General features: G+C 37.9%; 51 protein-coding genes (2 of these 51 cut by a window edge). 39 read left to right on the top strand and 12 right to left on the bottom strand.

All coding sequences use genetic code 11. The features are described 5' to 3' along the window. From AOLE_RS19250 to AOLE_RS20180, 5 genes are all read left to right on the top strand, one after another. Positions 1–278: the 3' end of a fatty acid desaturase family protein gene (locus AOLE_RS19250; protein ID WP_013199275.1), read on the top strand. 886 nt of this gene lie to the left of the window's left edge; 278 of the gene's 1,164 nt are visible here — the last part of the coding sequence; its start codon lies beyond the left edge, outside the window; its stop codon occupies positions 276–278. A gap of 124 nt (positions 279–402) precedes the next feature. After that, positions 403–1,119, top strand: coding sequence for a ribonuclease PH (rph, locus tag AOLE_RS19245; protein WP_004795487.1), 717 nt, complete (start codon positions 403–405; stop codon positions 1,117–1,119). A gap of 133 nt (positions 1,120–1,252) precedes the next feature. Next, on the top strand, positions 1,253–1,387 hold the full coding sequence (locus AOLE_RS20830; protein ID WP_255209843.1) for a hypothetical protein: 135 nt from the start codon (positions 1,253–1,255) through the stop codon (positions 1,385–1,387). Between the two features lie 21 nt (positions 1,388–1,408). Continuing rightward, positions 1,409–3,577 (top strand): phosphocholine-specific phospholipase C, encoded by a 2,169-nt coding sequence (locus AOLE_RS19235; RefSeq protein ID WP_013199273.1) that lies wholly within the window; start codon positions 1,409–1,411, stop codon positions 3,575–3,577. 477 nt (positions 3,578–4,054) lie between these two features. Next, a complete protein-coding gene (locus AOLE_RS20180; protein ID WP_005049256.1) occupies positions 4,055–4,222 on the top strand; it encodes an ABZJ_00068 family colistin stress protein in 168 nt (55 codons plus the stop codon). Here AOLE_RS20180 and nadC read toward each other — a convergent pair. Beyond that, complete coding sequence (gene nadC, locus AOLE_RS19230; protein WP_013199272.1) at positions 4,219–5,064, bottom strand: carboxylating nicotinate-nucleotide diphosphorylase; 846 nt, start codon at positions 5,062–5,064, stop codon at positions 4,219–4,221. The two genes, AOLE_RS20180 and nadC, sit on opposite strands and share 4 nt — an antisense overlap. Before the next feature lie 171 nt (positions 5,065–5,235). On the opposite strand from nadC, the gene ampD reads away from it, so the two are divergent. Further along, the gene (gene ampD / locus AOLE_RS19225) at positions 5,236–5,805 is read left to right on the top strand and encodes a 1,6-anhydro-N-acetylmuramyl-L-alanine amidase AmpD (protein WP_013199271.1); all 570 of its coding nucleotides are present in this window, start codon (positions 5,236–5,238) and stop codon (positions 5,803–5,805) included. 72 nt (positions 5,806–5,877) lie between these two features. Further along, positions 5,878–7,428 (top strand): murein biosynthesis integral membrane protein MurJ, encoded by a 1,551-nt coding sequence (gene murJ, locus AOLE_RS19220; protein WP_171056862.1) that lies wholly within the window; start codon positions 5,878–5,880, stop codon positions 7,426–7,428. A gap of 48 nt (positions 7,429–7,476) precedes the next feature. On the opposite strand, the gene AOLE_RS19215 is transcribed toward murJ, so the two are convergent. The 5 genes from AOLE_RS19215 to AOLE_RS19195 all read right to left on the bottom strand — a co-directional run bounded on the left by AOLE_RS19215 (position 7,477) and on the right by AOLE_RS19195 (position 12,875). Continuing rightward, positions 7,477–8,172: an FKBP-type peptidyl-prolyl cis-trans isomerase gene (locus AOLE_RS19215; protein ID WP_005308951.1), complete on the bottom strand. Its 696-nt coding sequence runs from the start codon at positions 8,170–8,172 to the stop codon at positions 7,477–7,479. Positions 8,173–8,223: 51 nt separating this feature from the next. After that, complete coding sequence (locus AOLE_RS19210) at positions 8,224–8,949, bottom strand: FKBP-type peptidyl-prolyl cis-trans isomerase (RefSeq protein WP_013199269.1); 726 nt, start codon at positions 8,947–8,949, stop codon at positions 8,224–8,226. Between the two features lie 190 nt (positions 8,950–9,139). After that, positions 9,140–11,323, bottom strand: a complete 2,184-nt coding sequence (locus AOLE_RS19205) for a polysaccharide biosynthesis tyrosine autokinase (RefSeq protein ID WP_013199268.1) — start codon at positions 11,321–11,323, stop codon at positions 9,140–9,142. Positions 11,324–11,341: 18 nt separating this feature from the next. Further along, positions 11,342–11,770, bottom strand: coding sequence for a low molecular weight protein-tyrosine-phosphatase (locus AOLE_RS19200; RefSeq protein ID WP_013199267.1), 429 nt, complete (start codon positions 11,768–11,770; stop codon positions 11,342–11,344). A gap of 4 nt (positions 11,771–11,774) precedes the next feature. Further along, complete coding sequence (locus AOLE_RS19195; protein WP_013199266.1) at positions 11,775–12,875, bottom strand: polysaccharide biosynthesis/export family protein; 1,101 nt, start codon at positions 12,873–12,875, stop codon at positions 11,775–11,777. A 360-nt stretch (positions 12,876–13,235) separates the two neighbouring features. Between AOLE_RS19195 and tviB the strand changes: the two genes are divergently transcribed. The 19 genes from tviB (at position 13,236) to AOLE_RS19100 (ending at position 35,662) form a co-directional block, all read left to right on the top strand. Continuing rightward, positions 13,236–14,531 (top strand): Vi polysaccharide biosynthesis UDP-N-acetylglucosamine C-6 dehydrogenase TviB, encoded by a 1,296-nt coding sequence (gene tviB, locus AOLE_RS19190; RefSeq protein WP_013199265.1) that lies wholly within the window; start codon positions 13,236–13,238, stop codon positions 14,529–14,531. A gap of 32 nt (positions 14,532–14,563) precedes the next feature. Beyond that, positions 14,564–15,514 carry a Gfo/Idh/MocA family protein gene (locus AOLE_RS19185; RefSeq protein ID WP_013199264.1) on the top strand — a complete coding sequence of 317 codons (951 nt, stop codon included), beginning with the start codon at positions 14,564–14,566 and terminating at the stop codon, positions 15,512–15,514. Continuing rightward, positions 15,511–16,089 carry a UDP-2-acetamido-3-amino-2,3-dideoxy-D-glucuronate N-acetyltransferase gene (wbpD, locus tag AOLE_RS19180; protein ID WP_013199263.1) on the top strand — a complete coding sequence of 193 codons (579 nt, stop codon included), beginning with the start codon at positions 15,511–15,513 and terminating at the stop codon, positions 16,087–16,089. Before AOLE_RS19185 ends, wbpD begins: the two co-directional genes overlap by 4 nt. 1 nt (position 16,090) lies before the next feature. Beyond that, positions 16,091–17,179 carry a DegT/DnrJ/EryC1/StrS family aminotransferase gene (locus AOLE_RS19175; protein ID WP_013199262.1) on the top strand — a complete coding sequence of 363 codons (1,089 nt, stop codon included), beginning with the start codon at positions 16,091–16,093 and terminating at the stop codon, positions 17,177–17,179. Further along, entirely contained in the window at positions 17,176–17,664 is a 489-nt protein-coding gene (locus AOLE_RS19170) for an acyltransferase (RefSeq protein WP_013199261.1), read from the top strand. The genes AOLE_RS19175 and AOLE_RS19170 overlap by 4 nt, the downstream gene beginning before the upstream one ends. 99 nt (positions 17,665–17,763) lie before the next feature. Then, positions 17,764–19,017, top strand: a complete 1,254-nt coding sequence (locus tag AOLE_RS19165) for a glycosyltransferase (protein ID WP_013199260.1) — start codon at positions 17,764–17,766, stop codon at positions 19,015–19,017. Next, a complete protein-coding gene (locus tag AOLE_RS19160; RefSeq protein WP_013199259.1) occupies positions 19,004–20,404 on the top strand; it encodes a lipopolysaccharide biosynthesis protein in 1,401 nt (466 codons plus the stop codon). Before AOLE_RS19165 ends, AOLE_RS19160 begins: the two co-directional genes overlap by 14 nt. Positions 20,405–20,497: 93 nt before the next feature. Then, positions 20,498–21,604, top strand: a complete 1,107-nt coding sequence (locus AOLE_RS19155; protein WP_013199258.1) for a glycosyltransferase — start codon at positions 20,498–20,500, stop codon at positions 21,602–21,604. Between the two features lie 20 nt (positions 21,605–21,624). After that, complete coding sequence (wecB, locus tag AOLE_RS19150) at positions 21,625–22,761, top strand: non-hydrolyzing UDP-N-acetylglucosamine 2-epimerase (protein ID WP_013199257.1); 1,137 nt, start codon at positions 21,625–21,627, stop codon at positions 22,759–22,761. Further along, the gene (locus AOLE_RS19145) at positions 22,761–23,825 is read left to right on the top strand and encodes an EpsG family protein (protein WP_013199256.1); all 1,065 of its coding nucleotides are present in this window, start codon (positions 22,761–22,763) and stop codon (positions 23,823–23,825) included. The genes wecB and AOLE_RS19145 overlap by 1 nt, the downstream gene beginning before the upstream one ends. Positions 23,826–23,834: 9 nt before the next feature. Continuing rightward, positions 23,835–24,935 carry a glycosyltransferase gene (locus tag AOLE_RS19140; RefSeq protein WP_013199255.1) on the top strand — a complete coding sequence of 367 codons (1,101 nt, stop codon included), beginning with the start codon at positions 23,835–23,837 and terminating at the stop codon, positions 24,933–24,935. Positions 24,936–25,043: 108 nt separating this feature from the next. Beyond that, positions 25,044–25,874 (top strand): glycosyltransferase, encoded by an 831-nt coding sequence (locus AOLE_RS19135; protein WP_013199254.1) that lies wholly within the window; start codon positions 25,044–25,046, stop codon positions 25,872–25,874. A 12-nt stretch (positions 25,875–25,886) separates the two neighbouring features. After that, the gene (locus AOLE_RS19130) at positions 25,887–26,507 is read left to right on the top strand and encodes a sugar transferase (protein ID WP_023274345.1); all 621 of its coding nucleotides are present in this window, start codon (positions 25,887–25,889) and stop codon (positions 26,505–26,507) included. 24 nt (positions 26,508–26,531) lie between these two features. Beyond that, positions 26,532–27,407 carry a UTP--glucose-1-phosphate uridylyltransferase GalU gene (galU, locus tag AOLE_RS19125; RefSeq protein ID WP_013199252.1) on the top strand — a complete coding sequence of 292 codons (876 nt, stop codon included), beginning with the start codon at positions 26,532–26,534 and terminating at the stop codon, positions 27,405–27,407. 117 nt (positions 27,408–27,524) lie between these two features. Beyond that, the gene (locus AOLE_RS19120; protein ID WP_013199251.1) at positions 27,525–28,787 is read left to right on the top strand and encodes a nucleotide sugar dehydrogenase; all 1,263 of its coding nucleotides are present in this window, start codon (positions 27,525–27,527) and stop codon (positions 28,785–28,787) included. Beyond that, positions 28,784–30,454: a glucose-6-phosphate isomerase gene (pgi, locus tag AOLE_RS19115; protein WP_013199250.1), complete on the top strand. Its 1,671-nt coding sequence runs from the start codon at positions 28,784–28,786 to the stop codon at positions 30,452–30,454. The genes AOLE_RS19120 and pgi overlap by 4 nt, the downstream gene beginning before the upstream one ends. Beyond that, positions 30,447–31,466 carry a UDP-glucose 4-epimerase GalE gene (galE, locus tag AOLE_RS19110; RefSeq protein WP_013199249.1) on the top strand — a complete coding sequence of 340 codons (1,020 nt, stop codon included), beginning with the start codon at positions 30,447–30,449 and terminating at the stop codon, positions 31,464–31,466. Before pgi ends, galE begins: the two co-directional genes overlap by 8 nt. Positions 31,467–31,809: 343 nt before the next feature. Continuing rightward, positions 31,810–33,606: an acyltransferase family protein gene (locus tag AOLE_RS19105; RefSeq protein ID WP_013199248.1), complete on the top strand. Its 1,797-nt coding sequence runs from the start codon at positions 31,810–31,812 to the stop codon at positions 33,604–33,606. A 394-nt stretch (positions 33,607–34,000) separates the two neighbouring features. After that, positions 34,001–35,662 (top strand): LTA synthase family protein, encoded by a 1,662-nt coding sequence (locus AOLE_RS19100; protein ID WP_081399396.1) that lies wholly within the window; start codon positions 34,001–34,003, stop codon positions 35,660–35,662. 27 nt (positions 35,663–35,689) lie between these two features. Here AOLE_RS19100 and AOLE_RS19095 read toward each other — a convergent pair whose 3' ends face one another. Continuing rightward, positions 35,690–37,060: a phosphohexomutase domain-containing protein gene (locus AOLE_RS19095; protein WP_013199246.1), complete on the bottom strand. Its 1,371-nt coding sequence runs from the start codon at positions 37,058–37,060 to the stop codon at positions 35,690–35,692. A gap of 373 nt (positions 37,061–37,433) precedes the next feature. Between AOLE_RS19095 and lldP the strand changes: the two genes are divergently transcribed. The 4 genes from lldP to dld all read left to right on the top strand — a co-directional run bounded on the left by lldP (position 37,434) and on the right by dld (position 43,023). Continuing rightward, positions 37,434–39,101, top strand: coding sequence for an L-lactate permease (gene lldP, locus AOLE_RS19090; protein ID WP_171056861.1), 1,668 nt, complete (start codon positions 37,434–37,436; stop codon positions 39,099–39,101). Positions 39,102–39,120: 19 nt separating this feature from the next. Beyond that, a complete protein-coding gene (gene lldR / locus AOLE_RS19085) occupies positions 39,121–39,873 on the top strand; it encodes a transcriptional regulator LldR (protein WP_013199244.1) in 753 nt (250 codons plus the stop codon). Further along, complete coding sequence (lldD, locus tag AOLE_RS19080; RefSeq protein ID WP_004706043.1) at positions 39,870–41,021, top strand: FMN-dependent L-lactate dehydrogenase LldD; 1,152 nt, start codon at positions 39,870–39,872, stop codon at positions 41,019–41,021. The genes lldR and lldD overlap by 4 nt, the downstream gene beginning before the upstream one ends. A 295-nt stretch (positions 41,022–41,316) precedes the next feature. Next, the gene (dld, locus tag AOLE_RS19075) at positions 41,317–43,023 is read left to right on the top strand and encodes a D-lactate dehydrogenase (protein WP_013199243.1); all 1,707 of its coding nucleotides are present in this window, start codon (positions 41,317–41,319) and stop codon (positions 43,021–43,023) included. Positions 43,024–43,070: 47 nt separating this feature from the next. Here the strand turns inward: dld and AOLE_RS19070 are convergent, their stop codons facing one another. Further along, positions 43,071–44,285, bottom strand: a complete 1,215-nt coding sequence (locus AOLE_RS19070) for an amino acid aminotransferase (RefSeq protein WP_013199242.1) — start codon at positions 44,283–44,285, stop codon at positions 43,071–43,073. A gap of 335 nt (positions 44,286–44,620) precedes the next feature. Then, a complete protein-coding gene (locus AOLE_RS20170) occupies positions 44,621–44,755 on the bottom strand; it encodes a hypothetical protein (RefSeq protein ID WP_081399227.1) in 135 nt (44 codons plus the stop codon). Between the two features lie 45 nt (positions 44,756–44,800). On the opposite strand from AOLE_RS20170, the gene AOLE_RS19065 reads away from it, so the two are divergent. From AOLE_RS19065 to AOLE_RS19035, 8 genes are all read left to right on the top strand, one after another. After that, the gene (locus AOLE_RS19065; RefSeq protein ID WP_001153627.1) at positions 44,801–45,511 is read left to right on the top strand and encodes a GntR family transcriptional regulator; all 711 of its coding nucleotides are present in this window, start codon (positions 44,801–44,803) and stop codon (positions 45,509–45,511) included. Beyond that, entirely contained in the window at positions 45,504–46,388 is an 885-nt protein-coding gene (prpB, locus tag AOLE_RS19060) for a methylisocitrate lyase (RefSeq protein ID WP_004706036.1), read from the top strand. The genes AOLE_RS19065 and prpB overlap by 8 nt, the downstream gene beginning before the upstream one ends. Positions 46,389–46,454: 66 nt before the next feature. Continuing rightward, a complete protein-coding gene (gene prpC / locus AOLE_RS19055; protein ID WP_002120737.1) occupies positions 46,455–47,612 on the top strand; it encodes a bifunctional 2-methylcitrate synthase/citrate synthase in 1,158 nt (385 codons plus the stop codon). Further along, positions 47,612–50,218, top strand: a complete 2,607-nt coding sequence (gene acnD, locus AOLE_RS19050; protein ID WP_013199241.1) for a Fe/S-dependent 2-methylisocitrate dehydratase AcnD — start codon at positions 47,612–47,614, stop codon at positions 50,216–50,218. The genes prpC and acnD overlap by 1 nt, the downstream gene beginning before the upstream one ends. A gap of 218 nt (positions 50,219–50,436) precedes the next feature. Then, entirely contained in the window at positions 50,437–50,952 is a 516-nt protein-coding gene (locus AOLE_RS19045; protein ID WP_013199240.1) for a hypothetical protein, read from the top strand. A 321-nt stretch (positions 50,953–51,273) separates the two neighbouring features. After that, positions 51,274–51,408, top strand: a complete 135-nt coding sequence (locus AOLE_RS20585) for a zinc ribbon-containing protein (RefSeq protein ID WP_004640417.1) — start codon at positions 51,274–51,276, stop codon at positions 51,406–51,408. A gap of 122 nt (positions 51,409–51,530) precedes the next feature. Continuing rightward, complete coding sequence (locus AOLE_RS19040) at positions 51,531–52,106, top strand: DUF4126 domain-containing protein (RefSeq protein ID WP_005309035.1); 576 nt, start codon at positions 51,531–51,533, stop codon at positions 52,104–52,106. A gap of 407 nt (positions 52,107–52,513) precedes the next feature. After that, positions 52,514–53,023, top strand: a complete 510-nt coding sequence (locus AOLE_RS19035) for a GNAT family N-acetyltransferase (RefSeq protein WP_013199239.1) — start codon at positions 52,514–52,516, stop codon at positions 53,021–53,023. 262 nt (positions 53,024–53,285) lie between these two features. On the opposite strand, the gene AOLE_RS19030 is transcribed toward AOLE_RS19035, so the two are convergent. The 3 genes from AOLE_RS19030 to AOLE_RS19020 form a co-directional block, all read right to left on the bottom strand. Beyond that, complete coding sequence (locus AOLE_RS19030; RefSeq protein WP_013199238.1) at positions 53,286–53,636, bottom strand: hypothetical protein; 351 nt, start codon at positions 53,634–53,636, stop codon at positions 53,286–53,288. A gap of 221 nt (positions 53,637–53,857) precedes the next feature. Then, a complete protein-coding gene (locus AOLE_RS19025) occupies positions 53,858–54,142 on the bottom strand; it encodes a hypothetical protein (RefSeq protein ID WP_013199237.1) in 285 nt (94 codons plus the stop codon). A 712-nt stretch (positions 54,143–54,854) separates the two neighbouring features. Continuing rightward, a complete protein-coding gene (locus tag AOLE_RS19020; protein ID WP_013199236.1) occupies positions 54,855–55,547 on the bottom strand; it encodes a tetratricopeptide repeat protein in 693 nt (230 codons plus the stop codon). Positions 55,548–55,808: 261 nt separating this feature from the next. Here AOLE_RS19020 and AOLE_RS19015 point away from each other — a divergent pair, with 261 nt between their 5' ends. After that, positions 55,809–57,671: the 5' portion of a DUF2345 domain-containing protein gene (locus tag AOLE_RS19015; protein WP_013199235.1), read on the top strand. Its footprint extends 918 nt past the window's final position; the window shows 1,863 of its 2,781 coding nt (coding positions 1–1,863); the start codon lies at positions 55,809–55,811; its stop codon lies off the right edge, out of view.

Raw genomic sequence — 57,671 nt, 5'->3', positions numbered from 1 at the left:
TTATGCATTTCTTGAGCGGTAACTTGAGTCATCAAATCGAACATCATTTGTTTCCCGATGTACCAGCTAACCGCTATCAAGAGATGGCACCTAAAGTACGTGAAGTCTGTGCAGAGTTCGGTCAACAGTACAATACAGCACCCTTTGGATCTCAAATTGTGAGTGTGTATAAACGTCTGGCTGTTCACTCTTTGCCTGACAATGTGGTTGATCGTTTGGTGGCGACTAAGCGGACCTTTGTTGAGGCGGTGAAAGGCATGTTTGGCAAAGCTGCTTAAGAAAGATAGAGCATTGTTTGAGTCATTAAGCGATGCTCTTTACCAATAAGTAAAAGGGAAAGTACGTGTAATTGAGATATACTACGGTGCAATTATATTTGTGCCATTGTTTTAAGGAATCATTATGCGTATTGACCAAAGAGCATTAGACCAGTTACGTGAAGTGAAAATTACACGTAACTATACCCGTTACGCAGAAGGTTCAGTTCTGGTTGAATTTGGTCATACCAAAGTATTGTGTACTGCAAGTATCGATAATTCGGTTCCACGGTTTTTAAAAGGAAAAGGACAGGGCTGGGTCACTGCTGAATATGGCATGTTACCGCGTTCAACACATTCACGTTGTGACCGTGAAGCAGCGCGTGGTAAACAGTCAGGCCGGACACAGGAAATCCAGCGCCTAATTGGACGTAGCTTACGTGCTATGGTCGATTTGAAAAAGCTTGGCGAAAACACAATTACCATCGACTGTGATGTAATCCAAGCTGATGGTGGTACGCGTACCGCTTCAATCACTGGCGCTGCTGTAGCGTTAGTTGATGCGATGAATGTTTTGTTATCTCAAAAGAAAATTAAGCATGATCCGCTTAAAGGGTTAGTTGCTGCAATTTCTGTAGGTATGTATCAAGACGAAGTATTGCTTGATCTTTGCTATGAAGAAGATTCGAACTGTCAAACTGACTTAAACGTAGTAATGACACAAGCAGGCGAATTTATTGAAATTCAAGGCACAGCTGAAGATAAACCATTTACTCGTGCACAAAGCAATGACATGTTAGAAATGGCTGAAAAGGGAATTGCCGAGCTCATTAAAAAGCAACAAGAAGCTTTAGGTTGGTAATTTTACGCTTTCTAAAAAACGCATCTTCGGATGCGTTTTTTTATGTCTTCATCAAATCGACATAAAAACATCACGTGCCTGTCACTTTTTCACTTTATTAGTAGTTCGCATTTAAACCGTTTGGAAAAAACCAATGCGAAAACTTTCACTTCTATTAATTACGTCTTTAGCACTTTTACTGAGTGCTTGTAACGATGATAACGACACAGATAATTCATCGCCAACAACACCGCCAACCAGTAATTGCAAAATGCACTGTGCACCATAATAAGAACTTAGGATAGAACTAATGAATCGTCGCGAATTTCTTTTAAATTCTACAAAAACCATGTTTGGAACAGCTGCTTTAGCGAGTTTCCCATTGAGTATTCAAAAAGCGCTGGCTATTGATGCCAAAGTTGAAAGTGGGACTATTCAAGATGTGAAACACATCGTGATTTTGACTCAGGAAAATCGCTCATTTGATAATTATTTCGGAACACTAAAAGGTGTACGTGGTTTCGGTGACCGCTTTACCATTCCAATGACAGAAAGCCGAAAGGTTTGGGAACAATATGATGCCAAGAAAAATAAAGTACTGCCGTACCATCTCGACAGTCGTTTAGGAAATGCTCAGCGTGTTTCAGGAACTCCTCACTCATGGTCTGATGGCCAAGCAGCTTGGGACAATGGTCGCATGAGCGACTGGGTGGCTTATAAAAAACCGCAGTCGATGGGCTACTACAAAAAACAGGAAGTCGAATATCAGTTTGCTTTAGCCAATGCTTTTACGATTTGTGATGCTTACCACTGCGCCATGCATGCGGGAACTAACCCAAATCGTAAGTTTATTTGGACTGGAACGAATGGCCCTACAGGAGCAGGTGTTGCAAGTGTAGTAAATGAATTTGATGGGATTGGACCATCAACAGAAGGTTATGAATGGACGACTTATCCTGAACGCTTACAGCAGGCTGGGGTGACATGGAAAGTTTATCAAAACATGCCGGATAACTTTACCGATAACCCGTTAGCTGGTTTCAAACAGTATCGCCGTGCAAATGAGCAATCGGGTCAGCCTGTCAGTAACGACACGCTAACGTGTCCAGCATACGATGAAAAAATCGATGCGACTCAACCACTTTATAAAGGTATTGCCAATACCATGCCAGACGGTGGTTTTTTAGGAACTTTTAAAGCTGATATTGCACAAGGTAAATTGCCGCAAGTGAGTTGGTTAGTCGCTCCTGCAAATTATAGCGAACACCCCGGACCATCTAGTCCTGTGCAGGGCGCTTGGTATATGCAGGAAGTATTAAATGCATTAACTGAAAATCCTGAGTTGTGGAGCCAAACAGTTTTATTGGTGAATTTTGATGAGAATGATGGTTTCTTTGACCATATTCCTTCACCAAGTGCGCCGTCTAAAGATATCAAAGGTGTCGTATATGGAAAAACGACTCTAAGTGATCAGCAAGTATCTTATGAATATTTTAACCATCCAGCAGTAGCGACTTCAAAATCTCAACCCGCCACAGACGGGCGGGTGTATGGGCCAGGGGTACGCGTTCCTATGTATGTGATTTCACCGTGGAGCAGAGGGGGATGGGTGAATTCACAAGTCTTTGACCATACCTCTATTTTACAATTCTTAGAAAAACGTTTTGGTGTGCAAGAGCCAAATATTAGTCCATATCGCCGTGCTGTGTGTGGTGATTTAACGACAGCTTTCGATTTTAAAACACCGAATACTTTGCCTGTCGCTGAACTAGAAGGGAAAAAAACAAAAGCTGAAGCTGATGCTATTCGTATCGCTCAAGAACTATTGCCGCAAGTTTCTGTTCCAAACCAACAGCAATTTCCTCAGCAGGAAATGGGAATTAGACCATCGCGTGCTTTACCTTATATTTTGCACACCAGTGCCAAAGTCGATGCAGCACAAAAGACTGTAAAGCTGATGTTCTCAAATACGGGTAAGCAGGCAGCTGTTTTTCATGTGTATAACCGATTAGATCTTACAGTAGCCCCTCGTCGCTATATGGTTGAGGCGGGTAAACAGCTTGATGATGTGTGGAATACTATAAATGGACAGTACGATTTATGGGTACTCGGTCCAAATGGTTTCCACCGCGCGTTTAAAGGTAACTTGCTCCAAGCCAATCAAACTCAAGCATTACCAGAAATTAGAGTATGTGTGGAAGAGTGTGATGCGAATTTGTATTTAAAAGTTCGTCACGATGGTAATAAGTCAGTCAAGCTGACAGTCAAAGCAAATGCTTATCTTCCAAATAAAACGTGGACTATAGAAACAAATAGTTCTGAAAAAGAACTGGTTTGGGATATGTCTGAATTTGGAGGTTGGTACGACTTCACTGTGACTTTAGCTGATGATGCTACTTTCAGTCGCCGTTTTGCAGGACGTATTGAAACTCAAGAAGATTCAATTTCTGATCCGTATATGGGTTATGTAGAGTCTTAAGTTGCTGTAAGGGATGAATGATTAAGCTGAAGTCTTAGATTAATCATTATTTTAAATTAGCTATCACGACGGAGTCTTATCGTTTATTCATCCAGTGGAAGTAGCTAATTTGTTACTTTGGTTTCGCCCAAAGTAAAGTACGTAATAAAGATTAATTAATCTTTATTACGTATCGAAAGACAACTGTTGGCTTAATAACAATCTTGCGCTTCGACAAAGCTATAATCGCTTTGTCTTGCTCAGGTTGTAGATGACATCTAGCACAAGCTAAATTTAGGAAATATAACTAAAGGATGGCACATGTGACTGTCATAAATATTAGGTTTAACCATTCTATAAAATTTTTAAAGGTCACATTCTGCTTTATAGATGAATAATAAAAATAAAGACTTACCTTTTGTAACAGAATCTCCTAAGCCTCGTCATATTTATCTTTTACCTTGAAACCCTGATTTTTTAAAGTAATGGGGAAAATTTATGCTACAAGGTTTTATTGTATTATTAGCAGTCGTTACATTTGTTTTAATGGCTGCTGACCCACGTGATAGTGGGGCACAAGCGACTCAGTCAGCATGGCAAAAAACACAAGCAGCAGACATGACCAAGTCGCAAAAAAATACGAATAACGATGTGGACTTTATTTAAGCATTAAAACGCATTGATAAATCAACAGCTCTAACGTCTTTAGTCAGTACACCCATAGAAATATAGTCAACACCAGTAGTGGCAACTTCGCGCAAGTTTTCAATGGTGATATTGCCTGATGCTTCGAGTTTACAACGGCCTGCAACATATTTTACAGCATCAATCATTTGCTGTTGGCTGAAGTTGTCGAGCATAACAATGTCTGCACCAGCTTCAAGCGCTTGATTTAGCTCATCCCAAGTTTCAACTTCAACTTCAACAGGTTTACCCGGTGCAATTTCATGTGCTTTTGCAATTGCTTGAGCAATTCCGCCCGCTGCCATAATATGGTTTTCTTTAATTAAGAAGGCATCAAATAAACCGAGACGATGGTTCTGTCCGCCACCAATAGCCACAGCATATTTCTGTGCAATACGTAAGCCTGGTAAGGTTTTACGCGTATCGAGAAGTTTTGTCTTTAAACCTTCAAGATGTTGAACATATTCAGCAGTTTTTGTTGCAACAGCAGATAAAGTTTGAATAAAGTTTAAAGCAGGGCGCTCTACAGTAAGTAAGCTACGTGCAGAGCCTGCAAGTTTTAAAAAGGCTTCATTTGCGGCAACACGGTCACCTTCTTGTTTTAACCAAGTTACCTGTACAGTATTGTCATAAGCTGAGATGAGTGCATTTACCCAAGGCTGGCCAGCTAAAACCATATCTTCACGGCTAATAATGGTCGCGGTTGCCTGCTCATCTTCAGGTGTGAGCATCGCGGTAATGTCACCGTCCCCAATATCTTCTTGTAATGCTTGTTGAATATTGATTTGAATTGATTGTTCAAGCAAAGACTGAGGTATGCTCATACGGTTTCCATTTTGTAGATGACCCTAAAACTTGCGATATATTAGCACCGTCGACTTTAAAAATAAGCTGTTTTATGAGATTAATCGCGATAAACAATCGCATTTACTGCTTTGAAAAGTAGATAACTGCTTTAAACTAAAACAATTGGCAAGCAATTTATTGGCATCTCAATGAAGCAAATCACACCGTATGAAGTTATAGATGGACAATTAAAAGGGGCGAGACAAATCCCTTCTCCAAATTTTAACCAGCGGCCGACTGGTACCGAAATTCAAATGATCGTCGTTCATAATATTAGCTTGCCACCGTCTCAATTCGGAGGTGGATATATTGAGCAGTTTTTTCAAAATAAATTAGATTGGTCAGTGCATCCTTATTTCCAGACCATTGAAGGCATGCAAGTTTCTACACATCTGTTAATTTTACGAACAGGTGAAGTCCTACAGTTTGTTAATTTTAATGATCGGGCATGGCATGCAGGACGTTCGAGCTATTTAGCCAAAGTAGAATGCAATGATTATTCAATTGGGATAGAGCTTGAAGGAAGTGATGATTTACCATTTGACGAAGTACAATACGAAGTATTAACCGATGTGGTTAAGGCTATTCGTCAGGCTTATCCCGAAATTAAAAAACATATAGCAGGGCATTCAGACATTGCACCTGGCCGAAAAACTGATCCGGGACCTTATTTTAAATGGCAGCACTTTAGACAACTGTTAGTTCAGAAAAAAAGTTGAGTTCATTCATCATTTCACAACGAAAAGATTTTCTAGTTTCATTACAATAGCGTCTTTCGAATATAGCTGTAGGTGAGTACGATGGCATTGTGGCGATCGACTTTTATTGTCAGTGCAATGACGATGTTGTCACGAGTGTTAGGGCTTGTGCGTGACGTCGTATTGCTCAACGTGTTTGGTGCGGGTAAAGATTTTGATACCTTCGTCGTCGCTTTTCGTATTCCCAACTTTTTTCGACGATTGTTTGCCGAAGGGGCCTTTTCTCAGGCCTTTATTCCAGTATTAACTGAATATAAAACAGGTCGAGCCCACGCTGAAGTACAGATCTTGATTAGTCGAGTATTTGGTTGCTTGCTAACAGTGATGACCTTACTGACTTTTGTGGCTATGGTTTTAGCACCCGCGATCATTTATATGTACGCACCGGGTTTTCATAGTGATCCTGAAAAGTTCGATTTAGCAGTCAGCATGTTCCGCCTGACCATCCCTTATTTATTATTTATGTCACTAACTGCTTTTGCTAGCAGTATTTTAAATAGTTATGGTTCGTTTGCTTCACCAGCTTTTTCACCTGTTTTACTAAATGTCGCGATGATCGCAGGTGCATGGTGGCTTACGCCGTATATGGCTGAACCCATCAAAGCCTTAGGTTGGTCAGTGGTCGTGGCAGGAATATTACAGTTAGCTATACAAATTCCTGAATTGTGGCGTAAAAACCTACTGATTCCACCTAAAGTTGATTTTAAACATGAAGGTGTAGAACGCATTTTAAAATTAATGCTTCCAGCATTGTTTGGGGTATCTGTTACCCAGATTAACCTGTTATTAAATACGATTTGGGCCTCTTTCATGCAAGATGGTTCAGTATCTTGGCTCTATAGTGCAGAACGTATGACTGAGTTGCCGTTAGGTTTAATTGGCGTTGCGATTGGTACAGTGATTTTACCTTCACTTTCTGCTCGTCATGCAGAACAAGATCAAGCAAAGTTCCGTGGTATGATCGACTGGGCTGCAAAAATTATTGTATTAGTTGGCTTACCAGCAAGTATTGCCTTATTTATGCTTTCTACACCGATTATTCAGGCATTATTCCAGCGTGGCGAGTTTGACCTGCGTGATACACAAATGACAGCTCTGGCACTGCAATGTATGAGTGCAGGCGTGATTGCGTTTATGCTGATTAAAGTCTTTGCACCTGGTTTTTATGCACAGCAAGATACCAAAACACCAGTACGTGTGGGTTTAATGTCGGTCGCAGCCAATGCTATTTTAAACGTTGTATTTATTGGTTTCTTTAAGCTAATTGATTGGCATGCAGAGCATATGGCACTTGCCTTGGCATCTTCAGGTTCGGCGTTGGTAAATGCGGGTCTACTCTACTTCTATTTACATAAACGTAATATTTTCCGATTTGATTCGCATTGGAAAAAATTAGGGCTTCAATATGGTTTGGCAAACCTTGCCATGATTGCAGCACTTTGGTTTGCATTAAATTGGTATAACGGTGAGCTTTCACAGTGGTTGCGTATTGCCGAAGTAGTGGGATTGTGTGTTGTTGGCGTAGTTGCTTATCTGGTCGTTTTAATCATTACCGGTTTTCGTCCTAGAGACTTAAAACACTAAAATAAAAAAAGCGATCTTAAATGATCGCTTTTTTTATATCTAATGAATTTATTTTGGTAAAACTTGTAGTAATTCAATATCAAAAATTAAAGTACTATTTGGACCAATCGTGTCACCAGCACCGACTTCACCATAAGCAAGATTGGCAGGAATAAAGAAACGCGTTTTTCCGCCTTCTTTCATGGTTTGTAGACCTTCTGTCCAACCTGCAATGACTTGGCTGAGCTGAAACTCAACTGGATGATTACGAGCAATAGAACTATCAAATACAGTTCCATCTAGTAAACGACCTTCATAATTCACTTTAACGCGAGAGGTAGCTTTCGGTTTTTGTCCATTACCTTCTTTTAAGACTTGGTATTGGAGACCAGATTTAGTCGTTATCACACCAGATTTTTTTGCATTGTCAGCAAGAAATGCCGCGCCTGCTTGAGCGTTTAATTGACCTGTTTTTTGAAATTCGACGAGTTGTTTGGCTTCTAATGTTTTCTTATAGTCATTAATCGCTTTCGCCATTTCTTCATCAGTTAAGCGTGCTGTTTTACTTTGAGCACCTTCTTGGAGACCTTGGTAAAAAATATCAAGATTCAGATCTGTTAGCGCATCCGTATTATTACGACCCATTAAATAGCCATAACTATAACTAAATTGTTCTTTTGCTGGACTTTTATTCGTTATAGGAGTTGCAGCAAAAACAGATAAACTCATTGTTGATGCTGCAATCATTAAACCGATTTTTTTCATGCTGTTTTCCAAAAAAAAAAAGAGAGTAGTGTTCTACTCTCCTGAATGTTTTTATTTCACTGAAATAAGCTCTACATCAAAAATCAGTGTACTGTTTGCTGGAATGCCAGGAACTTCCTGAGGACCATAGGCAAGATTTGATGGAATGAAGAAAGTCGCTTTACCGCCTTCTTTCATTAATTGAAGTCCCTCAGTCCAGCCTGGAATAACTTGATTAAGAGGGAACTCAACTGGCTCACCGCGTTTATAAGAACTATCAAAAACCTGACCGTTAACTAAACGACCTTCATAATGTACTTTAACAATTGACTGAGCTGTTGGCTGTTTGCCAGTACCTTCTTTAGTAATGATATATTGCAAGCCAGAAGCTGTTGTTTTTACGCCAGCTTTTGATTTATTTTCTGCAAGGAATTGCACATCTGCAGCTTCAGGAGTAGCACCAGCAGCTTGCTCCGGTTTATTTTGTTGTTGCATTTTTTGCTGTAATTCTTTTTCATAAGCGGCTACAGCAGCTTTTAACTCTTCTTGAGTATAAGCACTTGGCTGCTTGCTGCGAGCATCATGAATGCCTTTCACAAATGCTTTTGTATCTAGCTCAGGTGGAGTTTGCTGAGCAACTTCATATCCAAGAACATAACTGATTTTTTCAATTGGAGAGGCATTTTTATTTGCCTTGCTTCCGACTTCTGTGGTCGGATGTTGGCTTGCATAATATACTGGTACAAGTGCAGCACCGCCTAAAACTACAGCGACAGCAATGGGTAAGGCTTTACTCATAAAAGGTTCCAAAAATAATCATTTGAGTCTAAAAGGCTGCTTTTGATCTTAGCATGCTTAAGCATAGAATGTTTAAGAAAAAAAACGAGTGGTTTTTTATATATTTTAGTTAGTTTTAGTAGGGATATACTTAAAAAAATCTTAAACAAAAAACCGGATCATTTGATCCGGTTCTCTTATCACTTTACGATTAATCTTCTTTTTGTGCTTTATAAGCATAGGCATAGTTATAACCATAACCGTAGCCTGCGCTAGCACGTTGAATGTCATTGAGAATAAAGCCGTTGACTTTAACACCTGCTTGTTCAAAGCGATTAAGTGTTAATTCAAGCTCTTTCATTTGTGACTTAGCATAACGGGCAACAATTAAGTTCACACCAGTATATTGCGAAATAATAATACCATCGGTTACTGCCAGCACTGGCGGAGTATCAATAATGATATGGTCATATTCACTTTGAACCTTTTCTAGCAAATCTTTAAACTGATTAGAGCTTAAGATTTCTGAAGGGTTTGTTGGGCTCTTACCACGGGTAATTACATCTAAGTTAGTAACTTGAGTTTTGTGGAGAACCTGTTGAAAGGTTGCTTGTCCACTTAATAGTTCAGAAAGACCAGGTTTTACATCGACATCAAAGTATTTATGCATATAACCACGGCGCATATCGGCATCAATCAGTAATACACGTTTGTTACCTTGTGCAAAAATTGTTGCTAAGTTCGTCGAAATAAACGATTTACCTACTTCAGGAGAAGGGCCCGCAATCATGATGATATTATTTTTTGCTGATGTGAGGGCAAAATGAATAGCGGTGCGAATACTACGTAAGCTCTCAATTGCGATATCATCACTATTTTTAACTGCAAGAATTGGAATACTCTTCTTCTTCTTTAAAATCTTAATACGACTTTCTTGAATTGGTGAACGTGGTACCGTTGCATAAACTGGCAAATCCAATTCATTTTCGATTTGTCCAGAATCTTTAATACCTGTACGTAGCATATTACGTAGCAAGGCAATAAGAGCTCCAATAACTCCACCAACAAAAACAGATAAGATAAGAATCAAAAGCTTTTTGGGTTTAATAGGTTGAACAGGTTCAATAGCCGTATCAACAATACGTACATTTCCAATTTCACCCGCTTTGGCAATACGAAGTTGTTGATAAGAGTTTAATAGGGCTGTGTAGAGTTGAGTTTTTACTTCTACTTCACGATATAATTGCAAATATTGGCGTTGTACATCTGGAAGCTGTTTTAAGGTGTTATTTAACTCACCAATTTGTTTATTAATGGCTGCGAGTTGTCCATTAATTTCACGCATCGCAGGGTGTTCAGCAGTATATTTTGCTACCATTTCAGCTTGTTTTTGTTCAAGCTCAGCTTTTTTTGTTTCTAAAGTAATACTCTGAGTTAAATAAAGCTCTGACTCTTTAGTTACATCAACTGTGTTGTATTGCTGGCGAAATTTATTAAATTCACGCTCAGCATCATCAAGCTGTTTTTTTAGATCGGGTAGCTGTTCATCTAAGAATTTTAAGGTTTGAGCCGATTCAGCTGAACGACGTTCAATATTTTGAGCACTATAAGTTGCTAAAATCGCATTTAAAACTTTAGTAATATGTTCTTTATCTTGACCTTGATACGTTAGGCCTAAAACACCTGTTAGTTTTCCTTGCTCTGCTACAGAATAATTTGAGCTAATTGCCCCAACTGCTGCAGGTAAAGATAAATGCTTAATATTATAAGAAGTATCAAATTGATCTTTACTAAAAACAGCAACTTTCCAAGAGCCATGTGGTCCTGTGACTTGATTTAACTGATTAAGTGGTACAGTTAGAATAGTCTGCTCAGTACTAGCATCACTTAAACGCACGGATTGTTTATCAAAATTAAGGATTAAATTCCTATCTAAATAGTAAGCTGGAATTTCAAATTGACGGATTTCAAAACTCTTTAGCCCATCTTTAAATAAAACAGCATCTTTAGTGTATTCAGTTTTATAATCAGTATCACTCAATAGGCGATGAGAAAGAGTATCTTCTGTGCTGGAAACTTGTATATCAAGATGTAAGTTTTTAATTACAGAGCCTAGAACCAAACGGGATTGTAAAATCTCAATCTCCGCTTGGGCCGGTGATTTTTGCTCCATAACATTTGATAGTTCACCTAAAAGAGCGGCAGAAGCCCCTTTACTATCTTCAACCTGAACCAAAGCATCCACCGAATAGGTATCTGGCGTTACGCGTAAATACAGTAAAGCGCATACGAGGCTCAAAATAATGCAGAGCGCAATTAGTTTCCATTGGGCAATTAGTGAAAAAAACAATTCTTTTAAATCAATTGTATCTTCGGTATTTGTAGTTTGGTTCATAAGCTTAAAATCTTGGCGTTAAATATAAGGTTTCCAGTCAGCAATACACTGTTGAATAAGTTGGCAAGTTTCATCAAAAACAGCTTGATCGTGCTGATATGGATCCGGCACGTTTTTGTTCTGCCAATGCCCCAAGCGATAGGTTTTACCTTTTGCAAAGGGCCAAGTTTGCTCAATATGTTTTTGCTGGTTGAGACTCATGACCAAAATAAGGTCAGCTTTTTTAATATGTTCTGCATTTAGCTTTCTTGCGATATGGGGCAACATATCGATACCAAGGCGCTGCATACAAAGTTGCGCTTTATTGTCTGCTTGATGTCCTACGAGTCCTGAAATACCAGCAGACTCAATGTTTAATTGGGGATATTGTGCTTTCAAAAAATACTCTGCCATAGGACTACGGCAGATATTACCAATACAAACCACCAAAATATTTCTAATTTGCATAATATTATTGTCCCAAACGATCTATGTTGTATAAAGCATTTGAGAATGGAATAATCTGATTAACCACACGCTGCCAGCGAGTTAAGCCTGTTGCATCAACATAGACAATATCATTACTACGTAGTCTAAACTGATTAGCTAAACCAAAATCACCAATACTTAACAGATTTAAATGATAAATTTCAGTAGTGTGATCATTTGGATTAGTACGCACTACATAAATCTTGCTTGCACTACCAGAAGCTGGATTAATACCTAAACTTTCACCTAAGGCATCACTTAAAGTCATACCTTGATCACGCATTTGTAATGCTTGACTTTTCCCAGCTTCCCCCATCACATAAATCTTCTGGTTTTCACGAGTGCTGACATAAATGGTATCGTTAGGTTGAACTAGTAGTTTATGTAAGGAATATCCTGCTTTTTCTAAATCAATCGTATTTAAGTTATAGGTTCGGCCATTTCGAATGAGTTGAATATAGGTGTTATCACCCGTCGTAGTTACACCACCTGCTAACCCTAAAGCAGTATAAATACTGACAGGTTGATCACTTAAATAGAATTGTCCTCCTTTCGTCACACTACCTTGTACTGAGAAGCGTTGACCTTCATAAGAGACTACTCGAACTACAACGTCCGGATTCTTTAAAAAGCGAGCAAGTTGACTACGAAGTTCACGGTTTACTTGAGCAAGTGTTTTTCCAGAAGCTTTATATCGACCGACTAGAGGAAATTGAATGTAACCAGTTTGGTCAATTGGATAGCCATTGGCTTGAATGGATTGCTCGTTACTAATCCCATTAATAGGAGGCGTAATTTCAGGGTAGGCCCATAGTTGAATAGAGAGGACATCTCCTGGACTCAAGCGATAAATAGATTGCTGAGTTTTAAATAAACTTGAATAGTCGCGTTGATAGTCAATTTGAGCAGGTTGAATTGCTGGTATTGTTTCTTGAGAAATTTTAACCACATTAACTGTAGTGCCGAGATCTGTTTTATAAACCCCTTCACTTGGAATATCGTAAGTTTGTAAACCAGAAGTAACCGCGCAGCTGGCAGCACTCAAACTTAAGGCAAGAATAGAAAAAAACTGGCAATACTTCACACGCAACCCTTTGTGTATTTATCTTTAATTGATATCGTCCACTGCATAGTAACAAGTATCTATTAAACGCAGGATGAACAGATTCTAGCTGAAAAGAAATGAAAAAACACCGAAAAATAGTAGTGCTTTGTATGTTTAGTTTATCCAATTAGCAATTTCTATTTTTGTGTGGACTATACCGAATACTAGAATTATTTCGAATAAATTGATTTAAACTACTCCCTATAGGCTGTAAACACTTTTATACAATTGCATTACGGAGAATAAAAAAAAACTGCTATAGTTACGCTCGACTATATCCAGTTAACATGCAACATATATTTAATAGATACAATCTTGTAAGGAAAAAGGCTAACTTTTATGCAACTTGCCGATTTAAGAATAGCGATTATAGGTTTAGGATATGTAGGCTTGCCATTGGCAGTTGAGTTTGGGAAAAAAGGGCCAGTAGTTGGATTTGATATTAATCAAAATCGTATTAATGAACTAAAGAGTGGTCAAGACCATACGCTGGAAGTTACACCAGAAGAACTTCAAAAAGCAGAAAAATTAAGTTTTAGTGCAAATCTAGCGGATTTAGAAGAAAGTAATTTTTTTATTGTAACTGTTCCAACCCCCGTAGATCAGGTGAACCGTCCTGATTTAACTCCTTTAAAAAAAGCAAGTGAAACTGTAGGACAAGCTTTAAAGAAAGGCGATATTGTAGTTTATGAATCTACAGTATATCCAGGGGCTACAGAAGAAGTCTGTATCCCAATATTAGAAAAGATATCTGGTCTTAAATTTAACCAAGATTTCTTTGCGGGTTATAGCCCTGAACGAATTAATCCTGGAGATAAAGTTAATACCCTAACTAAAATCAAAAAGATTACAAGTGGCAGTACGCCAGAAGTGGCTAATGTTGTGGATGCTGTTTATGCAAGTATTATTACTGCTGGTACTCATAAAGCATCTAGCATTAAAGTTGCTGAGGCAGCAAAAGTTATTGAAAACACCCAACGTGATTTAAATATTGCTTTAGTGAATGAACTGTCTGTAATTTTTGATCGTATTGGTATCGACACTTTAGATGTATTGGAAGCAGCAGGTAGTAAATGGAATTTTTTACCATTCCGTCCTGGTTTGGTAGGTGGACACTGTATTGGTGTTGACCCTTATTATTTGACTCATAAAGCAGAAGAAGTGGGTTACCATCCCCAAGTAATTCTTGCAGGCCGCCGTATTAATGACAACATGGCACGTTATGTGGCGCGTAACACGATTAAGCTTATGCTTCAAAATGGTATTGATGTACCGCGTGCAAAAGTTGGTGTACTCGGAGTAACTTTTAAAGAAAACTGCCCTGATATCCGCAATAGTAAAGTGGCTGATCTTATTAAAGAATTAGAATTCTGGGGAGCGCAGGTTGTAGTGGCAGACCCGTGGGCAGATGCAGATGAAGTTAGACATGAATATGGTGTAGAGCTTGGAACAGTTGATGCTCAAAACCCTGTAGATAGCGTCATTGTTGCGGTAGGTCATAATGAATTCCGCTCACTTTCTGCAAATGAGCTGCGCAGTTATGTGAAGAGTGAAAAACCGGTATTGGCTGATGTGAAGAGTCTGTTTGACCGCATAGAAATGTCAGATGCAGGTTTCACCGTATTCCGTCTCTAATTTTATCTTATTATTAAATTGAAGTTTTGATCATGAAAAAATTTGCACTTATTGGTGCTGCTGGTTATATCGCACCACGTCATTTAAAAGCCATTAAAGAAACTGGTAATACCTTAGCGGTTGCTATGGACGTAAATGACTCAGTCGGGATTATGGATAGCCATTTTCCCGAAGCAGAGTTTTTTACCGAGTTTGAAGAATTTGAAGCTTATGTAGAAGACCAAAAACTAAAAGGTGAAAAGCTAGATTATGTGGCGATCTGCTCACCGAACTATCTTCATGCACCGCATATGAAATATGCTTTGAAAAATGGTATTGAGGTCATTTGCGAAAAACCATTAGTGCTTAATTCAGAAGACTTAAACATGCTTTCTGAATATGAAAAGCAATATGGTGCTAAAGTAAACTCAATTTTACAATTACGTTTACATCCTTCAATTATTGCACTACGCGATAAAGTTCAAGCTGCACCAGCCGATAAGATATTTGATGTTGATCTTACTTATTTAACTTCTCGTGGTAAATGGTATCTAAAATCATGGAAAGGGGTAGACAATAAATCAGGTGGTGTAGCAACTAATATTGGTGTGCATTTCTACGATATGCTGCATTTTATTTTTGGCAAAATTATTAAAAATGAAGTGCATTTCCGCGATGAAAAAACCGCTTCAGGTTATTTGGAATATGAGCGTGCACGTGTACGTTGGTTCTTATCAATTGATGCGAATAACCTTCCAGAAAACGCGGTACAAGGTGAAAAGCTGACGTATCGTAGTATTACTATTGAGAATGAAGAGCTAGAATTTTCAGGTGGTTTTACCGATTTGCATACACAAAGTTATCAGCGTGTATTGGAAGGCAAAGGTTACGGTGTTGAAGAAAATCGTGCAGCGATTGAGACAGTTGAAGTAATTCGTGTTTCTCCAATTGTTGAAAACCCAGAAAACCCACATCCACTATTGGCAAAGGTGAAAAAAGCATGAGCTTTTATCAACATGAAACTGCCATAGTAGATGATGGCGCACAAATTGGTGATGATTCGCGTGTTTGGCATTTTGTTCATGTCTGCGGCGGAGCCAAAATTGGTAAAGGTGTATCTTTAGGTCAAAATGTATTTGTTGGTAACCGAGTTGTGATTGGCGACCACTGTAAAGTCCAAAATAATGTATCCGTTTACGATAATGTATTTTTGGAAGAGGGCGTATTTTGTGGCCCAAGCATGGTCTTTACGAATGTGTATAATCCGCGCTCTTTGATAGAGCGTAAAGATCAATATCTTGACACTTTAGTAAAAAAAGGTGCCACGCTAGGGGCAAACTGTACGATTGTTTGTGGTGTTACTATAGGGGCTTATGCTTTTGTTGGTGCTGGTGCTGTAGTTAATAAAGATGTACCTGCGTATGCACTTATGGTAGGTGTACCTGCTAAACAAATTGGCTGGATGAGTGAGTTTGGTGAGCAAATTGATTTGCCTTTGCAGGGACAAGCCCAAGCTATCTGTTCTCATACTGGAGCAGTTTATCAACTCGATGGAACGACACTGACAAAGCAGGGTTAATATGATTGACTTTATTGATTTAAAAGCACAACAAAATCGAATTAAAGATAAAATTGATGTGGGTATTCAAAATGTTTTGACTCATGGTCAATATATTTTAGGTCCAGAAGTAACTGAATTGGAAGAAAAGCTAGCTGCCTATGTGGGGGCTAAGCACTGTATTACTTGCGCAAATGGTACAGATGCCTTGCAAATTGCACAAATGGCTTTTGGCATTGGACCTGGTGATGAAGTGATTACTCCGGGTTTTACTTATATTGCTACTGCTGAAACAGTTGCACTCTTAGGTGCAAAGCCTGTCTATGTGGATGTAAATCCGAAGACATATAATTTAGACGTTGAAAAACTAGAGGTAGCAATTACCCCTAGGACTAAGGCTATTATTCCTGTAAGTTTATATGGTCAGTGTGCAGACTTTGATGCAATCAATGCGATTGCTGCAAAATATGGCATTCCTGTAATTGAGGATGCTGCGCAAAGTTTTGGTGCAACCTATAAAGGCCGTAAAAGCTGTAATCTAAGTACAGTTGCTTGTACGAGCTTCTTCCCAAGTAAGCCATTAGGTTGCTATGGAGACGGTGGTGCTATTTTTACCAATGATGATGAACTAGCTAAAGTGATTCGTCAGATTGCAAGACATGGTCAAGATAAGCGTTACCACCATATTCGTGTGGGTGTGAACAGTCGTTTAGATACCTTACAAGCAGCTATTTTGTTACCAAAATTAGAAATTTTGGATGATGAAATGCAAGCACGTCAAAAAGTAGCTGAAATTTATAATCAGTTATTTAATCAGGCTGGTATTCATACTACACCATATCTTGAGTCACACAATACTAGTGCATGGGCACAATATACCATTCAGGTTGATAACCGTGCAGAAGTGCAAGAGAAATTAAAAGCTCAAGGTATTCCAACAGCTGTGCATTATCCAATTCCACTTAATAAGCAACCTGCTGTAGCGGATAGTGAAATTCATCTCCCTATTGGAGATGCGATTGCGGAAAAAGTGATGAGTTTGCCTATGCATCCTTATTTGAGTGAGCAAGAGCAAAAAATTATAGTAAAAAGTTTAAAGGGTACATTATGAGTACTTTAATAGCGCGTCTAATTGTAAAAATTATTACATGGGCTCAGTATAAAACACATCAATATAGAATTTCAAAATTTACTGGTGTATCCAAAAAAGCAACTATTGGTATAAATTGTATTCTTAATATATCGCCGAAAAATTTATTTATAGGTGATTATACTTATTTAAATCAGGCTCATTTATCTTCAGGAGAAAATTCAACAGTTACTATTGGGCAAGGTTGTGCAATTGGATATAATGTTTCTATTAAAGCTATTACTCACTCAAAAGAAAAACCAACTACAAATATAGATGGAAATAGTCAACATATTGAGAAAAATATTAAAATCGGAAATGACTGTTGGATTGGGGATAATGTTTTTATCCGTGAAGGAGTAAGTTTAGGTAATAATGTTATCGTTGGAGCCAATTCTGTAGTAACGAAATCCTTTGGCGATAATTTAATTATAGCAGGGGTTCCGGCAAAAATTATTTCTAATTGATTCCCATATAAAAGGGTTCGTAAAAGAATTCAGTGAATCCTTTTATATAAAAAACTAGATTAAATTTTATTGTTTTTGCATATTCAACGGTAATATCGAATGACAAGTTTAGTAATATTGACAGTGAACTTTCCGTATGAGGGAGGAGAGCAATTTATAGAGTCGGAGATTTCTTATTGGGATAGTACAAAATTCGAAAAAGTATTAATATATCCAAGTAATAGACAAGGTTTAAAGCGTTTATATCCTAAAAGTATTAGTATTTTGAATGGACTTTCCCCTAATGTCAGTAAATTAGAGAAGCTATACTTTGCTTCATTAGGTTTTTTCTCTAGAATTTTTTGGAAAGAACTCAAATACCTTTTTTCTTCAAAGAAAATTAATTTTACTAACATATATTATGCTTTAGCTAAAGTTTCAGGTACATTAAAATATAGTAGGTATCTTAAGGAAAGTATTAAAGATATTGATGGTAAAATTATAATTTATTCTTACTGGAATGATGTTTCTTATTACGCTGCTTGTTGTTTAAAACGTAAAGGTATTGTTAGTAAAGTTATATCTAGAGCACATGGATTCGATGTCTATGAGGAGCGTAATCTTAATAATTATATGCCATTAAAAAGACAATTTAGGCATGATGTGGATAGAGTGTTCTTATTGTCAGATCGTGCTCTTAATTATTATAAAGATAAATATAGTTACCCATTGAATAGGCTGGCAGTGGCGAGATTGGGTGTTGTTTTGCCTATAAAGGATTATGAATATACTAATATCTATAATGAGTTAAATATTTTATCATTATCATATTGTGTGTCGTTAAAAAGAATTGATAAGATTATGGATGCTATAAATAATTTTTCAATTAAACATAATATAAAAGTTAAGTGGACGCATATAGGTGCGGGCGATTTATTTGATGAATTAAAACAGCGAGCATTAAATATAGTCAGAGAAAATGGAAATCTAAAAGCTGATTTTTTAGGTCAATTAAGTAATAGAGAAGTACATAGTTGGTTACTTGAAAATAATATTAATGTTTTTATTAATGCTAGCGAATCTGAAGGAGTGCCAGTTTCAATTATGGAAGCTATGAGTTATGGAATTCCAACTATAGCACCTAATATTGGTGGTATTTCCGATTTGGTTAATGAACAGAATGGCTTTTTAATGTCATCAAAGGCAGATATTTTAGAAATAATAACTGGTTTAGAAACTATTTTATTTTCAAAGGATATTACTTCATATAGAGAGAATGCACGTAAAACAGTTGAAGATAGGTTTAATTCAGAGAAGAATTATCATGAATTTGTTCATATCATTGAAGAATTGGCTTTAAATGAACAAATCTAAGATTTTAGCATACGCTATTGGGCCAATCGGTTCAGGACTCATCGGTTTAATAACTTTACCAATGATTACATGGTTTTATTCTGTTGAAGATGTTGGCCGTATTTCAATGCTCCAAGTCTGTACTAGTTTTTTTATATTACTATTTTGTTTAGGACTCGATCAGGCTTATGTACGTGAGTATCATGAATTAGATAATAAATTTTTATTATTTAAAGTTGTAATGTGGCCAGGCTTATTACTTGGTTCTATATCGCTTTTAGCCATAACTTTATATGATACATCTATTGTATCTAAATTATTGTATGGCATACCAAGTATATATTTAAGTATATTAAGTATTATTTGTTTTCTTGTCGCTTTAATAGCACGTTTTCTATCTCTTATTTTACGAATGCAAGAAAAGGCTCTAGCTTTTTCTATGAGCCAGTTATTACCTAAAATACTATTTTTGGTATTTGTGCTTAGTGTCGTCTGGTTTAATTTTGATAAAAATAGTTATACGCTTTTGACAGCAAATGCTTTGTCATTAATGGCTGCTTTTTTTGTATATGTATGGAATACGCGACAAGAATGGTTGCCGGCAATAAAAGTTAAATTTGATTGGCAACAGTTTAAAGTAAGTTTAGCTTTTGGATTACCACTAGTTGTAGGTGGCCTAGCATCTTGGGGCTTAAATGTAATGGACAGACTATTTTTACGTAGTATGTCAACTTATGCGGAGTTGGGTGTCTATTCTGTTGCAATGAGTATTGCTGCTGTTGCAACACTTATTTCAAGTATTTTTAATACCATTTGGTCACCAATGGTTTTTAAATGGATTAGTGAAGGAAATGTCGATTATAAGAAAATTGACGATATTTCAGAATATGTTCTCGCTGCAATCTATTTTGTCGTTGTTCTTGCAGGTATGTTTTCATGGATATTACCATTTTTATTACCTAAGACTTATGTAGAAATTCAATTTTTAATGTGTATTTGCTTGTTGGGGCCGTTATTCTTTACCTTATCGGAAACAACAGCGATAGGGATCACGATTGCGCGTAAGACAAAATTCTCTATGCTAGCTTCTATTTTGGCGATGTTAGTGAGTTTAGTAAGTAATTATATTTTAGTACCTTTGTATGGTGCTAGTGGGGCTGCTATATCGACGGCTCTGGCTTTTTGGTGTTTCTATCTATTTAGAACTGAACTTTCTAAAAAAGTTTGGAGAGATTTCGTTACCAAGAAAGCCTATGTTGTTACAGCTTTGTTGATAGTTTTGTCTATAATCAATATTTTTGCTCCATTTGAGATTTATGTGCGAATAGGGATGTGGCTTTTCGCATTATTCTTTGGTTTTTATTTATTTAAAAACATAAAGTTAAAATCTTTATTGCAGTTAGGTTAATTTTGAAGTTCTAGTGGTTCTGTTAGAGAGCGGTGTTATGAAAATTCTGACTGTATTAGGTGCCAGACGTCAGTTTATTAAGGCTTTTGTGCTATGAAAAAGTTACTAATTGTTGGATTACCTTTTTTTCCGCATAAATATCAGTATTTATTAGATTCATATAAAGATATAGGCGTTAATGCTAAGGTATTATTAAATGCCGAAAGAAATAATAATGATTCCTCTATTAATGAAGAGTTTTATTATGCAGGAACAAATAAACTTAAACGAGTATATACTTATTTAACTGTATTATATAAGTTTCGTCCGAAAAATATTGATTGTTATGATTATTCTATATTGTCAATCTTTTATATATTAGTTGCTAGATTGCTAGGCATTAATGTTAGATTTTGGCTTATTGGTGGGGAGCTTGTTGGCGACAAACAAGATGCAAATAATAATTCTTTATTTTTGCGCCTTATTATTAATGCGAAGATGCATTTGTCAAGGCTTTGCTTGGTATTCACAAATACTATTTATGCAAAAGAACACCATCATATAAGAACAATAAAAGATATAAACCCTAAATTGTTGGATAAAATTGAAAAAATATATAACTGTGTTCCGGTCTTAGAAATTAATCCTGCCCTAGCTAATAAAGAAAGAAAAACTTTTATATATGCTAATGCTGTAATTGAGGGTAGACATGTTATGTCTTTGGTACAGGCTTTGGCTGATTTAAGGGATAATCATGTTGACTATTCGGCGGCCATATATGGATTTAATTCCATTTCAAATAATGTTTATGCTCCACGAGGTACCCCATATTCTGAAAAAACATTGAAATTATATAATGAGTTAAAATTAAATGATTTTGTTGATGTTTATGGGTTTGTTAAAAATATTAAAGATATAATGAAAGATTATAAATTTTTTATTTTACCTGCAGATGTAATATTAGCTAATTATGCCTTGCTTGAAGCAATGTCTTTTGGTCTTGTACCAATTATTTATCCAGGTGATGGTTATGAAGTTATAATAGAAGACGGTGTGAATGGTATTGTCGCTACGGATTTTGATTTAGCTAAAGCTATGATGCGTGCACTATCCCTTTCTCAAACTGAGTATGTAAAGATGTCTGATGCTGCTCATCTTAAGATTAAAAAAGACTTCTCACTTGATTTATGGAAAGAAAAACTTTCTAAACATCTATATTAGTTATTGAGCTTTGATACATTATGAAGATTCTATCAGTATTTGGTACCCGTCCAGAAGCTATTAAAATGGCTCCGTTAGTTAAAGCATTAGCTGCAGATGATTATTTTGAATCTCGAGTTGCTGTAACTGCCCAGCACCGAGAAATGCTTGATCAAGTTTTAAAGTTGTTTGAAATTCAACCTGATTATGATTTAAATTTAATGAGAGCTGGACAAGATTTATATGATGTTACAGCGGGTGCTTTGCTAGGTCTTCGCGATGTTCTTAAAGATTTTCGCCCAGACTTGATTTTAGTACATGGAGATACAACAACTACTCTATCAGCATCCTTAGCTGCTTTTTATCAGCAAATTCCAGTTGGACATGTAGAAGCTGGTTTACGTACAGGCAATATGTATTCACCATGGCCAGAAGAGGCAAATCGTGTATTAACGGGACGACTAGCTGCACTTCATTTTGCTCCTACAGAGCGAAATCAAAAAGCTTTATTACATGAAGATATATCTTTAGAAAAAATTAAAATTACAGGAAATACTGTAATAGATGCTTTGCAGTGGGTAGTAAAGAAAATAGAAAACTCTAGTGAAATGAAGATCTCTATTCGTTCAATTCTTGAACAAGCAGGTCTAAAAGATACAATTATAGATAAACGCTATGTTCTAATTACTGGTCATCGTCGAGAAAATTTCGGAGAAGGATTCGAGAATATTTGTAAAGCTTTATCTTCACTTGCTAAGGTGAACCCTGAAACTCATTTTATTTATCCAGTTCATCTTAATCCGAATGTACAAGAACCTGTGAAGCGATTGTTAGGTGGTTTGAATAATGTTCATCTCATTGCTCCATTAAGCTATGAGCCTTTTGTTTATCTGATGCAGCATGCTTATTTAGTACTTACAGATAGTGGGGGAGTACAAGAAGAAGCACCAGGACTTGGTAAGCCAGTTTTAGTTATGCGTGATACAACAGAGCGTCCAGAGGCTGTCGATGCTGGTACAGTAAAATTGGTGGGAACACACTATGAGGCCATTACCTTGGCTGTCCAAGAATTATTAGATGATCCTAAAATTTATCAGCAAATGTCTCGTGCAAATAATCCATATGGAGATGGCTTTGCGAGTCAGAGAATAATTGATTTTATTAAGGAAAATTTTTAATGGTACCTTATTTTACCTTATTATTTGCCATCATGTTTGGTACCCTATTTGATGGTAAAAAAATAGATAAAATTTTCTTCTTTATTTTAAGCTTATGGATGTTGATATTCTCTGCTTTTAGGGTAGGAGGAACTGGTACTGGTGACTATGATGCTTATTTACGGTTATATTCAGCAACGGATACTTTTGAAAAGGTAATAGATCCTGAGATACATGCAGAAATCGGCTTTCGACTACTTTCTTTTTTAGGTCATTCTTTGGGTCTTGGTGAGCAATATATTATTGTCGCCATGGCTACTTTAGCATTAATTCCAGTTACATATATAATTTACAAATATTCACCTTATAAAATATTATCTTTATTAATTTGGATGCCATACTTTTTAGCAATGAATATGCAAACAAGTCGTACTTCTGTTGCAGCGGCTTTTGGCTTGCTTTTTATGATTCTTTATTATAAAAAAAGATGGCTTGCAGCATTATTGGCTTTGGTGATTGCCGCTTCATTTCACTCTTCAGCTTTAATATTGGTTTTAGTATTTTTAGCTAGAGTGAGTTTGAAAAAATTATTTTATGCCACAATTATTGCTTTTGCAATGTTAGTCTTTGTTTCTCCCTTTCAAATTTTGCTAAAAATATTCGAAATTTTACATTTAACTAGATTGTCAGATTTTCTATTAAGTTATCTTGCTTCAGATGATTATGGATATCCTATGGCAATATATGACCCTCGTATTATATTAGCTATGGGAGTGGTCTTTTTGATCTTTAAGTGTCAACAGCATATTCCTAAATATTTTGATATGTATTATTGCAAATTATATATAATTGGTGCTTTGCTGATGGTTATTTTTTCACACGTTGTAATTATGGCTTGGCGTGTTAGTTATTTATTTTTGCTTATAAGTGTAGTTACTATTCCATGGTTGGCTAAAGTATACAACCTTTTAATAGAGAAAAATATGGGATCAAAAAGGGTAATGTCTTCGGTGTTTATTTTTCTCTATTTTTTATATACTGCATCTTTAATTTTAAAAGCTCAACCTTATGCATTTTTTTGGTAGAAAATAGAGATGAAAAAATTTTTACTAATAGATACAACTTGGCCAATTAATTCTAGAACTGAGCGATTTAAAAATTCTTTTAAGAAATACTTTGAAGTGATTGTGGTTGCTTGGAATCGAGGTTTAGCAGGGGGCAAAGAAGAATTAGAAGGAACTTATATTTTAGATACGAATATAGGTTATGGAAATCAATTAAAAAAATTATTAAAACTTCCTCTTTTTTTTATTCATATTTATTCAGTTTGTAAGAAAGAAAAACCAAATGTTTTTTTTGCAAGTCATTGGGACTCATTAATTTGTGCCGTGCTATTAAAGCTCATTTGGAATTGGAAAGTAAAGATAATCTATGATTGCTTAGATTTACCTACTTTATCAAATAATATAATAAGAAAAATAATTATTTATGTTGAGAAAATATGTTTAAAGTTCGTAAACTTGACAATTTTTGCTTCACGACACTTTAAACCTCTCTATTCAAAAAAAGTAAAGTCTTATATCTTTGAAAATTATCCATCGACAGAATTACTTAATAGTACATCAACTGAACCAGATTGGATAAAGCGTTATGATGATAAAATTCCTAAAGGCTCTAAAAATGTAGCGTGGATTGGAGTGGTTCGGTATTTTGATATTATTGAAAATATATTATTAGCGATAAAAGATACAAATATTTGTTTCTTTGTCTTTGGTGACGGTCCGGATCTTGATAAATTAGTGAAGGCTGTTAATTTTTATAAATTGGAAAAGCAGGTTTTCTTTTTTGGAAGATATAAGCCTTCTGATCTTAAATATATTTATGAAAAGTCGGATTTAGTTTGGGCGGCTTATCCTACAAATGATTTCAATGCTGTTTATGCAATTTCTAATAAGTATTTTGAATGCTCTTTCTTTGAAAAAAGAATTGTTTTATCTAAGAAGACAAAAATGGCTGAGGATTTGCAAGACAACCCTAGTGTTATTATTGTTGATGAATACTCACCTAGTGATATTAAAGAGAAATTACAGTCTAATACTACAGTTTTTTTTAATAAATATAGTAAATATGAAAATGACATGACCTGGGAGGATCAAGAAGATAAGCTTATTGATTCTATAAAAAAGGTATTGTAATTTTTTAATTAAATGAAATTTATTAAGTTTAAGTTTTATTTAAGTTTTTTTCTTAGGTTTTATATGAATGCTATGTACCATTATCTATGTTTATCAGGATATTAATTAATGAAATTTTCTGTACTAATTTCCATTTATTTTAAAGAGCAGCCAGAACACTTTAATGCGTGTATGGAAAGTATTTGGAATAATCAAACAGTGAAACCTTCTGAAATTATTATGGTAGAAGATGGCCCATTAACTCCTGAGTTAGATCTAATAATTAAATATTGGGAAGAGAAATTAAAAGATATTTTAAAAGTTACTAAACTTGCTGAAAATGTAGGTACAGGTAAAGCAAAAAATATTGGTCTAAAGCAATGCACTAATGAAATAGTTTGTATTGTGGATACTGATGATATCAGTGTTCCAGATCGTTTTGAAAAGCAAATTAAAATTTTATCAGGTGATCCTGAATTAGTAATTTTAGGTGGTCAAATTATAGAGTTTATTGAGGATATCTCTTCACCTTCTGGTATGCGAAATGTTCCATTGACAAATTTAGAGCTTCGCCAATACGCAAAAAAACAAAGTCCTTTTAATAATATGACAATTACTTATAGAAAAACCAAAATTTTAGAGGTGGGTGGGTATCAACACCATTTATGGATGGAAGATTACAATCTTTTTTTACGTGTGATTGCCAAAGGGTATAAGGTTCAGAACTTGCCAGATGTATTAGTCTATGCTCGTATCGATAACGGCATGCATGGACGTCGTAAAGGTTTACAATATATTAAAAGTGAAAAACAGTTACTAGATTTAAAAAAACAACTAAAGTTACAAAATCCTCTATATGCTAACATACTGTTTCTGGTACGGTCTGCGTTTAGACTGCTACCAGCAAATTTATTGGGTACAATTTATAATACCTTTCTTCGTAAAGATATTAAAAAATGAGTGAATGAAAATATGAAGCGTTTAGTAGACATAGTCATTTCTTTAATAGCTTTAACCGTTCTGTCGCCAATATTTCTGGTCGTTGCTTATAAGGTCCGTAAAAATTTAGGATCACCCATATTCTTTTATCAAGAAAGACCTGGGAAAGACGGAAAATTATTTAAAATGATTAAATTCCGTTCAATGAAAGATGCTTTTGATGCACAAGGAAATCCATTACCAGATGAAGCCCGCATTACTCCATTTGGCCAAAAATTGCGCTCTACAAGCCTAGATGAAATGCCGCAATTGATTAATGTGCTTAAAGGTGACATGAGTGTAGTTGGACCTCGTCCAATGCTTAAAGACTTTGTTGCATTATATTCACCAGAGCAGGCACGTCGTTTAGAAGTACGTCCTGGAATGACTGGTTTGGCTCAGGTAAGTGGCCGTAATGAACTAGATTATGAGGAACGATTTAAATGTGATGTTTGGTATGTCGATAATCACAATGTTTGGGTCGACTTTAAAATTATGTTTAAAACAGTCAAAGTGATGACTAAGCGTGAAGGCATTAATGCACCAGGGCATGTTGGACCTTCTTTGTTTAAAGGCAATAATACCCAAGAAAATATCGACTCGTCTGTAAAGTAAATTTTATATCTTGAAAACTACCGTATGATCAAAAAAGCAGTTTTACCAGTAGCTGGTTTAGGTACACGTTTTTTACCAGCAAGTAAGTCAATTCCAAAAGAAATGGTAACAGTTGTTGACCGTCCAGCTATTGAATATGTAGTGCGTGAAGCAGTTGATGCTGGAATTGAGCAAATTATTTTGGTGACTCACTCTTCAAAAGCATCGATTGAAAATTATTTTGATCGAAACTTTGAATTAGAAACTACATTAGAGCAAAAAAAGAAATTTGATTTACTTGCAGAAATTACACAAATTGTTCCGCCCCATGTGAGTGTTGTAAGTGTAAGACAACCTCAGCCTTTAGGTTTAGGACATGCGGTTTTATGTGCAAAGAGTATTGTTGGTCAAGATAATTTTGCTGTGTTATTACCGGATGTTTTGGTGAAAGACGACTCGGGCCGAAATGATTTATCTCGTATGATTGCACGTTATAATACAATTCAAGCTGCACAGATTATGGTAGAAGCAGTACCTGATAACCTTGTGGATCAATACGGGATTGTAGATGTAGCGCATACTCCTAATGAGGGTGAAAGTATTGCTATGCAAGGCATTGTTGAAAAACCTGCTGTTGGCTCTGCACCTTCTAATCTTTCTGTAGTTGGTCGCTACGTTTTGCCTGCAAAAATTATGCAGCTTTTGGAAAACACACCCAAAGGTGCAGGTAATGAAATTCAGTTAACAGATGCGATTGCGATGTTACAAGAAACAGATATTGTTGAAGCCTATCGTATGCAAGGCCAAACATTTGACTGTGGTAGTAAACTTGGATATTTAAAAGCTGTACTACATTATGGAATTCAACATCCTAAATTAGGCCCAGAATTTAAACAGCTAATTCAAGAGCTTAAGTTGTAGTATTGTGTAGTTCTGCTTAAGTATTTGTAAAAACTGCTGAATATAATAAACAATCAATATATTCTCTTCCTTGAATGGGAAGAGAAATCTATAGAATATTAAAAAATCAGGTGTGCAATGAAAATCGCAGTGTTTGGAACCACCTTACACGCTGGTGTAATGGCAGCATTACTAGCTGAATATGGCAATCAGATTTATTGGTGCACAAGTGTCACCTGCGAAGAAAATATTTCTGTACTTTCTTACCAAGATCAAGAAGTTAATAATTATTTGAATAAGCAAAGAAAATCGGGCTTTCTACAAGAAAGTCCTTTTTCTACTATTCCACTTGATGTTGAAGTTTATTTATTCTGTTTTAGTCCCACACAAATCCAGCTTGCTTTAAATACAGTTGAGAAGCTAAGCCAACGTCCTATCGTTCATCCTAGATTAATGGTAAATGGTTCTACGTTTGGCTTACATGGAACTGATCAGTTAAAACAATATTTACCAAAAGACGAGTGGGTCTATTTCCCTGATGTAATTCAAGAAGGGAATGCTATTAATAGTGTATTGCATGTAAAACATGTCATTGTTGGTGTTGAGTCCAATCATGCGCGGGATACAATGCAAGAGCTGTTACGCCCATTTTTCCGTTTTAGTTATCAATATTTATTTATGCCGATTTTGGACGCTGAATTTACCAAACTTAGTATTTCTGGCATGTTGGCGACCCGTATTAGTTATATGAATGACTTAGCTATGGTAGCAGAGAAACTCGGTATTGATATCGCTAATGTGAAGCATGGTATTGCGGCCGATACACGTATTGGTGCGGCTTATTTGTCCGCTGGAGTTGGTTTTGGCGGTGAAAATTTTTCGCATGATATTTTAACCCTTTCGAGTACTGTTTCTGGAACTGGGGCGAAAAGTCGTCTTTTAGAGCAGGTATGGGCAATTAACGAACAACAAAAAGAAATTTTATTCCGTAAGCTGTGGAATTATTATCATTGTAATTTGAATGGTAAAACCGTGGCTATTTGGGGTGCATCCTTCAAAGAAAATACCTCAAGCATACATAACTCCCCAATTCATATTTTATTAGCTGCATTATGGGCACAAGGTGTAACAGTACGTTTGCATGATCCTCAAGCATTAGATGAAATTGCCGCTACATATGGTGACCGTAAGGATTTAGTACTGTGTACTGATCAATATGAGGCTGCTCGAGACGCACACGCCTTATGTTTAGTTACCGCATGGAAACAATACTGGAGTCCAGACTTTAAGCAATTACAACAGATGATGCAGCATCCTTTAATTTTGGATGGGCGTAATATTTATGACCCAGCATATGTAAAGGCTAAGGGCTTTGCTTATGAAGGAGTAGGTCGTTTATGAGTAAATCTATCGAGAAATTTCCTAAAGAGTTGGTTTCACCTTTACTAAAATTACAGGCGATGGGTGAGAAAAATTCAAAACTACATATAAAAGAATTGTTCGCTTCAGAACCGGATCGCTTTCAACAATATTCTATAAAATTTGATCCATTAGTTTTTGATTATAGTAAGCATCGTGTTACTAAAGACATTTTGGAACAATTGACTGCTCTTGCGAAAACCAAACAATTAAATCAATGGATTGAACGTCTTTTTTCACAAGACAAAGTAAATTGTACAGAGCAACGCGCAGCAATGCATTGGGCACTACGCTTGCCAGTTGACTATTCGAAGTTTCCAGAGTTAACGGCTCAAGTCCATAGCCAGTTACAACGTATGTATGCCTTAGTAGAAAAGATACATGTTGGTCAATATCGCGGGGCAACCGGTGAAGTGATTCAAGATGTTGTGAACATTGGTGTGGGTGGTTCTGATTTAGGGCCACAAATGGTCACCCATGCGTTGTCAGATTTTAAAGTGAAAACGGCTAAACCTTTAAATGTTCACTTTGTATCGACTATGGATGGTAGTCAGTTGTCGGAGTTGCTCCACCAACTTCGTCCAGAAACAACACTATTTATTATTTCTTCAAAATCTTTTGGAACGATTGATACTTTATCAAATGCCCAAACGGTACGACAGTGGCTTGAAAAAACTTTGGGAACACATGCCCGAGTTTTAAAAAGTCATTTTGTTGGAGTATCAACAAAAGCAGATAAAATGACTGAATGGGGGATTGCCCCAGAAAATCAATTACTGCTTTGGGACTGGGTAGGTGGCCGTTACTCATTATGGTCATGCATTGGTTTACCTATTGCGTTGAGTATCGGGGTTGAAGGTTTTCAGCAACTCTTAGCTGGTGCTCATGCAGTAGATGAACATTTTCAAAATACAAGTTATGAGCAAAATATTCCTGTTTTAATGGGATTATTAGGCGTTTGGAACAATAATTTTTTAAATATTCAAACTCATGCAGTATTACCTTATGATGGTCGATTAAAGTATTTTGCTGCTTATTTGCAGCAACTTGAAATGGAATCTAATGGTAAATCGGTACAACGTGACGGTCAAAAAGTCGAACTCGATACATGCCCAATTGTATGGGGTGAAGTTGGACCAAATGCTCAACATGCCTTCTATCAGTTATTACACCAGGGAACTCAAGCAGTAAGCTGTGACTTTATTGCGCCAGTCCAACGCTATAACGCTGACCATTTTACCTATGTTGAAAATGCAGAGGCTTTAGTCGAGCAGCATCATCTTGCGTTATCGAATTGTCTGGCCCAATCAAGATTATTGGCCTTTGGTAATGAAGCTTTAGACTCAACTGAATTAGAAAAACTGCCGATTTACAAACAATATGAAGGTAACCAACCGAGTTCAACCCTATTATTGAAAGAGTTGAATCCATATAGTTTGGGAATGTTAATTGCTTTATATGAGCATAAAGTTTTTGTGCAGTCTGTAATTTGGAATATTAACCCGTTTGATCAATGGGGCGTCGAAAAAGGCAAACAGATTGCTGATCAACTATTACCTATTTTAAATGGGGTTCAAAATGATCTTTCATCATTAGATGCCTCAACACGTGGATTAATTAAAATATTATTAGGAAAAGTAGATGGCTAAAATCCTAGTTACTGGTGGTGCTGGTTATATTGGTTCACATACCTGTGTAGAGCTTTTAAACGCTGGTCATGAAGTTATTGTTTTTGACAATCTATCAAACAGTTCTGAAGAGTCGTTAACGAGAGTCCAAGATATCACACAAAAGAGTTTAGCTTTTGTTAAAGGTGATATTCGTAATGTAAATGAACTTGATCGCGTATTTCAAGATCATTCAATTGATGCTGTAATTCACTTCGCAGGCTTAAAGGCAGTAGGTGAAAGTCAGGAAAAACCGCTGATTTATTTTGATAATAATATTGCTGGTAGTATTCAACTCGTTAAGTCGATGGAAAAAGCAGGTGTCTATACGCTTGTGTTTAGCTCTTCTGCGACAGTATATGACGAGGCCAATATATCTCCATTAAATGAAGATATGCCAACAGGTATGCCAAGTAATAACTATGGCTATACTAAACTGATTGTTGAGCAATTGCTGCAAAAACTGTCAAATTCAGATTCTAAATGGTCGATAGCTTTACTACGCTATTTTAACCCAGTTGGTGCCCATAAAAGTGGCCGTATTGGTGAAGACCCACAAGGTATTCCAAATAATTTAATGCCTTATGTGACTCAAGTTGCTGTAGGTCGCCGTGAAAAGCTATCTATTTATGGTAACGACTACAATACTGTAGATGGGACTGGGGTACGTGACTATATCCATGTCGTCGATTTAGCGAATGCACATTTATGTGCTCTAAATAATCGATTAGAAGTGACAGGTTGCCGTGCATGGAATATTGGTACAGGTAATGGTTCATCGGTTTTGCAAGTAAAAAATACATTTGAGCAAGTTAACGGTGTGCCTGTTGCTTTTGAATTTGCGCCACGTCGAGCAGGCGATGTAGCAACATCTTTTGCCGATAACGCTCGCGCAGTTGCGGAGCTAGGTTGGCAGCCGCAATATGGTTTAGAGGATATGCTTAAAGATAGTTGGAATTGGCAAAAGCAGAATCCAACAGGTTATAAAAATTAGTTTATATTGCTTAAATAATGATGGTGATAGAGTTTAGATAGTTATGAGGTTTGCTTTATCACTACATTTTTTATTCCATCTAGACTTTTAAAACAATATTTTACTTATACAAATATAGTTTTAGGCATAAAGGGAGCACTCTTAGAGATTCAAAAAATGACAAATTTTGATAGTATGACTCTAGATTAGGCAACTCTATATAATCGAGTAGGACGACTTAACGTTTTACTTATATCTTTTAAGTCTATTCCATAAAGCTTGTTCTAGGTTAAGTAATCTAGTGAAAAAGAACAAGGTAGTTGATAGAATTCTGAAAATATTTTTTTATAATTGATATTGATATATGAATAAAAGAATTGATATACAAATTTTAAGAGCTTTTGCTGTTATTTTTGTCGTGCTGTTCCATCTTGAAGTAACTGGTATACAAAGTGGTTTTCTTGGTGTTGATGTCTTTTTTGTAGTAAGTGGCTTTTTAATGGCCATTCTATACAAGCCTGGAGAGGCAAAAAAATTCTTTGAAAGACGAGCTAAGCGTTTATTACCTGCATATTTTGCAACAGTAATTCTTACATTAATCGCAGCTATATTTGTTGTTCTTCCTTCTGAACAGGAAGCCGTTTTAACTCAATCAATATACAGTATATTCTTTGCTAACAATTTTGGTTTCTGGCTACAAAACTCATATTTTAGTAAATCAGATTTTAAACCCCTACTTCATCTGTGGTCTCTTGGTGTTGAGATCCAGTTTTATTTAATAGTACCTTTTTTAGTATTTTTCTTTAAAAAGTCTAAATTTTTACTTCCGATTGCATTACTTGGCTCACTTCTAAGCTGTATTTTTATCCTGGGTATTGCTCCTCAAACATCATTTTTTATGATGCCTTTACGTGTTTGGGAGTTTTTAATTGGGTTTGTGGTGGCTTATTATTTAACCATTAATGGTAATATTAAATTTAATAATTACAGTTTTTTGGGATTAATTGGTTTAGCTATAATTTGTGCCGTACCATTTCTTCATATTGATGGAAATTCTGTAAATCGATTAAATGCACATCCTGGTATACACGCATTAATTGTTTGTATTGCCACAGCCCTAGTTCTGAGTTTCGGATTACCTAAATTTTTACAAGATAGTAAATTAGGTTTACTTCTTTCAAAAATTGGTGACTATTCCTACTCTATTTATCTTGTTCACTTTCCCATTATTGTTCTCTATTTATACAAGCCTTTTACGGGTACAAATTTACATCCTGAAAGTTTATTAGATAAGATCTCTTTATTTATTCTAATTGCAGTAGCTTCAATTCTAATGCATAAATTGATTGAAACTAGAAACTTTAAGAATATAAAGAGAGAATATCTAGTTTCTATCATCTCAATAGTTGCATTGATTGGTATAACGAAAGTTACTCAAACCTATTTTTATAATCAGCAAGAGAAAAATATTTTTGCGGGTTTAAAAGACCGTGCAACGTATCGCTGTGGCAAACTTAAACGTATTTCTGATCCCAAAGCTGTCACATGTAAAATCAACAATGAAAATTTTGAAAAATCAATTTTATTGGTAGGAAACAGTCATTCAGATTCAATTAAAATGGCATTTTCTGAAGAGGCTGCCAAGAACAAATATAATACTTATTTTGTAGTTTCTAATACTCCTCTAATTGAAGGACCTTTCACTGTAGATGTTTTACTTAAAGAAGCTGCTCGGTTAAAGACAGGGCGAATTATAATGCATTATTCATCACCAGCCTTAGATGACAAGTTACTTGAAAAAATAGAGAGCCTTCTTAAACATAAAAATATTTCAATTGATTTTATTATGCCTGTACCTATTTATAAAGAACCAGTACCAAAAATTCTTTATGAGAATAATGCTACTGCACAATATGATGTACATAAGTACCTTGATGATAATGCTATCTTCTTTACTAAACTTGAAGTCTTAGAATCTAAGTATAGCAATTTAAAAATAGATCATGTGAAGCAAATACTTTGTAAGCCTACTTGTATAATTAGTGATGAAAATAAATATCCATATTACTTTGATAGTAATCACTTGAACCTTACTGGAGCTAATTTGCTAATACCCGTGTTTGAAAAAATCTTTTCTTCTTATTCAGATAAGGAAAAATAAATTAACTTAAAATAAATTATTTTTTTAATATCACTAACTACCTATAGCTACTTAGTAGCTATAGGCTTATTTTTTAGTTAAAATTTTATATTTATTTCTTTATAATTCATATGTTTATGTATTTTGATGTTCCTGAAAACTCATAAACCTACTAAGTGAACAACTAATTTTTATGGTAATATTCGCCATTGCCTTTTGTCCTTCTGCTTAAGTTATGGCCTTTCTGCGTCAACAGCTTCTCTTTGTTTTCATTGCTTTTTTTTCAACTTGTTTGGGATTGTATATTGCATGGGATATGCAATTGACTCTAATTAAGTTTTATACATATTTGAGTTCAGATAGGGCTTTGTTTTCAATCTTATTCAATTATGCAGTCATTCAGCTATTTTTTATAGTGACGGGCCGGAAATATACTGCTTTATTGCTGAGCCAATTATTTGTTATATTTTTAAATTTTATTAATAAAAAGAAACAACAATATTTATTTAGTAATCTAAGTCCTGAAGATATTTTTCTTGTGCCTGAGGCAATGAAGGCAACACCATGGCATTTACAACTCATTTTCTTTACTTCAATTATTTTCTTTCTTATTACTCTGCTAATTGCAATAAGAAAAGAAAGTAAGGTGACATTTCATTCCTATGTACCAAATATTATTATTTTTGGATTACTTAGTAGTAGCTTAATTTATTTAAATTTCATTAGAAATCCTACAGGTGCTTGTTTTTCTGAAAATAAGCCTATGATTTGTGCAAGCCTACAGGAATTTCCAAATACTAGAAATGATTGGATCGGTGATTATCGGAAAATTCAAGATTATGGTTTTGTGACTTTTTATATTTCTAAAGTATTGGATAATGTAACGAGTGTATTATTACCTAACCGTAAAGTATCTGAGCAAGACATATTGCAGATATTGCAGCAACATCATTTGGTTCAACCTTTAGAAGATAATGAGAAGGAATATTCGAACATTGTTATTGTGATGGAAGAATCTTTTTGGGATTCTCATCATTTAGATAATGGTTTTTCAAAAGATTTATTATCTTTTGTTCATCAAAATCAGATTTCTAATTTATTGTCTCCTTCTTTTGGGGGAGGTACTGCGAATGTCGAGTTTGAAGTTCTAACGAGTCTCAATACAACTTTTTTCCCAAATGAGTTGTTATATGTTTCTAAGCTAAAGAAACCAATTTATGCTCTACCTTATTATTTAAATTCAATCGGTTATCAAACGGTTGTAATGCATAATAATTATAGTTACTACTATAATCGTAATAAGGTATATCCAGATTTAGGGTTTGAGAAATTTATATCGCTTGAAAACATGATTGCCCATAAAGATCTAGGGAAAGTTATTAATTTGGGCGGTTGGGTCACAGATGATCTCATTTTTGATTCAATTAAGTCTACTTTAAAAGAGAATGAGTTACAGCCAAAGTTTATTTATGCGATTACTGTTGAAAATCACCCAATGTATAATGATAATCGATTTGGTAAACAAAATTATAAACTTAACAAAGAACTGTCTGAAACTGAAAAGCAAAAATTAAGTACTTATACTGCTGGAACTGCACGTGCTAACCAAAAGTTAAAAGAGCTCGCTGAATATTTAAAGACAGTAGATAGACCAACAATTTTAGTGGCTTTTGGCGATCATTTGCCAAATCTACAAGAAGTTTATGAGAGTTATGGATTTTTTAAAGATGATCCTGAGCGAACTAATTTAAAAAATTATCAGACACCGTTTGTAGTGTGGAGCAATTATAAATTAGATAAGAAGCCTTTGAAGCAACCTTATATTGCTGCAAGTTTCGTCGCTCCAAAACTATTAAAGTTAGCAGGGTTACCTTTATCAGATTACTATCAATTTGTTGATGATGTCTCGAGTTGTTATAGTGCCATTCACCAAAAATTTATCAATGAAAATCCAACGTGTAATTTTGATAAGAAAGTATTGTTAAAAGGTTATGAAAATCTAAATAAGGATGTATTAGACGGACATAATCATACTTATAAAATTATGCAGAATAACCAAAAAGAGATGGAACAATAATGTTCCATCTCTTTGAGATGAACTCTATTAAGACTGAATTAATCCAGTTAATTCATCTACATAATGCTGCATTGGCTGAGCTTGACGATCTGCACGGCTTTCAATATTGAGGCGTAGTAAAGGCTCTGTGTTTGAAGCACGGACATTAAAGCGCCATGCACCAAAGTCTAGACTTACACCATCAGTACGGTCAATTTGTGGATTTTGATCAGCATAGAAATCGAAAATCTTTTGAATAGTGATTTGTGTATCAACCACTTTAAAGTTGATTTCACCACTACAAGGAAACTTGGTAATCATATTTTCAACGAGTGTTGAAAGTGATTGTCCTGTTTCAGAAAGTAGGGCAACGGTGAGTAACCATGGAATCATCCCGCTGTCGCAGTAAGCAAAGTCACGGAAATAGTGGTGTGCACTCATTTCTCCGCCATATACGGCATTGTGTTCACGCATCACGTCTTTAATGAATGCATGACCAGATTTTGACTGGACGGCAATACCTTCGTACTCATCCACGATATCAAATGTGTTCCACACTAAACGCGGGTCATGCACAATTTTTTCGCCTGACTGTTTAATCAAGAAAGCTTGAGCCAATAGACCAACAATATAGTAGCCTTCAATGAACTGTCCCTTTTCATCAAATAAGAAACAGCGGTCAAAGTCGCCGTCCCATGCAATTCCCATATCTGCTTTATGCTCAATTACAGCATTTCGAGTACTGTCACGGTTTTCAATTAAAATTGGGTTAGGAATCCCATTTGGGAAAGTGCCATCTGCTTCATGGTGAATTTTAATAAATTCAATAGGTACGTTAAGCGTTTTAAATTTTTCTTCGATTGCATCAATCACGTGACCAGCTGCACCATTACCCGCGTTTACCACTAACTTAAGTGGGCGGATTTTTGCTGGTTCAATATAAGTTAATAAGTGATCAACGAACTCAGACAAAATGTTATAGCTTTGAGTTGTACCTTTTTGACTAACTTCTTCAAAGTTATTGGTTTCTGCTAAAGCCTGAATTTCTTTTAAACCAGTATCTGCACTAATTGGACGAGCATTTTCTCGAACCAATTTCATGCCGTTATAGTCCATTGGGTTATGGCTCGCAGTAACTTCGATACCACCTTGCACATCTAAATGGAAAGCGGCGAAGTAAACTTCTTCAGTACCCGTCATGCCTAAATCAAGAACATTGACACTCGCATCATTTAATCCACGGATGGTCGCTTGTTTTAAAGCCTCACTGCTTAGACGAATATCACAACCTACAACCACAGTCTTTGGTTTATAGATTTGTCCGTAAGCGCGGCCAATTTTATAGGCAATTTCTTCATTCAATTCGGTGCCGAGTTTGCCTCGGATATCATAAGCTTTAAAACACGTTAAAGTAGTCATTATTCAATTCAATACATGTGGTTTGAGTTGTGTGCACATTATACATAGATCATGAAACAGGTATGTTTATAGTTTTTATATTCAAATTTTTCACTTCATTTCGGTAGTTCATATCTAAATTTATAAGAAAGATTTTTACGACTTTAGTCTAATAAATAAATTTATAAATTAGAAATAGCTTGATTTTATTCAACCATATTGGTCATACCAATTTTAATGGTTATTTAATGATTGATCTTGCTAATGTCTGTGTTTATGATGCTTCCTGTGGTTTAAGGAACAACATTTGCACTTAATTTTTAATTGGTAATACCAATTGTGTTAGATGTTTAAGAATTTAAGGTACAAAAATTCGCCCCGGCATTTCAAGGAGATGACAATGCTCAATATGTGGCAACAACTTTATGACCCTTTAAATAATATTTGGCTGTCCAGTGCGGTTGCATTAATCCCGATTATTTTCTTCTTTTTGGCATTAGCAGTTTTTCGTTTAAAAGGCAGTATCGCGGGTACGGGCACAGTCATTATTGCATTATTGATTGCTCTCTTTTTCTATCAAATGCCGGGTCAAATGGCCTTTGCGTCTATTATTTACGGTTTCTTCTATGGTCTATGGCCAATTTCATGGATCATTATTGGGGCAGTTTTTCTATACAAGATTTCGGTAAAAACAGGTCAGTTTGAAGTTATTCGCTCAAGCATTTTGTCAATTACCGAAGACCAACGTCTGCAAATGTTACTCGTTGGTTTTGCATTTGGTACTTTCCTTGAAGGAGCAGCGGGTTTTGGTGCTCCTGTCGCAATTACGGCTGCACTCCTTGTAGGTTTAGGCTTTAAGCCACTTTATGCTGCTGGTTTATGCTTGATTGTAAATACCGCGCCAGTGGCATTTGGTGCGATGGGTATTCCAATTATTGTGGCGGGGCAGGTGTCAGGCGTAGACACCATGGAAATTAGCCAGATGGTGGGTCGTCAGTTGCCATTTTTAACGCTGATCGTGTTGTTCTGGATCATGGCGATTATGGATGGCTGGCGTGGTGTTAAAGAAACTTGGCCTGCTGTATTAGTGGGTGGTGGCGCTTTTGCGATTGCCCAATATCTTACATCTAACTTTATTGGCCCTGAATTACCAGATATTACCGCTGCAATTGCTTCATTGGTCAGCCTGACTGTGTTGTTCCGTTTCTGGAAACCAAAACATATTTTCCGCTTTGAACCTGAAGCTGGCCAAACTCTAATTCAGCAACCTACAACGGTTCAACGTTACAGTATTGGGAAAATTGCTAAGGCATGGTCTCCATTTGCCATCTTAACAGTCATGGTGACCATCTGGAGTGTTAAGCCGTTTAAAGCATTATTTGCAAAAGATGGTGCTCTTGAACACTGGATTTTCAAACTTGAAGTTCCGTATTTGCATAAATTGGTCGAAAAAATGCCGCCAATTGTGGCAGAGATGAAGCCATATGAAGCGATTTATAAGTTTGACTGGTTCTCTGCAACAGGTACGGCAATTTTTATTGCTGCAATTATCACTGCTATTTTCTTGAAAATGAAAGCAAGTGAGGCAGTAACGACTTTTGGTGAAACACTCAATGAGTTGAAAACACCGATTTACTCGATTGGTATGGTGTTGGCGTTTGCTTTTATTGCGAACTATTCAGGTTTATCTGCAACTTTAGCTTTAGCTCTATCGCATACGGGTCATGCGTTTACTTTCTTCTCGCCATTTTTGGGCTGGCTTGGTGTATTCCTTACAGGTTCAGATACCTCTTCAAATGCTTTGTTCTCGGCTCTACAGGCGACTACGGCTCAGCAAATTGGTATTCCAGAAGTGTTATTGGTGGCTGCTAATACCAGTGGTGGCGTGACAGGTAAGATGATTTCTCCGCAGTCGATTGCGATTGCGTGTGCCGCAGTAGGTTTAGTTGGAAAAGAATCTGACTTGTTCCGTTTCACGGTAAAACATAGCATCATATTCACTGTCTTTGTTGGCATCATTATTACGGTTCAGGCTTATCTGGTTCCGTGGATGATTCCATAACTCCAGTGAAGGAAACGCGATGAGAATCTCCGATCAAGTGGTCATGAAATTGCAGGCATTAATTGAAGAACGTCACATGAAAAAAGGTGACCGTTTGCCTGCCGAACGCCAGCTTGCAACAAGTTTAGGGGTTTCTCGTCCATCTTTGCGTGAAGCGATTCAGCAGCTTAATAGTCAAGGTGTGCTCAGTAGCCGCCGTGGCGATGGGACTTATATTCAGCAGTTGCCTGAACAGTGGCCACAGCAACTGATTGTGAACCCGATTAGCAACCTGATTGAAGAAGATCCACTCTACCGTTTTGATGTGCAAGAGGCACGGTTATTACTTGAAGGTGGCACGGCATGGTATGCCGCATTACGCTCAACGCCTGAAGATCGCGCCAAAATTCATCATTATTTTAATGAAATTAGTCGCCATCAAAATGCAGGTGACTCGGCGCAGGCTGCAGTAGCCGATGCTGAATTCCACTTAGCGATTGCTGAAGCATCTCACAATGTGGTGCTGATTCAAATGATGCGCAGCTTGTTTGATTTGCTGCAATACAACGTCTTGTTAGGGCGTAAAAAAGTTTATAACGACCCCGTAAATGGTGACTTGCTGAGCGAGCAGCATTTTCAGGTGATGGATGCTATTGATCGTAAAGATCCCGAGGCCGCACGCCAAGCTGTCTGCGGTCATATTGAATTTGTGATTAATCATGTGCGTTCTCTGGATGAAGACGAAGCTCGCCAGAAACGTGCAAATCGTTTAAGTAGAGTTGATTCAAAATGATTATTTCTTCTGGCAATGATTATCGTGCTGCGGCACAGCGTCGCTTACCTCCATTTTTATTTCATTACATTGATGGTGGAGCGTATTCGGAATATACCTTAAAGCGTAACGTACAAGATTTGTCAGAAATTGCATTGCGTCAACGTGTGCTCAATGACATGTCGGCGTTAAGCCTTGAAACCAAACTGTTTAACGAAACCTTGTCTATGCCAGTTGCTTTGGCACCTGTAGGCTTAACAGGTATGTATGCGCGCCGTGGTGAAGTGCAGGCAGCGATGGCAGCCGACAAAAAGGGCATTCCATTTACTCTTTCAACGGTTTCGGTATGTCCAATTGAAGAAGTTGCACCTGCAATTAACCGCCCTATGTGGTTCCAGCTTTATGTATTACGTGACCGTGGTTTTATGCGGAATGCTTTGGAACGTGCAAAAGCGGCAGGTTGTTCAACATTGGTATTTACCGTAGATATGCCTGTGCCGGGTGCACGTTACCGTGATGCCCATTCGGGTATGAGTGGGCCAAATGCTGCGATGCGCCGCTATATGCAGTCAATGTTCCATCCGCATTGGTCGTGGAATGTTGGCCTAATGGGCCGTCCGCACGACTTGGGCAATATTTCTAAATATTTAGGTAAGCCTACTGGGCTTGAAGACTATATTGGTTGGTTAGGCTCGAACTTTGACCCATCAATTTCATGGAAAGACCTTGAGTGGATTCGTGAATTTTGGGATGGCCCAATGGTAATTAAGGGTATTTTAGACCCTGAAGATGCCAAAGATGCCGTGCGTTTTGGTGCAGATGGTATTGTGGTCTCGAATCACGGTGGTCGTCAGTTAGATGGTGTGATGTCATCTGCTCGTGCATTGCCTGCAATTGCTGATGCAGTGAAAGGTGATTTGGCGATTTTGGCTGACTCAGGCATCCGCAATGGTTTAGATGTGGTGCGTATGTTGGCGCTCGGTGCCGATACGGTTTTACTTGGCCGTGCATTTGTTTATGCCTTGGCAGCAGCAGGTGGGCAAGGGGTCTCGAACTTGCTTGATTTAATTGATAAAGAAATGCGTGTTGCGATGACGCTTACGGGTGCTAAGTCGATTTCGGATATTAATGCGGATTGTTTAGTACAGGCGATGAAGCAAGGTTTTTAAGAAATAAGTTTTTAAGTGAGGCAATAAGCACAGCCTCAAAATTTGGTGATTTGCTAAAGTTCTGAGTGTAGGCATTTGTCACTTTTGAAAGGTCAAAAGTAACCAAAAACCTTCGTTTCGATGACGGTACTTCCTTGCTACCGCATCGAAACGGCGGCATCCCTGCCGCCAATCACGATAGTAAATATAGGGCTGATTCTAATTAGAGAATGAGCTAGTTAAATATAAATTACAAACGGTAAGACTCCATCGTGTTGGTCTAATTTGATAAATGGATGACCAAAAGGAAACCATCATGCAAACATTTTCTCCTCAAGTAGTGATCGAACGTTTACAGAATATTGTAGGGCGTTCGCATGTTTTGACTGATGATCAAAGCACGCGTCAGTATCGCCAAGGTCGTCGTTTTGGTGAGGGGAAAGTACTTGCTGTGGTGGTGCCAGGAACCTTGTTAGAGCAATGGCAGGTACTCCAAGCTGCAATTGATGCAGACTGTATTGTGATTATGCAGGCGGCGAATACAGGACTCACTGGCGGTTCAACCCCGTATGGTGATGATTATGATCGTCCTGTTTTAGTGATGAGTACGCGTCGTTTAAAAGGCATACAAGTCATTCATGATGGTAAGCAAGTGATTTGTTTACCGGGTGCGACCTTAGATAATTTAGAGCAAATTTTAAAAGGCTATGATCGTGAACCGCATTCAGTAATTGGTTCATCTTGTATTGGGGCATCGGTACTTGGCGGTGTGTGTAATAACTCTGGTGGTGCGTTGGTACGCCGTGGTCCTGCGTATACTGAGCTGGCGTTATATGCTCAGGTGAATACTGCTGGTCAATTAGAGCTGGTGAACCATTTAGGGGTGAATTTAGGCTCGACTCCTGAAGAAATTTTGATGCGTTTAGAGAAGCAGAAATATCAAGCCATAGATATTTTAGATGATGGCGAAAAGCAGGCATCGGACTATCGTTATGCGCACGATGTGACGCAAGTTGATGAAGATACACCCGCGCGTTTTAATGCAGACCCGTCACGATTGTTTGAAGCATCGGGTTCGGCAGGTAAAGTCTGTGTGTTTGCGGTACGTCTTGATACTTATGAAAAAGTAGAAAGTAATGTCTTTTATATTGGTACTAATGATGCCGATGATTTAACCGCTATTCGCCGTTACTTACTAACCTCACTGCCAAGCCTACCAATCGCTGGTGAATATATTCACCGAGATGCTTACTTGATTGGTGAAAAGTACGGAAAAGACACGTTCTTATTTATTGAAAAATTTGGCACAGCCAATGTTCCCAAAGCTTTTGCGATGAAAGATAAAGTCGATGGTTTCTTAGAAAGATTTAAAATTAAAGGTTTAACGGATCAGATTTTACAGGCGATTACCTTCTTTTTACCGAGTCATTTGCCTAAGCGTATGACCGAATATCGAGATCGTTATGAGCACCATTTAGTGCTACGTGTCGAAAATAATTCAAAAGCTCAGACCGAGCAGTTTTTAAAAGAATATTTTGCAGTGCATCAGTCAGGTAGCTATTTCGTATGTAGCGAAGGGGAAGGCCGAAAAGCGTTCTTACACCGTTTTGCGATTGCAGGAGCTGCAATTCGTTATCGTGATACGCACCGTAGTGAAGTTGAAGATATTGTGGCGCTTGATATTGCGTTACGTCGTAATGACCGTGAGTGGGTAGAGCAACTGCCTGCCGAAATGGAAAATAAAATCATCCATAAACTCTATTATGGGCATTTCTTTTGTCATGTGTTCCATCAAGACTATATTCTTAAAAAGGGCCATGACCCTTTAGAAATGGAACATCAAATGTGGAAGTTACTCGATGCGCGCCGTGCTGAATATCCGGCAGAGCATAATGTTGGGCATCTTTACATTGCCAAGCCTGCCTTAGCTAACTTTTATCAAAAACTTGACCCAACCAATAGCTTTAACGTAGGTATTGGACATACCTCAAAACTGAAATATTGGGGCAAGGCTAAATCTTAATACCGAGACATAAAAAAGGCGCCGAAGCGCCTTTTTTAATAGATGTATTATGCTGCTTCTGTTGATTTAGCAAGCACTTCTGCAACTGCTTTAGCAACAGTGTAAACATTATTCATGTTTAAACCTGCTACACAAATACGGCCACTACGTACTAAGTAGATTGCATATTCTTCACGCAAGATATCAACTTGCTCAGCAGTTAAACCTGTGTAACTGAACATACCTTTTTGGTTTACAAGGTAGCTAAAGTCACGGTCTGGTAATGCTTTAGTAAGTTCATCTTTCAAGATGCTACGCATTTTAATAATACGCTCACGCATCTCTTTTACTTCACCTTGCCATTGCTGGTTAAGTTCAGCGTCATTTAACACTTCATCAACTAACCAAGCACCTGTTGTAGGAGGGCTAGAGTAAATACGGCGTACAGTCGCTTTTAACTGACCGAATGTGCACTGAGCAGCTTCTGCATCATCACATACGAAAGTTAAGCCGCCAACGCGCTCGCCATATAAAGAGAAGATTTTAGAGAACGAGTTGCTCACAATGAAGTTTAGACCCGCTTGGTCTAAAGCACGGATTGCATACGCATCTTCTTCCATACCGTCACCAAAACCTTGGTAAGCGATGTCTAGGAATGGAATAAGGTTACGATCTTTTAATACTGCAATCACTTGATCCCACTGCGCTGGGTTTAAGTCAGCACCCGTTGGGTTGTGGCAGCATGGGTGCAATAACACAATGCTTTGCTCAGGCAAAGTTTTAAGTGTTGAAAGCATACCGTCAAAATCTACACCACGCGTTTCGTTATCGAAATATGGGTAGAAATGAGTTTTGATGCCAGCGCCATTGAAAATCGCAACGTGGTTGTCCCAAGTTGGTTGGCTTACCCAAACGTCAGAATTTGGGAAATAAGTTTTTAAGAAATCTGCACCAACTTTCAATGCACCTGAACCACCAAGCGTTTGGATGGTTACAGCACGGCCAGCTTTAACTGCTGGGCTGTTTGCACCAAATAAAAGTGCTTGAATTGCTTCACGGTAAGGTTTGAAGCCTTCCATTGGCAAATAAAGTTTGGTTTTACCGTTTTTAGGCTCGATACGCTTTTGCGCTTCAATAATGGTCTCTAACTGAGGAACAATACTGTCTTCGTTATAATAAAGACCAATACTCAAGTTCACTTTTCCAGAACGAGTATCAGCATTGAACTGTTCCATTAAAGATAAAATTGGGTCGCCTGCGTATGGGGGGATATGTTGAAACATCAAAAAAGTCCTTTCATTCAACAATATGCATAGTGCTGGGTTTTTTCTGTCTCGAAAAATACGCCACAACTATGTCGATGTTCAATAATGTATCAATAAAGCTACCGTGAAGCACCTGATAATTTCACTAATATCGATATTTTCTGGATGAAAATGATAAAAAGATTTAAAAGAAATTACGGTAAATAGATACTAATTTATAACTCATGCTTTCATTCAAGCAGATTGTCTACAATCTTGCTGTAATACATTGGTTGTAGACTAAAGTTTGAAACAAAAGATTAGCGGTCGAAAAGCAGCTAAAAAAGTGCCATAAATCTATAGGTAAAACAATATTAAATAACTGTTTTACAAGTACTAATTGGTAATTGGTTTAATGGTTTAAATATAAGGTGAAATAACAGGTCAAACGATAAAAATTGACCTGATGCGTTCTGTAAAGTGTCAACAATCACCTTGATTTTTTTCATTCATACCGCTATAAAAGCCATAATTGATTAAAAATTGTCGACAATATGCAAGATTTGACCTTCGCACCAGAGCCATTACAAAGTCAGGGAAGAACACTGACCGAGAATGTATTTAAACAAATACAGACGGCGATTGTTTTGGGTCAAATTCCGGCAGGTAGCAAGATTTCTGAGCCTGAGCTAGCACGTACTTATGGCATTAGTCGTGGGCCTTTACGTGAAGCGATTCATCGCCTTGAAGGGCAGCGTTTGGTTGAGCGTACTGCACATGTGGGCGCGCGCGTGGTTTCATTATCCTTGCAACAGTTTAAAGAGCTTTATCAGATTCGTGCGTCTTTAGAGGGTTTGGCTTGCAAACTTGCGGCACAGCATATTGATAAAAAGCAAATCTTGGCATTACGTGATGTTTTGCGTATGCATGCCGAAGATGAAAACTTTAAAGCAGGTAAAGGATATTACTTGCAAGAAGGGCAGGACGATTTTCACTACTGCATTATCAAAAGTAGTGGCAATAAAACCCTAGAAAAAATGCTATGCGATGAGCTTTATCACCTCATCCGTATGTACCGAATTCAGTTTTCAAACACACCCGATCGTCCGAGCAAAGCTTGGGACGAACACATCCGTATTTTAGATGCAATTGCAGAAGGTGATGGTGAACTTGCCGAGCTGCTCATGCATCGACATATCAATGCTTCTTACAAAATTATTGAGCAAACACTGCTACAAGCACAAGGAGAACATAACAATGGCTAAACAATCCGCAGGTCAGCTATTTCGCGATGCAGTAGCCCAAGAAAAGCCATTACAAGTGGTTGGAACCATTAACGCCAATCATGCACTTTTGGCAAAACGTGCAGGTTATAAAGCGATTTACTTATCAGGTGGTGGTGTAGCCGCTGGTTCTTTAGGCTTACCTGATTTAGGAATCAGTAACCTTGATGATGTGTTGACAGACGTACGCCGTATTACCGATGTATGTGATCTTCCATTATTAGTCGATGCGGACACAGGTTTTGGCGCTTCTGCATTTAACATTGCTCGTACTACAAAAGCACTTATCAAGTTTGGTGCTGCGGCAATGCACATTGAAGACCAAGTGGGCGCAAAACGTTGTGGACACCGTCCGAACAAAGCCATTGTGACTCAAGAAGAAATGGTTGACCGTATTAAAGCTGCGGTCGATGCACGTGGTGATGACAGCTTCGTGATTATGGCACGTACTGATGCATTGGCCGTAGATGGCTTACAAGCTGCAATTGACCGTGCGGGTGCCTACATCGAAGCGGGCGCAGACATGTTGTTCCCTGAAGCAATTACCGAGCTTGATATGTACAAGCAATTTGCTCAGAAGACAGGCGCACCAATTTTGGCAAACATTACCGAGTTTGGTTCTACACCACTATTTACGACTGAAGAGTTAGCATCTGCCGATGTAAGCCTTGCGCTTTATCCGCTTTCTGCTTTCCGTGCCATGAACAAAGCAGCCGAAACTGTGTATGAAACCTTGCGTAAAGAAGGCACGCAAAAGAACGTGGTTGATATTATGCAAACGCGTAAAGAGTTATATGAACGCATTAACTACTATGCGTTTGAAGACTACTTAGACAACGCATTTGCTAAAAAGAAATAAGAAGTAAAACACGGTACATATGCCGTGTTCCCCAAATAATTTAAATAGATAGGAAAGGACATTCTTATGAGCTCAAATGAAACAACAACAGGCTTCAAACCAAAAAAATCAGTTGCACTTAGCGGACAAGTTGCAGGCAACACAGCACTGTGTACCGTAGGACGTAGTGGTAACGACTTGCACTATCGTGGCTATGACATTCTTGACCTTGCGGCGGGTAGCCAGTTTGAAGAAGTTGCTCACTTGCTTGTACATGGCAAATTACCAAACAAAGCTGAACTCAAAGCGTATAAAGCAAAATTAAAAGCACTTCGTGGCTTACCAGCAGCACTTAAAACTGCACTTGAGCAATTACCACCGTCTGCACACCCAATGGATGTGATGCGTACAGGTGTATCAGTGTTAGGTTGCTTAACGCCAGAACACGAAGACCATAACGAAGCTGGCGCAAAAGACATTGCTGATAAATTAATGGCAAGCCTAGGCTCAATGCTGCTTTATTGGTACCACTTCAGCAATAACGGTCGTCGTATTGAAGTTGAAACTGATGACGACTCAATTGCAGCACATTTCTTACATTTACTTCATGGCGAAAAACCATCTGAAGAATGGATTCAAGCAATGCATACATCTCTTATTTTGTATGCTGAGCACGAGTTCAACGCGTCTACATTTACCTCACGTGTGGTTGCAGGTACAGGTTCTGACATGTACTCGGCAATTACAGGTGGTATTGGTGCGCTTCGCGGACCTAAGCATGGAGGTGCAAACGAAGTTGCATTCGTAATTCAACAACGTTATGACAACGCAGATGAAGCAGAAGCTGACATTCGTAAGCGTGTTGAAAATAAAGAAGTCGTAATTGGTTTTGGTCATCCTGTATATACAGTTTCTGACCCACGTAACGAAGTAATTAAGAAAGTGGCGCATGACTTAGCACAAGCACAAGAGAATACCAAAATGTACCTCATCGCTGAACGTTTAGAAGCAGTGATGAAAGAAGTGAAAAACATGTTCCCGAACCTCGATTGGTTCAGTGCAGTGAGCTATCACTTAATGGGTGTTCCAACTGCAATGTTCACACCATTGTTCGTGATTGCACGTACAGCAGGCTGGTCAGCGCACGTGATTGAACAACGCCAAGACGGCAAAATTATTCGTCCAAGCGCGAACTACACAGGCCCTGAAAACCTCGAATTTAAACCATTGGCGGAGCGTGGTTAATGAACACAAAATACCGTAAACCGCTGGCAGGTACCCAGCTTGAATATTACGACGTGCGTCAAGCCGTTGAAGATATTCAGCCAGGCGCATACGAAAAACTGCCTTACACGTCTAAAGTACTCGCAGAGCAATTGGTACGCCGTGCCGATGCCGAGAACTTAACTGCCTATTTAACGCAGTTGATTGAACGCCGTCAGGACTTGGACTTTCCTTGGTACCCAGCGCGTGTGGTGTGTCATGACATTTTGGGTCAAACTGCATTGGTTGACCTTGCAGGCTTACGTGATGCGATTGCTGACAAAGGCGGCGACCCATCTAAAGTTAACCCAGTTGTACCGACACAGCTCATTGTCGACCACTCTTTAGCGGTGGAATACGGTGGTGCTGACCCAGACGCTTTTGCAAAAAACCGTGCTGTTGAAGACCGCCGTAACGAAGACCGTTTTCACTTTATTGAGTGGACTAAAACAGCATTTAAAAATGTCGATGTGATCCCTGCGGGGAACGGCATTATGCACCAGATTAACCTAGAGAAAATGTCTCCGGTGATTCAGGCGCGTGATGGCGTAGCATTCCCAGACACATGTGTCGGTACAGACTCACACACACCACATACAGACGCTTTGGGCGTAATTTCTGTGGGTGTAGGTGGTTTAGAAGCTGAAAACGTAATGTTAGGCCGTGCATCTTGGATGCGTTTGCCAGACATTATTGGCGTTGAGTTTGTAGGTCAGCGTCAGGCAGGCATTACTGCAACAGATATCGTACTTGCTTTAACCGAGTTCTTGCGTAAAGAGCGTGTGGTTGGTGCTTACCTTGAGTTCTTTGGTGAAGGTGCAGACAGCATGTCTGTGGGCGACCGTGCAACCATTTCGAACATGACACCAGAGTATGGTGCTACTGCTGCGATGTTCTACATCGACCAAAACACAATCGATTACTTACGCCTAACAGGCCGTGAAGATGCTCAAGTGGCATTGGTTGAACAGTACGCAAAAGAAATCGGTCTTTGGGCATCTGACATGACCAAAGCAGAGTACCCACGTGTACTTCGTTTTGACCTATCAAAAGTGACACGTAACATCGCTGGTCCATCAAACCCACATGCACGTGTTTCAACTGCGGACCTAAAAGAAAAAGGTATTGCGGGTGTTGTCGAAAACCGTTCTGACGGCTTAATGCCAGATGGCGCAATCATTATTGCTGCAATCACTTCATGTACTAACACTTCTAACCCACGTAACACCGTGGCGGCAGGTTTGTTGGCACGTAAGGCAAATGAACTTGGTTTGGTTCGTAAACCTTGGGTGAAATCATCATTTGCACCGGGTTCAAAAGCGGCTGCACTTTACCTTGAAGAAGCAGGTGTTCTAAAAGACTTAGAGCAACTTGGTTTTGGTATTGTGGCTTACGCTTGTACGACCTGTAATGGTATGTCAGGCGCGTTAGATCCAGTTATTCAACAAGAAATTATTGACCGTGACTTGTACGCAACAGCAGTACTCTCTGGTAACCGTAACTTCGATGGCCGTATCCATCCATATGCAAAACAAGCATTCTTGGCATCTCCACCGCTTGTCGTGGCGTATGCAATTGCGGGTACGATTCGTTTTGATATTGAAAAAGATGCTTTAGGTCATGACAAAGACGGTAAACCGATTTACCTCAAAGACATTTGGCCATCTGATGCTGAAATTGATGCGTTAGTTAAAGAAGCTGTGAAGCCTGAACAGTTCCGTAAAGTCTACATTCCAATGTTTGACTTAGGTGTAACGGAAGAAGCTGAAAGTCCACTTTACGACTGGCGTCCACAAAGTACTTACATCCGCCGTCCACCATATTGGGAAGGGGCGTTGGCTGCACCACGTACTTTGGCGAACATGCGTCCACTTGCGATTTTGGGTGACAACATCACCACCGACCACTTGTCGCCTTCAAACGCGATTTTGATGGACTCGGCTGCGGGTGAATACCTTCACAAAATGGGCTTACCAGAAGAAGACTTCAACTCATATGCAACGCACCGTGGCGACCATTTGACTGCACAACGTGCAACATTTGCCAACCCGAAACTGTATAACGAAATGGTAGTGCGCTCAGACGGTACCATTAAGCAAGGTTCAAAAGCGCGTGTAGAGCCAGAAGGCGAAGTGATGCGTATGTGGGAAGCGATTGAAACCTACATGAACCGTAAACAGCCATTAATTATTGTTGCGGGTGCTGACTACGGTCAGGGTTCAAGCCGTGACTGGGCTGCAAAAGGTGTGCGCCTTGCAGGTGTTGAAGCGATTGTGGCAGAAGGTTTTGAGCGTATTCACCGTACCAACTTAGTAGGTATGGGTGTGTTACCGCTTGAGTTTAAACCGGGTGTAAACCGCAAGACTTTAAAACTAGATGGTACTGAGCTTTATAGTGTGATTGGTAATATTGCGCCACGTTCGACTTTAACCTTAGTGATTGAACGTGCCACAGCGGATGGTAAAGAAGAGATTCTTGAAGTGCCAGTGACTTGCCGTTTAGATACAGAAGAAGAAGTTTCTGTATATGAAGCGGGCGGTGTATTACAGCGTTTTGCACAAGACTTTTTAGAAAGCCAAGTGGCTTGACATTGAGTTAAAAATAATTGATACGGTTTTAAGAGCCCCACTTTAGAGTGGGGTTTTTATTTGTTTATACATATCTAATTAATTATAAAAAATGACTGTATATATTATATTTTTTTAAAATTATTTTGTTTTTGTCATCAAATTCTCTTTAACTTACATTAAGATACGCGGCGCTTAGACTTAAATATAAATCACAATAGATTTCTTGGAAAATATCAATGCGTAACTTATTCATTATTTCAATTTGCTCTCTTATATTAACTGCTTGTGGGACAATGCCTTACGTAAGTACAGAGTACCCTCTACGTGCAGGTTTAATTCAACCTGTGAAGGTTATTGGTAAGGCAGATGTGACCAATGCTCAAACTTCAGATGAACGAGTGATTGTATATTCTTATATGGGCACAAAACTGGACTCTAGTATTAAGTCTATTACAGAAACGATGGTACAACAGACTCAAAAGGAACTATTGAAAAATGGTCAACCTGTTGATGGTAATGGATCGAAATCGATTGCGATTAAAGTAAATTCATTACGTAGTACCTACACCAATCTGCTTTTCTGGCGCAGTAAAATTAAATTCGAAGCGACTTTAGGAAATGGACAAACTATTCCATTTACCGTTCCTCATACGAGTGGTGTGTTAGTACAAGATTTAAATGGATGTATTGCAGAAGGGGTAATGACTTTACTCAATGATGCACGTGTAAGAAGTTATTTAGCAGAAAAATAAGAATATAAAAAAAGCCCGACATCCTGTCGGGCTTTTTCGTATTTGGTTGCTAGATATGACTCCTGTCGTATCTCACGTCCTGATGCATGAACCTATTATTGTTGTTTTGTGTTCCGGAACATCCTGTTCCTGTATGAACTCATCTTAGGAAAAAAGAAAGGTGTCGCCAATCCGCAAAATCCCTAAAAGTTTGTAAGATAAATCGTACAAATAACATTTTTTGCATTTATGCCATCATCATCGGGCGAAATGGACAATTGACATTCACTTTAAGTGGGTTATATTCCTGTTTAATATCTATACGATTATAGGAATGCAATCATGGTAACAGCTGGCGAAAAACCCGGAACAGGCTTCTATTTCTGCGCTCAATGTGGCCAGAGAGTGTTTTTAGAAATTAATACAGATCGTTTACCACCATGCACTAAATGCTATTGCACTGAGTTTAAACGTTAAGAATAAAATAATATTTGCGTTCGCATTTAACAAAAAGCCCTGTCACCCGATGGGGCTTTTTGTTAGTTTAAAATAAGACTTACATAACAAGACCCGCGATGGGCATGAAAAAGGAAACCGTTATGGAAACTATATTAGGTTTATGTATTGGCGTGGGGCTGAGCGCTGCCTGCGGTTTTCGGGTGTTTGTGCCATTGTTGGTCATGAGCATTGCAACAATGATGGGATGGTTTGAGCCATCGAAGGGTTTTGAATGGTTAGCTCTGCCATCGGTTTGCTTGGCTTTAGCTGTGGCAACAGTCTGTGAAGTTGCCGCTTATTATATTCCTTGGGTCGATAATGCCTTAGACACAGTCGCGACTCCTGCGGCCATGATCGCAGGTACGTTAACGACCATGGCCGTGAGTAGTGGTGAAATGTCACAGTTCGCAGGTTGGGCGGCAGCGATTATTGTGGGCGGTGGTACGGCAGGTGTGGTGCAAATGAGTACAGTCGCTGCACGTGGTGTTTCAACTGCAACCACAGGCGGTTTAGGAAATTTTGTTGTTGCTACAGGGGAGTGGATTGGGGCAATCTTACTTTCGGTTTCAGCTTTGTTAGTTCCTGCGCTTGTTGCGATTGTGGTGGTTATTGCTGTTATTTTGGCAATACGTTGGATACGTCATAAAAAGCAAGAACAGGCACATAGTCCGCTATAGGTTAGCTTTAATATCATTTTTAAATGACCATAAAAAAAGCCCAACATCCTGTTGGGCTTTTTCGTATTTGGGTACTAGATATGACTCCTGTCGTATCTCACGCTCCTGGTGCTTGAACCTATTATTGTTGTTTTATGTTCTGGAACATCCTGTTCCTGTATGAGCTCATAATAGTAAACAAGCAGAGTGTCGCCAATCCGCAAAATCCCTAAAAGTTTGTAGGTTAAAACGTACATTGAAACATGGTGTGAGACATTTTGTAGTTACAACGGGTGTGAATAGAGGGGGGCTTACTTTTATACCTGATCATTTAAGATGTTGAGAAGAATAAGAGTTGCTATTGATAACAATATGTTATGTTTAAGTTTGGTTGTAAAAAGAACAATTTTATCGGGAGTAATCAATAAATGACCGTTATGTTGGTAAAACCTCATTTGAGGTTTAAAGAGAGCTATAACAACTATATTAATGAATTAGCAGATGAAGAACGTTACCCTTTGACAATGGATTTTGATCATACAAATTTTGATTCGTTTTTGAATAAACTAAGAGAGTATGAAAATGGGGAATCTTTACAGGAAGAACATGTTGCCAATATTACATATTGGTTAGTAGAAGGCAGTGAAATTATTGGTGTATCTAACTTACGACCTAAACTTAATAAACAGATTCAATATTGTGGTGGGCATATTGGTCTAGGTATTCGCCCCTCTAAACGTAGAAATGATTTTGGTTCAAAATTATTAGAGCTTACGATTCAGGAGGCATGGAAGTTAGGCCTAACGGAATTACATATACATTGTTATAAATCTAATTTAGCGTCCGCAAAAGTAATTCAAGCAAACAATGGCCGTCTTCATTCCGAAATTGATGCCGATCAAGTAGTTCAAAGGTATGTTGTGAATAAAACACTATAAGAATTTTCTTTCAGATTATTTTTAAATAGCAATAAAAAAAGCCCAACATCCTGTTGGGCTTTTTCGTATTTGGTTGCTAGATATGACTCCTGTCGTATCTCACGCTCCTAGTGCATGAACCTATTATTGTTGTTTTGTGTTCCGGAACATCCTGTTCCTGTATGAACTCATCATAGGAAAAAAGCAGGGTATCGCCAATCCGCAAAATCCCTAAAAGTTTGTAGGTTAAAACGTACAAAACAATATGAACGTATGATTATTCTTATATAAAAGGATTTTCAGTTTCCCAAGGCTTGCTGCTAAAAATAATCTGCCCATTTTCAACACAAAGAATCCATGTATAAAAATACTCTTCTCCTAACCCTCGACATTCAAAATTTGCATGTGGAAATAGGGCGGTAATTTTTTCTATTATTATTTCGCAATAAATAGGGTCAATATTAAGGTCAGCCTGTCCATTAGCAAAGGCACTCACTAAGTCATTATAGAGATCCTCATGAGTTGCACCTTCAGCTAACATAGTTAATATTTCTAGAATTTTTTGCTTTTCAGTAGATAAATCAATCGTGTCAAAATCTGTATAACGGACTTGTAGTTCTGTATAAAAACTCATTTTTATTAGCTCTATGATATTAATGTTAAAAAATACTACTTATTAAACATGACTTTATCGTTAAAAACGAGCTGAGTATAGAAATATCTAAACTATAAGAGTTCAAATTTCTTAAAAATATTCTTCTTTAGGCCTCTGTGCCACAACAGACTTTAATTTTTTGCGCTGATTTAAAGTAATAAACCATTGCAACACAGAGATAGAGGAAATAAGCCAACCGCTTAGCCCAGACTATTTTTGTTAGACCGCTGCATGACGCTGAAAAAAGTAGGGGCAAAGTCCTGTGGGAGAACAGGGCTTTGCAAACTGAAATGTTCTAGGCGTTGCATGAGCTTAGGGGAGTAAGCTTGTTCAAGTCGCTGGTAAATACAGTCGCAACTGGCTTGGGTGTGTCCACCTGACAGGCAAATTTTTTCAAAATCCTGTTGGGTGTGTAAGTTACAGCCCGAAATACCCAAGCTACCTAGAATTAAACTTAAAGCCAAAATAGGTTTATAAATTGTCATATTATTCTCATAATGATTTATATCTATGAGTAGAATGAAAATATAATTGGTTTTAAGGTTTTAAATAAATTTCAGGTAATATTTAATCCTCCCATAGATATAGGAAAATAAACTAATTAAATTTTTAAAATAAATTAACTTATAAACTTATAAACTTATAAACTTATAAACTTATAAACTTAAAAACTAGGAAATAGAAAACCTAAACTTTAAATAAATAAAATAGTTAAATAAGAGAGGAAATAAGTTTGAAAAGTGTCATGGCCAACTCCTTAAAAAATGGAGTCCTACCACCAGATTACCGCGAATTAATTTATGGTGGTAGAACGAAAGAGGGTTGACAGACTGGAAACAAAGGAACCAGCACACACAAAGGTGTCCCCCTTCCGCCCTACCATAGAGAAAAAGGGGGCGAACGAGTTCCCGACACACAAAATAAGAATTTTGCACATCGTCTTTGTTATTCGCGGTCTGTCATAACCGACTGGCAATGTAGGCCAGCAACGAGATAATAATCGGTGATTTTAATTACGTCAATTTAATATTTAGAATATTTTTGATTTAATAATAAAACTAAATTTATTTTTAAAATAATAGGATTAATATTTATATTTAATTAGAAAAAATAAATAATAAAATAAGTTGTAAGTGTAATGTTGTTAATAATAGAGATTTATCATCTTATAAATAAAATATTATAGAGATGGCTGCCTTATTCTAAACTTTTAAGCATTTCTTTCGCATCTACATCGCCTGCATCGGCAGCTTGCTGAAACCATTTCTTTGCCAGTTGTAGGTTTTTCGGCGTGCCTTCACCATTTAAATACATCTGGGCCAAGTTGTACTGAGCATCGCTTTCATTGTGCTCGGCCGCTTTTGTGTACCACTTAAGGGCTTGCTCATCACTTTGTGAAACGCCGTGACCTTTTTTATATAGATGAGCTAAATTATATTCTGCGGGTGGGTAGCCTTGGTTGGCAGCACGACTGAACCACTCAAACGCTTGCACATAATTTTGTGCAGTTCCTTCGCCTCTGTCGTATAAAACCCCTAAGTTATATTGGGCTTTAGCATGGCCCTTGGCCGCAGCTTTGGTGAAATAATCAAAAGCGCGCTTGGGATCTTTTTCGACGCCCGTACCTGTGTAATACAGCATTCCTAAACTATATTTTGCCCCCACGCTTCCATTTTGGTCAGCCGCGGTTAACCATTTAAACGCTTGTTCATAATTTTTAACCACACCTTGTTCGCCGCTTAAAAGCATCATCCCTAAATGATATTGAGCAACAGCTTGCCCTTGTTCTGCACGATATTGAATATCGGCCACACTCGGTTCAGCAAATGCAGGAGAATGAAGTGAAAAAATCACCGTAAATATATAAAAAGCAGACTTTTTTATTTTCATATCTCATCCTGAATTTTATTAATTTGAGTAGTTGATTTATTTAATATCTATTTGAATATAAAAGAAAAATATTAAATATTTTTGGGTGGTTTATAGCACTTTAAAATGAGTAAATTTTACGGATTAAATACCTATCTAATAAGAAATTAACCTAAAACTGCATATTTAGACTAGTTACATTTTGAAAATGAGTATAGATAGACAGATTAGTCTTTTTTTAATTAAAATGCGGCCTAAATATAAGTTTGATTGATAATAAAAATGCAGATGAGTGTGTCGAGTATATTGGAGCGTTTAGGCCTTGTTTCACAAAATCGCGCTGTTCATATCCAATTCTCAAATCAGTCTTTAAATCAGCAAGTTTTCTTGCAACGCATTGAGGGTGAACATACCCTCAACCAAGGTAGCGTTGCTGAGTTACTGTGTCTGTCGACAAACGCGCATATTGCATTAAAACAATTTATTGGCTGTCAGGTTGCTGTCGATCAGGTGACGGATGCAGGCCAGTTTTTTAGAACAACAGGTATTATTACCGAAGCGAGCCAAGGCCAAAGCGACGGCTCACTCACCATTTATAACTTAACCTTAAAAGATCCAACTGCACTTTGGCATAAACGTCGTAATAGCCGCGTGTTTATGAACAAAAGCGTGCGTGATATTAGCGAAATTCTGTTTAAAGAATGGCAAGGCAAAAGCCCGTTATTTGCCTCAAGTCTGACGCTCGACACAGCAGGCTTAACTAAAGACTACGATGTGCGCCCATTTGTGATGCAGTCAAACGAAAGCGATTATGACTTTTTAACCCGTTTGTGGCGTAGCGAGGGCATCAACTGGCTGGTCGATGAATCGCAACTTTTGGTCGCTGACCCGAATGCTTCCATTCAACCACAAGTGCTACGTTTAATTGACGATAACCAAAATTATCAAGCCCTTGAACGCCATAGCCTACGTTACCAGCGCAGCAGTGCGACAGAACAGTTCGACACCATTATCCAAGTCAAGGCAGAGCGCCGTTTACAGCCAACCTCGGTTCATGTGCAACGCTGGCAAGCCGATGCCCTACAACAAGAAGAAGGCAGTGGCAGCGTACAAGGTAAGCAGCAACACAGCGAACACTATGACAATGCCAGCCTAAACCTTGAAGATGCATGGCATGTCAGCCCCGCTTGGATGCAAGACTTAAACGGCGAAGACCAAGCCACAGCTTCAGGTAATAGCCAGATTGAACAGCTTAACCAGCACATCAATGCTTATCATCACCTAAGTTCGAAACAGTTTACGGTTTCAGGTAACGTCCGTGATGCACAAGTAGGTTACTGGTTTGAGCTCAATGACCATCCAGAACTCGACCAACACGACAGTGCCGATAAAGAATTCTTAATCTTAAGCAAGCACTACTATAACCAGAATAATTTACCGAAAGAATTACAACAGCAACTTGAGCGTCTGTTGCCAAAAGACAAGCTCAAAGCAGCTCAACTCGATAGCCAAAACCCAGAACAACGCCACTTTGCTGAACTCAATGTGGTTCGACGCAACATTAAAGCTGTGCCTGAATATAGCCCACTAGAACACCGACCGGCCGCTTACCCGCAGCGTGCTAGAGTGGTGGGGCTAGAAGGCGAAAGCATCCACGTTGACCAGTGGGGCCGCATTAAAGTCCGCTTCTTGTTTACCCGAACTGACGACCATAATCATGACGGTGGAGCGGGCAGTAACGACAATGACACTGACTCGGCTTGGGTAGATGTGCTGACCCCGTGGGCAGGCGCGGGTTATGGCGCGCGCTTCTTGCCACGTGTGGGGGAGATTGTGGTGATCGACTTCTTTGACGGCAATATTGACCGCCCGTTTGTGGTCGGCCGCATTCACGAAGCCGAACGTCACCCAACCCAGTTCGACCAGAAAGGCCAGCTACCCGACACCAAAAAGCTCAGCGGCATTCGCTCAGAAGAAGTCGACGGTAAAGGCTTTAACCAGCTACGCTTTGATGACACCACAGGGCAAATCAGTGCCCAGCTACAAAGCAGTCATGCGGCAAGCCAACTAAACTTGGGTAACTTAAGCCATCCAAAAGACAAGGCGGAAAGCGATGGTCGTGGTGAAGGCTTCGAACTTAGAACA

Origin of the sequence: Acinetobacter oleivorans DR1 (genome assembly GCF_000196795.1) — a bacterium.
GTDB classification, from domain to species: domain Bacteria; phylum Pseudomonadota; class Gammaproteobacteria; order Pseudomonadales; family Moraxellaceae; genus Acinetobacter; species Acinetobacter oleivorans.
Note: the sequence above shows the minus strand (reverse complement) of the source record. Positions and strands in the feature narration are given on the sequence as shown.

Excerpts from the sequence above, each read along its gene's own strand:
- AOLE_RS19120 (WP_013199251.1), top strand. The coding sequence starts at position 27,525 with ATGAAAATCGCAGTGTTTGGAACCACCTTACACGCTGGTGTAATGGCA.
- prpB (WP_004706036.1), top strand. The coding sequence starts at position 45,504 with ATGGCTAAACAATCCGCAGGTCAGCTATTTCGCGATGCAGTAGCCCAA.
- AOLE_RS19215 (WP_005308951.1), bottom strand. The coding sequence starts at position 8,172 with ATGAAAAAAATCGGTTTAATGATTGCAGCATCAACAATGAGTTTATCT.
- AOLE_RS19065 (WP_001153627.1), top strand. The coding sequence starts at position 44,801 with ATGCAAGATTTGACCTTCGCACCAGAGCCATTACAAAGTCAGGGAAGA.
- AOLE_RS19155 (WP_013199258.1), top strand. The coding sequence starts at position 20,498 with ATGAAAAAGTTACTAATTGTTGGATTACCTTTTTTTCCGCATAAATAT.
- AOLE_RS19205 (WP_013199268.1), bottom strand. The coding sequence starts at position 11,323 with ATGAACCAAACTACAAATACCGAAGATACAATTGATTTAAAAGAATTG.
- rph (WP_004795487.1), top strand. The coding sequence starts at position 403 with ATGCGTATTGACCAAAGAGCATTAGACCAGTTACGTGAAGTGAAAATT.
- AOLE_RS19160 (WP_013199259.1), top strand. The coding sequence starts at position 19,004 with ATGAACAAATCTAAGATTTTAGCATACGCTATTGGGCCAATCGGTTCA.
- AOLE_RS19175 (WP_013199262.1), top strand. The coding sequence starts at position 16,091 with ATGATTGACTTTATTGATTTAAAAGCACAACAAAATCGAATTAAAGAT.
- acnD (WP_013199241.1), top strand. The coding sequence starts at position 47,612 with ATGAACACAAAATACCGTAAACCGCTGGCAGGTACCCAGCTTGAATAT.
- AOLE_RS19105 (WP_013199248.1), top strand. The coding sequence starts at position 31,810 with ATGAATAAAAGAATTGATATACAAATTTTAAGAGCTTTTGCTGTTATT.
- AOLE_RS19140 (WP_013199255.1), top strand. The coding sequence starts at position 23,835 with ATGAAAAAATTTTTACTAATAGATACAACTTGGCCAATTAATTCTAGA.
- lldP (WP_171056861.1), top strand. The coding sequence starts at position 37,434 with ATGACAATGCTCAATATGTGGCAACAACTTTATGACCCTTTAAATAAT.
- lldD (WP_004706043.1), top strand. The coding sequence starts at position 39,870 with ATGATTATTTCTTCTGGCAATGATTATCGTGCTGCGGCACAGCGTCGC.
- AOLE_RS19170 (WP_013199261.1), top strand. The coding sequence starts at position 17,176 with ATGAGTACTTTAATAGCGCGTCTAATTGTAAAAATTATTACATGGGCT.
- AOLE_RS19020 (WP_013199236.1), bottom strand. The coding sequence starts at position 55,547 with ATGAAAATAAAAAAGTCTGCTTTTTATATATTTACGGTGATTTTTTCA.
- AOLE_RS19035 (WP_013199239.1), top strand. The coding sequence starts at position 52,514 with ATGACCGTTATGTTGGTAAAACCTCATTTGAGGTTTAAAGAGAGCTAT.
- lldR (WP_013199244.1), top strand. The coding sequence starts at position 39,121 with ATGAGAATCTCCGATCAAGTGGTCATGAAATTGCAGGCATTAATTGAA.
- AOLE_RS19130 (WP_023274345.1), top strand. The coding sequence starts at position 25,887 with ATGAAGCGTTTAGTAGACATAGTCATTTCTTTAATAGCTTTAACCGTT.
- AOLE_RS19030 (WP_013199238.1), bottom strand. The coding sequence starts at position 53,636 with ATGAGTTTTTATACAGAACTACAAGTCCGTTATACAGATTTTGACACG.
- AOLE_RS19145 (WP_013199256.1), top strand. The coding sequence starts at position 22,761 with ATGGTACCTTATTTTACCTTATTATTTGCCATCATGTTTGGTACCCTA.
- AOLE_RS20180 (WP_005049256.1), top strand. The coding sequence starts at position 4,055 with ATGCTACAAGGTTTTATTGTATTATTAGCAGTCGTTACATTTGTTTTA.
- dld (WP_013199243.1), top strand. The coding sequence starts at position 41,317 with ATGCAAACATTTTCTCCTCAAGTAGTGATCGAACGTTTACAGAATATT.
- prpC (WP_002120737.1), top strand. The coding sequence starts at position 46,455 with ATGAGCTCAAATGAAACAACAACAGGCTTCAAACCAAAAAAATCAGTT.
- AOLE_RS19135 (WP_013199254.1), top strand. The coding sequence starts at position 25,044 with ATGAAATTTTCTGTACTAATTTCCATTTATTTTAAAGAGCAGCCAGAA.
- nadC (WP_013199272.1), bottom strand. The coding sequence starts at position 5,064 with ATGAGCATACCTCAGTCTTTGCTTGAACAATCAATTCAAATCAATATT.
- AOLE_RS19025 (WP_013199237.1), bottom strand. The coding sequence starts at position 54,142 with ATGACAATTTATAAACCTATTTTGGCTTTAAGTTTAATTCTAGGTAGC.
- AOLE_RS20170 (WP_081399227.1), bottom strand. The coding sequence starts at position 44,755 with ATGAAAAAAATCAAGGTGATTGTTGACACTTTACAGAACGCATCAGGT.
- AOLE_RS19045 (WP_013199240.1), top strand. The coding sequence starts at position 50,437 with ATGCGTAACTTATTCATTATTTCAATTTGCTCTCTTATATTAACTGCT.
- wbpD (WP_013199263.1), top strand. The coding sequence starts at position 15,511 with ATGAGCTTTTATCAACATGAAACTGCCATAGTAGATGATGGCGCACAA.
- AOLE_RS19040 (WP_005309035.1), top strand. The coding sequence starts at position 51,531 with ATGGAAACTATATTAGGTTTATGTATTGGCGTGGGGCTGAGCGCTGCC.
- AOLE_RS19185 (WP_013199264.1), top strand. The coding sequence starts at position 14,564 with ATGAAAAAATTTGCACTTATTGGTGCTGCTGGTTATATCGCACCACGT.
- AOLE_RS19200 (WP_013199267.1), bottom strand. The coding sequence starts at position 11,770 with ATGCAAATTAGAAATATTTTGGTGGTTTGTATTGGTAATATCTGCCGT.
- ampD (WP_013199271.1), top strand. The coding sequence starts at position 5,236 with ATGAAGCAAATCACACCGTATGAAGTTATAGATGGACAATTAAAAGGG.
- pgi (WP_013199250.1), top strand. The coding sequence starts at position 28,784 with ATGAGTAAATCTATCGAGAAATTTCCTAAAGAGTTGGTTTCACCTTTA.
- galE (WP_013199249.1), top strand. The coding sequence starts at position 30,447 with ATGGCTAAAATCCTAGTTACTGGTGGTGCTGGTTATATTGGTTCACAT.
- AOLE_RS19070 (WP_013199242.1), bottom strand. The coding sequence starts at position 44,285 with ATGTTTCAACATATCCCCCCATACGCAGGCGACCCAATTTTATCTTTA.
- AOLE_RS19235 (WP_013199273.1), top strand. The coding sequence starts at position 1,409 with ATGAATCGTCGCGAATTTCTTTTAAATTCTACAAAAACCATGTTTGGA.
- AOLE_RS20830 (WP_255209843.1), top strand. The coding sequence starts at position 1,253 with ATGCGAAAACTTTCACTTCTATTAATTACGTCTTTAGCACTTTTACTG.
- AOLE_RS20585 (WP_004640417.1), top strand. The coding sequence starts at position 51,274 with ATGGTAACAGCTGGCGAAAAACCCGGAACAGGCTTCTATTTCTGCGCT.
- tviB (WP_013199265.1), top strand. The coding sequence starts at position 13,236 with ATGCAACTTGCCGATTTAAGAATAGCGATTATAGGTTTAGGATATGTA.
- AOLE_RS19210 (WP_013199269.1), bottom strand. The coding sequence starts at position 8,949 with ATGAGTAAAGCCTTACCCATTGCTGTCGCTGTAGTTTTAGGCGGTGCT.
- AOLE_RS19165 (WP_013199260.1), top strand. The coding sequence starts at position 17,764 with ATGACAAGTTTAGTAATATTGACAGTGAACTTTCCGTATGAGGGAGGA.
- galU (WP_013199252.1), top strand. The coding sequence starts at position 26,532 with ATGATCAAAAAAGCAGTTTTACCAGTAGCTGGTTTAGGTACACGTTTT.
- AOLE_RS19095 (WP_013199246.1), bottom strand. The coding sequence starts at position 37,060 with ATGACTACTTTAACGTGTTTTAAAGCTTATGATATCCGAGGCAAACTC.
- wecB (WP_013199257.1), top strand. The coding sequence starts at position 21,625 with ATGAAGATTCTATCAGTATTTGGTACCCGTCCAGAAGCTATTAAAATG.